Raw genomic sequence first — 48,803 nt, 5'->3', positions numbered from 1 at the left:
TGCCCGCCGGCGGCGGGGCCCGCGTGCGCGCCCCGGCCTCCCGGGGGGTTTGGAACGGGGGGGCCAACCCGCCCCCCCCCCCCCCCCCCTCGCGCGGGGGGGGGGGGGGGGGCGGGGGGGGCCCCCCCCCCCCCCGCGGCCACCTGGTAGACCAAGAGCCATGCGCAAGGACTTCGATCCCGCCGACGTCGCCCCGTTCGCCTTCTACCGGCTGCTGACCGCCACCGTGGTGCCGCGGCCGATCGCGTGGGTGTCGAGTACGTCGGGCAGCGGCGTGGACAACCTGGCGCCGCACTCGTTTTTCACAGTGGCCTCGGCCGCGCCGCCGGTGCTGCAGTTCACGTCGGTGGGGCGGAAGGACACGTTGCGCAACGTCGAGGCCACCGGGCAGTTCGTGGTGAACCTCGCGCCGGAGCAGCTGTTCGAGAAGATCAACGACACGGGCACCGACTTCCCGCCCGACCACAGCGAGTTCGACGCCGCGGGGCTCACGCGCGAGCCGAGTACGAAGGTGAAGCCGCCGCGGGTGGCGCAGTCGCCGGTGGCGTTCGAGTGCGAGCTGCACAGCACGGTCGGGTTCGGCACGTCGACGGTGGTGTTCGGCCGGGTCGTGCACGTCGCGGTGGCCGAGGAGGTGCTCGACGGCGACCACCCCGTGATCGGGCGGCTGCGGCCGCTGGCGCGCCTCGGCGGCGACGAGTGGGGCACCGTCGGCGACGTCAAGGAGATCCCGCGCATCCGGTTCGCCGACTGGAACCGCAAATAGACTGGAACCGCAAAGAGAAAAGGGGCCGCTCCCGACACGCGAGAGCGGCCCCCGGCAAGAAACTCAGGACGCCGGAAGCGGAGCCGCCCCGCGCGCCTGCAACATCAGCTTCATCTGGTTGATCTCCGCGCCCTGCGACACGAGGATGCTGCGGCACAACGCCTTCACCGCCGGCATGCTCGTGTGGTCCTGCGCGTACTCCGCCATCGCCGTGCCGCCCTGGTGGTGGCGCAGCATGAGCTGGAGGAAGTCGACGTCCATCGCGCGGCCGGTCAGCGAGCGCAGCTTGGCGATCTCCGCGTCGGTGGCCATGCCGGGCATCGGGGCGCCGTTGGCCGGTGAGCTGGTGGGCATCTGCATGCCCGCGTGGCCCATCGGCTCGGTCATCCACGTCATGTACGCGCCGGGCGCCTGCTCGGGCTGGTCCCACAGCATGAGCCAGCCCTTCATGCGCCCGACCTGCTCGGTCTGCGACGACTCGATGTCGAACGCGAGCTGCCGCACCTCCGGGTCCGTGCTGTGGTCACGGGCCCAGTTGGCCATGGTCACGGCCTGCAGGTGGTGCGTCGACATGTCCTGGGCGAAGCCGACCTCGACCGAACCCGCGCCGGGGGTCGCCGGCGCGGCGTCACTGCCGTCGGTGAGCCGCGCGGCGAACACGCCGATCGCCACGCCGATGAGCAGCACGGCGAGCATCGACCCGCCGATGACGACCCAGCGCGACCACGCGGGGCCCTCGCCGGGCTCGTCGACGTCCGGTTCGAGGTCGGCTTCGGTGCTCACCGTGAGATCACTGTCCCGCCGGGGCCGACGGCGCCGAGACGGGCGCGCTGGGCTGGCCCGGGGCGCCCTGCTGCATGCCGCCCTCGGGCACGGCGCCGGAGCTGCCGCCGTAGTTCATCGGCTTCGCGTCGGGGCCGGGCTTGCTCGGGTCGAACGGCGGCGGGTTGCTCGGGTCGAACTGACCCGGGCCGAGCGCGTCGCACGAGGCGCCGATCTCGGGGTACACGCCGTTGGGGTTCGTCCGCAGCGCGGCGATGAACTCGTCGATGCGCGGGTCGTCGGCCTTGTCCAGCTTGAGCTGGTGGCCCCACGACTGCAGCGAGATCGGCTTGTCCAGGCCGGGGTAGGGCGACATCGAGATGTAGGTCTTGCCCTTGACGCGCGCGGCCAGCAGGTCCACCTGGTCACCCTTGACGAGGTCCGGGTTGTAGGCGATCCAGATGGCGCCGTGCTCCAGCGTGTGGACCATGTTCTCGGTGCGCACCGCGGTCGGGTAGACGACGCCGTTGCAGGCCGCCCAGTTGCCGTCGTGCGGGCCGCCGAAGGGCGGGCTGTGGTCGTACGCCACTCGCTCGGTGGGCAGCACGTGCACCGAACCGGTGTAGGTCGCGGTGATCACGCCCGGGATCTTCTTGGACGGGTCGGGGTCACTGGCCGTCGGCGCGAACGACGCGGCCGCCTCCTCGCGGGACTTCTGGTCGCGCTGCGGAGCGGATTTCACCATGTAGTAGGTGACGACGCTGGCCAGGAGGGCCACCACCACGACGACACCGACGATGGTGCCCCACGGAGTGCCCTTCTTGCTGACGACGGACTTGCCGCGCGCGGCCTTCACCGCGTTCGCGGACTTGCCGCGCGAGCCGCCGGCGGACGTCCCCTTCTTACTGGTTGTCCCTTTCGCCATGGTTTGCCGCGATCTCCTCGTGAGATGATGGAGGGATCCGGACGGACCCTGCCCGTCGGCCAGTGTAGAGACCGGACGTCTGATCACCGTGAACACCTCTCACGATCACTCCCGGGTGACGTGCGACAACTGCAGGTCGGACCGGCGTAAGCGTCCGACCTGGGCACACCTAGAATTCGGCGAGTGACTCCCGCCGCTCTCGCCGACCTGGTCCGCGCCTCCGCCGTGCAGGTGCTCGACGCCCGAGGCGTCGACGCCGCCGTGCTGCCGGAGCAGGTGACCATCGAACGCCCGCGCAACCCCGACCACGGCGACTACGCGACGAACCTCGCGCTCCAGGTGGCCAAGAAGGCCGGTCTCCAGACTCGGGAGTTCGCCGAGGCGCTGGCCGAGGTCGTGGCGGCCGCCGACGGCGTGGCCGCGGCCGAGGTCGCCGGCCCGGGGTTCCTCAACTTCCGCCTCGCCGCCGACGCGCAGGGCGAGGTCGTGCGCCAGGTGCTCGCCGCGGGGGAGGCCTACGGCCGCGGCGACGCGCTCACCGGCCGCAAGATCAACCTCGAGTTCGTCTCGGCCAACCCGACCGGCCCGATCCACCTCGGCGGCACGCGCTGGGCCGCGGTCGGCGACGCGCTGGGCCGGGTGCTGGCCGCGCAGGGCGGCGACGTCACGCGCGAGTACTACTTCAACGACGCCGGCGCCCAGATCGACCGGTTCGTGCGGTCCCTGATCGCCGCCGCCAAGGGCGAGCCCGCTCCCGAGGACGGCTACGCCGGCGGCTACATCAACGACATCGCCGCCGAGGTCCTCAAGCAGGAGCCCAGCGCGCTGTCCCAGCCCGAGGCCGAGCGGCACGAGACGTTCCGCCGCGTCGGCATCGAGCTCATGTTCACCGAGATCCGCCAGAGCCTGCACGAGTTCGGCACCGACTTCGACGTGTACTTCCACGAGAACTCGCTGCACGAGTCGGGCGCCGTCGACGCCGCCGTGCAGCAGCTCAAGGACTCCGGCAACCTCTACTTCGCCGACGGCGCCTGGTGGCTCAAGTCCAGCGAATACGGCGACGACAAGGACCGCGTCGTCATCAAGAAGGACGGCAACCCGGCCTACATCGCCGGCGACCTCGCCTACTTCAAGGACAAGCGCAACCGCGGCTTCGACCTGTGCATCTACATGCTCGGCGCCGACCACCACGGCTACATCGCGCGCCTCAAGGCCGCCGCTGCCGCGTTCGGCGACGACCCGGACACCGTCGAGGTCCTCATCGGCCAGATGGTGAACCTCGTGAGCGACGGCAAGCCGGTGCGCATGTCCAAGCGCGCGGGCACCGTGATCACGATGGAGGACCTCGTGGAGGCGGTGGGCGTCGACCCGGCGCGTTACGAGCTCATCCGCTACTCCGTCGACTCCACTTTGGACGTCGACCTCGACCTGCTGCGCAAGCACAGCAACGACAACCCGGTCTACTACGTGCAGTACGCGCACGCCCGGCTGGCTTCCTTGCAGCGCAACGCCGCCGACCTCGGGCTGAAGTCCGAAAAGGACGCGGCGGAGGTCGATTTCGGACTCCTGACCCTGCCCGCCGAGGGCGACCTGATCCGCACCATCGGCGAGTTCCCCGCCACCGTCCGCCGCGCCGCCGAGATGCGGGAACCGCACCGCATCGCCCGCTACCTCGAGGAGCTGGCCGGCGCGTACCACAAGTTCTACACGGTGGGCCGCGTGCTGCCGCAGGGCGACGAAGAGGCCACCCCTCTCACGTTCGCCCGGCTCGCCCTGTGCGAGGCCGCCCGCCAGGTGCTGGCGAACGGCCTGTCCTTGCTCGGTGTCTCAGCTCCGGAACGGATGTAAGAAATGGCGCACCCCGCGGGCCCCCGCCACGCCGACGTCTACCCCCATGCCGACGCCTCCGGGTTCCCGCCCGCGAGCGCCGAAGAGCTCGACAAGCTGCCCGCGAAAGTGTGGCCGCGCAACACTTATCGCGCCGGCGACGGCATCGTGCGCATCGCCGGCATGGACGTGCGCGACCTCGCCGAGACCTACGGCACGCCGCTGTTCGTGGTCGACGAGGCCGACTTCAAGTCCCGGTGCGCCGACTACGCCGAGGCGTTCGACGACCCGGCGCTGGTGCACTACGCGTCGAAGGCGTTCCTGTCCATCGAGATCGCCCGCTGGGTGGCCGAGCAGGGCCTGAGCCTCGACGTGTGCAGCGGCGGCGAGCTCGCCGTGGCGCAGCGCGCGAACTTCCCGGCCGAGCGGATCACCTTCCACGGCAACAACAAGTCGCTCGCGGAGCTCGACGCGGCGGTCGAGGCCGGCGTCGGCACCGTGGTCGTCGACTCGTACTACGAGATCGCCCGCCTGGCCGAGATCGCCGCGCGCCGCGAGGTCGTGCAGGCGGTGCTGGTGCGCGTGACGGTCGGCGTCGAGGCCCACACGCACGAGTTCATCGCGACCGCGCACGAGGACCAGAAGTTCGGCTTCTCGCTGGCTTCCGGCGACGCGGCCGAAGCCGTGCGCCGCGTGCTCAACGCGCCGTCGCTCAAGCTCGTGGGCCTGCACAGCCACATCGGCTCGCAGATCTTCGACGCCGACGGCTTCGAGGTCGCCGCGCGCCGCGTGGTCGGCCTGCTCGCCGACCTGGCCAAGGAGCACGGCCGCGAGCTGCTGGAGCAGCTCAACCTCGTGGACCTCGGCGGTGGCTTCGGCATCGCCTACACCGAGAAGGACAACCCGCCGCCGCCCGCGCAGATGATCACGCAGATCCGCGAGATCGTGCGCAAGGAGTGCGCGTACGCCGACCTGCCCGTGCCGCGCATCGCGGGCGAGCCGGGCCGCGCGATCGCCGGCCCGGGCACCATCACGCTGTACGAGGTCGGCACCATCAAGGACGTCGCGCTGGGTGACAACAGCACCCGCCGCTACGTGAGCGTCGACGGCGGCATGAGCGACAACATCCGCACGGCGCTCTACGACGCGGTCTACGACTGCCGGGTCGTTTCGCGCTCCGCGAGCGAAGGCGAGGAGCCCGTTCTCGCCACTCTGTCCCGAGTCGTGGGAAAACACTGTGAATCCGGCGACATCGTCGTCCGAGACTGCTGGCTACCCGACACTCTTGCTCCCGGCGACCTGCTGGCCGTCGCGGCGACCGGTGCCTACTGCTACTCGATGGCGAGCGGGTACAACCGGCAGCCGCGCCCGGCGGTGGTGGCCGTGCGCAACGGCAGCGCACGCGTGCTGCTGCGGCGGGAGACGACGGACGACATGCTGCGCCTGGAGGTTTGAGAAGTGTCCACAGTGTCTCCGAAAGGCGTGTCTCCGAAGGGCGTGTCTCCATCGGACCGACGGGCCATCAGGGTCGCCCTCCTCGGCTGCGGCACGGTCGGCAGTGAGGTCGTCCGGCTGCTCACCGAGCAGGCGGATGAGCTGGCGGCGCGCGCCGGGGCCGCGGTGGAGCTCGCGGGTATCGCCGTGCGCCGCCCCGACAAGCACCCCGAGCTGCCGCAGGAGCTGGTGACCGACGACGCGGCCGCGCTCGTCGTGCGCGAAGACGTCGACGTGATCGTGGAGCTGGTCGGCGGCATCGAGCCGGTGCGCGGCTGGCTGCTCGCGGCGCTGGGCGCCGGCAAGGCCGTGGTCACGGCCAACAAGGCGCTGCTCGCCGAGCACTCGGCCGACCTGTTCGAGGCCGCCGACGCCGCGGGCGTCGACCTGTACTTCGAGGCCGCCGTGGCCGGCGCCATCCCGCTGCTGCGCCCGCTGCGCGAATCGCTGGCCGGCGACCGCATCACGCGTGTGATGGGCATCGTCAACGGCACCACCAACTACATCCTCTCCGCCATGGACACCACGGGCGCGGGCTACGCCGAGACGCTCGACGAGGCCGGCCGCCTCGGGTACGCCGAGGCCGACCCGACCGCCGACGTCGACGGCTACGACGCCGCGTCCAAGGCCGCGATCCTCGCCTCGCTCGCGTTCCACACGCGTGTGACGGCGAAGGACGTGCACCGCGAGGGCATCGCCGACGTCACGGCGGCCGACCTGGTCGCCGCGCGCGTGCTGGGCCGCACGGTGAAGCTGCTGGCCATCTGCGAGCGCGTGACGGCCGACGACGGCGCCGAGTCCGTCTCGGCGCGCGTGCACCCGGTGATGATCCCGCGCAGCCACCAGCTCGCGGGCGTCAGCGGCGCGTTCAACGCCGTGTACGTGGAAGCCGATGCGGCGGGCGAGCTGATGTTCTACGGCCAGGGCGCCGGCGGAGCCCCCACGGCGAGCGCGGTGCTGGGCGACCTCGTCGCCGTGGCCCGCAACCGCGTGGTCGGCGGCCGCGGCCCGCGCGAGTCCGCGCACGCCGCGCTGCCCGTGCGCCCGATGGGCCAGACGCCCACGCGCTACCACGTGAGCCTCGACGTCGCCGACCGCGCGGGCGTGCTCGCCCAGGTGGCGCAAGCGTTCGCGGGCCACGGCGTGAGCATCGCCGCCGTGCGCCAGCGCGACGCCAACGACACGGCGAGCCTCGTGGTGGTCACCCACCTGGCGCCAGACGCGGCGCTGCAGTCCACTGTGGACGAAATCGCGAAGCTCGATGTGGTGCACCAAGTCGTCAGCGTGATGCGTGTGGAAGGCGAAGACCAATGAGTGCGTGGCCCGGGATCATCGAGGCGTACCGCGACCGTGTGCCCGTGCCGGACGGCGCGCAGGTGGTGACGCTCGGCGAGGGCAACACCCCGCTGCTGCCCGCCGCGCACCTGTCGGAACTCACGGGCTGCACGGTGTACCTCAAGGTGGAGGGCGCGAACCCCACGGGCTCGTTCAAGGACCGCGGCATGACCGTGGCCATCACCCACGCGCTGGCGAGCGGGCTCAAGGCCGTGATCTGCGCGTCGACGGGCAACACGTCGGCGTCGGCGGCGGCCTACGCCGCGCGCGCCGGTCTCACCTGCGCGGTTCTCGTGCCGCAGGGCAAGATCGCGATGGGCAAGCTCGCGCAGGCCGTGCTGCACGGCGCGCGCATCCTGCAGGTCGACGGCAACTTCGACGACTGCCTCGAGCTCGCGCGCAAGACCGCGGCCGACTACCCGGTGACGCTGGTGAACTCCGTGAACCCGGTGCGCATCGCGGGCCAGAAGACCGCCGCGTTCGAGATCTGCGACGCGCTCGGCCAGGCGCCCGACATCCACTGCCTGCCGGTGGGCAACGCGGGCAACATCACCGCCTACTGGGCCGGGTATTCGGAGTACGCCGAAGACGGTGTGGTGAAGAACACCCCGCGGATGTTCGGCTTCCAGGCGGCCGGCGCCGCGCCGCTCGTGCTGGGTGAGCCCGTGTCCGATCCCGACACCATCGCCACGGCGATCCGCATCGGCAGCCCCGCTTCGTGGGCCAGTGCGGTGAAGGCGAAGGACGAGTCGGACGGCCTGTTCGAGGCGATCACCGACGCGAAGATCCTCGAGGCCTACCGCCTGCTGGCTCAGCGTGAGGGCGTGTTCGTGGAGCCCGCGTCGGCCACGAGCGTCGCCGGCCTGCTCGCCACCGCCGCCGACGGCCGGCTGCCGAAGGGCAGCACGGTCGTGTGCACGGTCACCGGCCACGGCCTCAAGGACCCCGCGACCGCGCTCGAGGGCAACGTCGAGGTCGAGCCGCTCGCCGTCGACCCCACGGCGGTCGCCGCCGCACTGGACCTGCGATGACGGGATCCTCGGGCCTGCCGGTGGGCGCGTCGTTCCGGGCCGTGGTGCCGGGTTCGACGGCCAACCTCGGCCCGGGATTCGACGCGCTGGGACTGGCCCTGGCGTGGCACGACGTCGTCGAGCTGCAGGTGACCGAGGACGGCCTCAAGATCGAGGTGGTCGACGCCGGCGCCGGCGGCGTCGCCGACGTCCCCACCGACGAGACGCACCTCGTGGTGCGGGCGATCCGCCGCACGTGCGCGCACTTCGACGTGCGCCCGCCGGGCCTGCAACTGCGCTGCTTCAACAAGATCCCGCACGCGCGCGGGCTCGGTTCCTCCGCGGCCGCCGTGGTATCCGGCGTCGCGCTGGGTTACGCGCTGGCGGGCGTTCCGCTCGACGACGACGCCTTGCAACTCGCGGCCGAGTTCGAGGGCCACGCGGACAACGCGGCCGCCAGCCTGCTCGGCGGGCTCGTGGTGGCGTGGAGTGAAAACGGGCGCTTCCACGCCGAACGCGTGGAGCCCAGCACCGAGATCCGCCCGGTGGTGGCGATCCCCGCGCTGAAGTCGTCCACGGACGCCACGCGCGGCCTGCTGCCGCAGCACGTTCCGCACGCCGACGCGGCGCACAGCGCAGGCCGCACCGCGCTTTCGGTGCTCGCCATGACGACCAGGCCCGAGCTGCTGCTGGCCGCCACGGAAGACCGGCTGCACCAGGAATACCGGGCCGGCGCGTACCCCGCGAGCTCCGAATTGGTGCGCACGCTCCGTGCGCACGGGGTGGCGGCGACGATCTCCGGTGCCGGTCCCACGGTGCTCGCTCTCACCACGACGGGAATATTGCCGCCGGAATGCGACGTTGAGGGTTTCGACGTCGCCGAGCTGGGCGTGGACCTGACGGGTGTTCAGGTTGCGGCTCAGTAAAGCCCCGGTCACGTGGCGGGCGGAACGTGCGCCACGCGGGGGGTGGTTGTTGCACCCGCCCACAGGGCGGTCTACCCTCGGGGGCGTTCGATCACCGTGCGTTTCCGCACCCGATGCCGGTCCTGTTCGCTCCTCGCGAGCCTCCGGTCCGCATCCTTCGTCGATCCGCCAGATCCGCTCCGCCTGGCAAGCGGGACGCGGAGGGACGCAGGCGGGTTTCCGGTTTCGGCGCGGTGCCGAATTCCGTTTCCTCCGTTTGGGGGAGGCAAACACCCCTGTGCTGGCGACGCTCTCGCTGTGTTCCGCACGGCTAGGCGCGACTCGCCCGCATCGGAAGCAAATGCCGTTTCGCGATCAGACGCGATCGGCGGCAGTCCGCTGATCCACCTGGAGGCGTGGATCGGTCAGGAAGGACATGTGTGAGCAACACCGATCTGTTGAGCGGCGACGTGGAGACCCCCGCCGCGGCCGCTGAGACGAATGGGGCCGCGGCCGCTCCGAAGCGCCGCACCGGGGGCCTGTCGGGGATGGTCATCGCCGAGCTCCGCCAGCTGGCGGGCGAACTGGGTGTGGGCGAGACCACGGGGATGCGCAAGGGTGACCTGATCGCCGCGATCCGCGAGCGGCAGGGCAAGACCAAGAAGCGCACCGCCACGGCGGAGACTCTCCCGCTCGACGGCGTCGGCGACGCTCCGGCTCCCAAGGCCTCGAAGGCCGCGAAGACCGAAGAGCCGGCCCGGGCCGAGAAGAAGCGCGAGGAGACCCCGGCTGCCGAGGCGGCGCCGGCTCCGCAGGCCGAGACCAACGGTTCGGCTCCCGTGGCCGAGGCGCCGGCCGAGAAGCCCGCGCAGAATGACCATGGCGGCCAGCAGAACTCCGACGGGCAGCAGGAGGAAGGCGGCCGCAGCCGTCGCCGCCGCGGCTCAAACCGGGCCGCGGGCGCGCCCGACGGCCAGCGTGAGCCGCGCGAGCAGCGTGACGGCGGCCAGCAGCGTGACGGCGGCCAGCGGGGCGACCGCGAGCAGCGGGGCGACCGTGCCGACCGTGCCGACCGTGGTGACCGCGCCGAGCGTCAGGGTGGCCGCGACAACAACCGCGGTGGCTCGGACAACCGGGACAACCGCGACAACCGCCAGCGCAACAACCAGCAGGACGGCGGCAACCGCGGTCAGCAGGACAACCGTTCGCAGGGCCCGGAGGACGACGAAGAGGGCGGCCGTCGCGGCCGTCGCTTCCGCGACCGCCGTCGCCGGGGCAGCGGGGGCGGGCGCGCCGAAGGCGGTTCGCCGGACACCGAGATCCGCGAGGACGACGTCCTGCTGCCGGTCGCCGGCATCCTGGACGTGCTCGACAACTACGCGTTCGTGCGCACCTCGGGCTACCTCGCCGGGCCGAACGACGTGTACGTGTCGCTCTCGCTGGTCCGCAAGTACGGCCTGCGCCGCGGTGACGCCATCACCGGTGTCGTCCGCCAGCCGCGGGACGGCGAGCAGCAGCGGCAGAAGTTCAACCCGCTGGTGCGCGTCGACTCGATCAACGGCCTGGAGCCGGACGAGGCCAAGCGCCGCCCCGACTTCACCAAGCTGACGCCGCTCTACCCGAACGAGCGCCTGCGCCTCGAGACCGAGTCGCACAAGCTCACCACCCGCGTGATCGACCTGATCATGCCGGTCGGCAAGGGGCAGCGTGCCCTGATCGTGTCGCCGCCGAAGGCCGGTAAGACCACGATCATGCAGGACATCGCCAACGCGATCACCACGAACAACCCCGAGTGCCACCTCATGGTCGTGCTGGTCGACGAGCGGCCGGAAGAGGTCACGGACATGCAGCGGTCCGTGAAGGGCGAGGTCATCGCCTCGACCTTCGACCGCCCGCCGGCCGACCACACCTCGGTCGCGGAGCTCTCGATCGAGCGCGCCAAGCGCCTGGTCGAGATGGGCCACGACGTGGTGGTGCTGCTCGACTCGATCACCCGCCTCGGCCGCGCCTACAACCTGGCCGCTCCCGCGTCGGGCCGGATCCTGTCCGGTGGTGTCGACTCGACCGCGCTGTACCCGCCGAAGCGTTTCCTGGGTGCCGCGCGCAACATCGAGAACGGCGGCTCGCTCACCATCTTCGCCACGGCGATGGTGGAGACGGGCTCCACGATGGACACGGTGATCTTCGAAGAGTTCAAGGGCACCGGCAACGCGGAGCTCAAGCTCGACCGCAAGATCTCCGAGCGCCGCGTGTTCCCGGCGGTCGACGTCAACCCGTCCGGAACCCGCAAGGAAGAGCTGCTGCTCTCGCCGGACGAGCTCGCCGTCACGCACAAGCTGCACCGCGTGCTCCACGCGCTGGACTCGCAGCAGGCCATCGACCTGCTGATCTCGCGCCTGCGCAAGACGAAGACCAACATCGAGTTCCTCATGCAGGTCTCGAAGACGGCCCTCGGCGCGAACGACGAGGACTGAGCTCCACCGCTTCACCGTCCGTGAAGGGCACCTTCCGCGAATCCGTTCCCGGAAGGTGCCCTTCACGGCGTTGGGGGCCGACGGCGCCGGAGCCGAGGAATACCAGGCCAGGAGGGTTGGTTGAACTCACCGTCAGCCTGTCTGGCACAATGACCCGCTGAAGTCCGGCACCGGTTCACCCCGATCCTGGGGACCCGGGGCCAACGAGAGAGGACACCATGAAGAGCGGTATTCACCCTGAGTACGTGACGACTCAGGTCACCTGTAACTGCGGGAACAGCTTCACCACCCGCAGCACCAAGGACTCGGGCGCGATCCACGTCGAGATCTGCTCGAACTGCCACCCGTTCTACACCGGCAAGCAGAAGATCATGGACACCGGTGGCCGGGTTGCGCGCTTCGAGAAGCGCTACGGCAAGCGGCAGAAGAACGACGCCAAGTAGCTTCGCCCACGGCGCCCACTCGCACGTGCGAGTGGGCGCCGTTTGCTGTCCGTCGGTGAAATTCTGTCGTTGGTGGTACTAGGCCGGGAAGAAGGCGCGGAAGTGGATTCGACTTCGCTCAAGGGGTTGCTCGCGGAGCACGCCCAGCTGGAAGAGCAGCTGGCGGACCCGGCCGTGCACGCCGACCAGGCCAAGGCCCGCAAGCTGGGCCGCCGCTACGCGGAGCTGAGCCCCGTCGTGCGCGCAGTGCGGGAGCTCGACCAGACGCGCGACGACCTCGCCGCGGCCAGGGAGCTGGCGGCCGAGGACGCGGCGTTCGCGGAGGAGGCCGACGAGCTGGCCGCGAAGATCCCCGACCTCGAGTCCCGCCTCACGGAGCTGCTGCTGCCGCGCGACCCGTACGACGGCTCCGACGTGGTCATGGAGGTCAAGTCCGGCGAAGGCGGCGAGGAGTCCGCCCTGTTCGCGGGCGACCTGCTGCGCATGTACCTGCGCTACGCCGAGCGCCACGGCTGGAAGGCCGAGGTCCTCGACTCCACCGACTCCGACCTGGGCGGCTTCAAGGACGTCACGCTGTCGATCAAGAGCAAGACGGCCGACGTGGACGGCGTCTGGTCGCGCCTGAAGTTCGAGGGCGGTGTGCACCGCGTGCAGCGCGTGCCGGCGACCGAGTCGCAGGGCCGCATCCACACGTCCGCCGCCGGCGTGCTGATCTACCCCGAGCCCGAAGAGGTCGAGGTCGAAATCGACCCGAACGACCTGCGCATCGACGTCTTCCGCTCGTCGGGCCCCGGCGGCCAGAGCGTGAACACCACCGACTCGGCCGTGCGCATCACGCACCTGCCGACCGGCATCGTCGTCTCGTGCCAGAACGAGAAGTCCCAGATCCAGAACCGCGCCCGCGCGCTGCAGGTGCTGCAGGCCCGCCTGCAGGCCATCGCCGAGGAAGAGGCCGCCGCGAAGGCCTCGGACGCCCGCCGCTCGCAGGTCCGCACCGTCGACCGCTCCGAGCGCGTGCGCACGTACAACTTCCCCGAGAACCGCATCTCGGACCACCGGGTGAACTACAAGGCCTACAACCTCGACCAGGTCCTCGACGGCGACCTCGACGGCGTCCTGGACGCCCTGGCGACTGCCGACCGCGAGGAGCGCCTGGCCGCGCAGTCCGGCTGAGCCCGGCCGGCCGCCTCAGACGACGGCCGCGATCTCCTCGGTCAGCGGTTCGTCGTCTTCGCGCTCCATCTGCGGCTTCGGCGGCTCTTCGGCGCGCGGCAGCAGGCTGAGGATCGCGAACGCGAGCGCCAGCACGGTCGGGAACAGCGTGAGCAGCTGGTGCTTCACACCTTCCACGCCTTCACCGAGCGCGGACAGCCCGAGCTGCCCGACGGCGAAGAACGTCAGCATCAGCACCACGAGGCCGTACTCGCGCCGCCCGCGCCGGAAAGCGCGCACCGCCGCCCAGATCATCAGCAGCCACAGGGGAATCAGCACGAACAGCCCCGCGGGCGCGGCCAGCGCGGCGAGCCCGGAGAACACCGGCACGCGGTACTCCTTCGACAGCCGCGGCTGTCCGGAGAGCTCACCGAAGCTGCCGAGGTTGTCCGGACGCGCGGTGAGCGTGTTCACGCCGCCTTGCTGCAGGATCTGCGCGACGCGCACGGGGTGCGACTCGTAGTACGCGAGCACGTTGCGGCGGCTGATCTTGTCGCGGTACTGCGGGTAGAGCGGGTCGGTCCACGCGGCGCCGGGGCTCCACCACCCGGTGCCGATGTACTTCGCGAACGACTGCGGCAGCCCGAGCGCCGCCAGGTCGGCGTTCGTGTCGTGCTTGCCGTCCACAATGGAGTCGAAGATGGCGTTGTACATGTTGGCCTCGCGGTATTCCGCGTTGGCCGGGTCGCCGTGCGACTGCACGGCGAGCGTCCCGCCGCCCACGAGCACGAGCACCGCGAGCGGCAGCGCCCAGCGAGCCTTGCCGCGCGCGTCCTTGGGCTTCACGAGCAGTACCGCGAGCACGAAGACGGGGATGAGCAGCAGCGTCTGCGACTTCGCGTTGATGCCGATCAGTCCACCGAGGACGGTGATCACCGCGCCCGCGTAGCGCCAGTTGCGCTGCCGATGCATGAGCAGCAGCCCGCCGGCGATCAGCAGCATGCCGAGGAACGCGGCGCCTTCGCTGAGGCTGGAGGCGAAGTAGCCGAAGAACGCCGAGTCGCCCATCACGAGCAGCAGGAGCACCGTGGCGACGATCCGGCCGCGGCGGCCGAGGTCGAGCCCGAGCACCGTGGCCGTGATGGCGACGGCGACGAGCACGCACGTGCCCACGCCGAGCACCAGAAGGTTGAGGATCGCGTCCGTGCCGAGCACGTGGCCGATCTTGTTCGCGAGCCAGTCGAGCCAGGTCTGGCTGGAGACGTAGTCGCTCGTGCACGGCACGCCGGTGCCGTAGCTGAACCGGACGAAGCCTTCGGAGGGGCGGTCGAGCTGCTTGCCGCCGAGCTTGCAGAGCAAGCGCCAGCCGTCGCCGTTGTCCGCCATGCCGATCGGCCGGGGGATCAGGAAACGGACCAGCAGGAGGGCCAGTGACGCGAGGAAGACTGCGAGACCGAAGCGGAGTTCCCTGGAACGCACCGGCTGAGTGTAGGTTGTGCCGTTCCGTGACGGTTCGGGGCTCCGCCCCGGCCGCCCGATGGGGGCCCACCGTTCGGTTCGGCCCGGCGCGGCCCCCGGCGGCCGCACTCTCGATACCCTGGACACCAGGCTCGACGACGTGAAGGACGACTTGTGAATCGGCAGCCGCTGCGCCTGGCCATCATGGAGGCCACCCGGATCCTCACCGAGGCGGGCGTGGAGTCACCGCGGACGGACGCGGACCTGATCGCCGCGCACGTGCTCGGGGTCGATCGCGGGCGCTTGCCGATGGTGCCGCTGGTCGACCCGCCGGTGATCGAGGCGATCGGGCAGCTGGTGGCGCAGCGCGCCAAGCGGATCCCGCTGCAGTACCTCACCGGGTGGGCCGCGCTGGGCAACATCACGGTGAACGTGGGCCCCGGCGTGTTCGTGCCGCGGCCGGAGACCGAGCTGCTGCTGGACTGGGGCCTGAAGTTCCTCCACGGGCGCGAGTTCCCCGTGGTGGTCGACCTGTGCACAGGGTCCGCCGCGCTGGCCCTGGCGCTGGCGCACGAGCGGCCGGACGCCGTCGTGTACGCCGTGGACGTCGACCCGCAGGCGCTCGCGTGGGCCCGGCACAACGCCGACGTGCACTCCGACGCCGGCGACACCCCCGTGCGCCTCTACTCGGGCGACATCGCCGACCCGACGATGTTCGCCGAGCTCGACGGCCTCGTCGACCTGGTGGTCTGCAACCCGCCGTACGTCCCCGAGGGCACGCCCGTGCCCCCGGAGGTCGCCGAGCACGACCCGGCGCGCGCGGTGTTCGCCGAGGAGAGCGGCCTCGCGGTGATCCGCCACGCCATCGCGGCCGGCGCCCGCCTGCTGCGTCCCGGCGGCGGCCTGGCCATCGAGCACGACGACACCCACGGGTCGGCCGTCCCGGCGCTCGTGCGGGCGCGCCGCGTGCTCACCGCGGTCGAGGACCACCCCGACTTCACGGGCCGGGCCCGCTACGTCACCGCCCGCCGTCTGGGCTGAAACCGGGCGGAACCGGCGCGGTTCGCCGTAGTCTCTCGCGCATGGCCTGCCGGATCACCGAACTCGTCATCGACTGCGCCGACCCCCAGCGCCTGGGGGACTTCTGGTGCGAGGTCCTCGGCTACGTCGAACTCGGCTGGGAGGACGACGGCGATCTGGAGATCGGCCCGCCCGGCGGCTTTGGGGGCCCGCTGCCGACGCTCGTGTTCAGTCGCACCGATGAGCCGAAGCACGGGAAACTGCCGCTGCACCTCGACGTCAACCCGACCGACCGCGACCAGGACGCGGAACTCGAGCGGTTGCTCGCCGCGGGCGCCCGTTTCGCCGACGTCGGCCAGACGGGCGAGGAGTCGTGGCACGTGCTGGCCGACCCGGAGGGCAACGAGTTCTGCCTGCTCCGCCGCCGGGTCGACGCGGTGGAGGCCCCAGGCTGAACCGGCCGGACCACGCCCGGCTCGTCCCCGTCTGCCGTTCGAACGACACGTTCAGCCGGTACGGCACCTCTGTCCGACTTTCGTCGTGAGGCAATGGGGCGGATTTCGTTCGCAACCCTAACGATTCGCGGTCGACTGAATACCGTCGATCTTCGGGCCCGCCCGCCCCGGGGCGGCCCGATCGTGAAGGGGAGTGTGGATGAGACCCTCCTGGATCCCTGCCCGGCGCACGACGAGGCGCGTCTCCAAGGTGGCCGCGGTGGTCGCGGCCGTCGCGTTGCTGCCCGGGCTGACCGCCGGCACGGCGAACGCCGACACGTTCACCCGCGGCTGGCCCGCGCCGCTCGACTCGGCGCACTGGGTCGACCAAGCGGCCATGACGTGGAACGACTACCGCAAGGTCCCCGGTACGAACTGGGCCGACCCGTCGCTCGAACCCACCGAGCGCACGTTCAAGGGCGCCGTCGTGCTCGCGGACTACCCGGACGAGGACTTCGTGGTCACGAAGCCGCCGCACTCGACCGTGTTCGGCAACCCCGGCCCGTCGGCCGGCAACCTCGCCCGCGAGGACGTGGCGCAGTACTACCAGGACTTCCTCAACAAGCCGGAAACCCTCAACCACGGCCACACCATCAACGAGTACTGGATGGAGGACTCCGGCGGCCGGTTCGGTGTGGACCTCACCGCGTTCGGGCCCTACCGCATGCCGGGCAAGTCCTTCGAGTACGGCATGGAGTTCCAGGACAACGCGTGCCCGCAGGGCTCGACGTGCGACCGCGACCTGCGAACCGACGCGCGCGCCGCGTGGAAGGCCGACGTCGGTGCGCTGGCCGACCAGTTCGACTTCGTCTTCTTCCTCTCCGCGGGCCAGGACGAGAGCTCGACGTGGCAGGAGTTCGGCGAGATGAAGTTCGGCACCCAGGACGCGGTGCCGGACGAGTTCGGCCCGCCCGGCGACGAGACCCTGCCCAACTGGGCCGACACGCGCTACGTCCCGTGGACGTCGTGGGCCTCGGCGTCGAGCATCTGGCCCAACGCGCAGAGCGGTTCGTCCACGCAGGCCGAATCGTCCGGTCAGGGCACCTACGCCCACGAGTTCAGCCACATCCTGGGCATCGGCGACAACTACAACAACCCGTTCAGCGTGCCGCGCCAGCGTGACTACAGCGGCCCGTGGGAAATGCTGTCGCGCGGCAGCTTCAACGGCCCCGGCGGCCCGCACACGCGCTGGCAGATCCCGGCGACCGACGGCGGCTCGATGGGCGCGCACCACATGCTGCGCAACAAGGTCAAGCTCGGCATCGTCGACCCGGCCGACGTGCTGCAGCTCGACCGCGACCAGCTCGCCGAGACCGGCCCTGTCACGGCTCGGATCACCGCGCGGGAGTCAGCTCCGGAACCGGGTGCGTACACGGGGCTGAACATCGCGCTGCCGGGCGGCGACAAGTCGCCCAAGTGCGACCGCAACACCGACCCGCTGTGCGACGGTGGCGGCTACGACAACTACACGCTCGAGGTCGTCGACCGGATGGGCGCGGACTCGTTCCTGCCCGACTCCGGCGTGCTGCTGACCAAGACGAAGAACCGCGACGCGGCGCCGTTCGAGTGGGTCGTCGACGCGAACCCGCAGGACATCGGTCTCACCGACTACGTGAAGCCGGACGGCACGCCGGTGAAGATCACCGTCGGCGACTACCGGCAGCTCAACGACGCGGCGTTCAAGGCCGGCACGGGCGCCTCGGGCGCGTACGAGTACACCGACGAGGCCAACCGGCTGCACTTCCTGGTCACCGACCTCGCACGGGACCGCCGCGGTGTGCTGTCGTACACGGTCACCGTCGCCTCGCTCGACGGTTCGGGCCCGCAGGCGCGCGGTGCGCACCTGTGGCCGGCGCTGCCCGCCTTCACCGAGGGCGGGCTCGCCACGTGCGACTTCCGGTTGCTCAACACCGGCTCCGCGCGCGGGGCGAAGGCACCGTACGACAGCGACACCTACCGGCTGAGCGCGAGTACCGACGCGAAGGGCTGGGAGGTCCGGCTGCCCAACGAGCTGGCGACGGCGAAGTTCGGGCAGACCGCCCAGATCGCCGCCTACGCGAAACGGGCACCTGGCGCGCCGTACACGGCGCGGGTCAAGCTCACGGCCACATCGGTGAGCGATCCCGCGAAGACGAGCACCACCACCTGCACGGCCATCGGGTTCTGACCCCGCGTCCCCGGCACCTGACCACCGCATTCGGGTGCCGGGGACGAGGGCTAGGCTTCGCGGCATGAGTGCGGTGTACGACTGCAGCAAGCGCGAATCCCGGGCCGAAGGGCTGGCCGCCGCGGCGTCGGCGGTGAGGTCGAGCCGGCTGGTGGTCCTGCCGACCGACACCGTCTACGGCATCGGTGCCGACGCCTTCGACGCGGGCGCCGTGCAGGCGTTGCTGCGTGCGAAGAACCGCGGCCCGGACATGCCCGTGGGCGTGCTCGTCGGTTCGTGGTCCACAGTGGATGGTCTGGTGCTCGGCCTGCCGCCGCAGGCACGGGCGCTCGTGGAGGCGTTCTGGCCGGGCGACCTGTCGATCGTGCTCCCGCACGCGCCGAGCCTGCAGTGGGACCTCGGGCAGTCGCGCGGCACGGTGATGCTGCGGATGCCGCTGCACCCCGTGGCGCTGGAGCTGCTGCGCGACGTCGGCCCGATGGCCGTGTCGAGCGCCAACGTCTCCGGCCGCCCGCCGGCGTCCACCGCGGCCGAGGCGCAGGACCAGCTGGGCGACTCGGTGTCGGTGTACCTCGACGGCGGTTCGAGCGGCGAGGCTGTGGCGTCGTCGATCGTGGACCTCACGGGTGAGAATCCGGTGGTGCTGCGCGAAGGCGCGGTCACGCGCGCGGCGATCGCCGAGGTCATGGGCGTGCCCGTCGAGTCGCTCGCCTGAGCGGTCCACAGTGGCCCCGCGGACGGGAGGCTCCGTTGAACGGCGTGACACCCGGTCGCGGTAGCGTGACGCGGTGACTCGGACCCCCCGGCAGGCGTGACGCGGTCATGCCCCCTGTGCAAGGACTTCTCCCCATCCGGGAGTACCTCCTCGTCGCGCTGACCGCGACGGCGGTGACCTATCTGCTCACCGGCGTCGTCCGCCGCGTCGCGATCCGCATCGGCGCGATCGCCAACCCGCGCGCCCGCGACGTCCACGTGACACCGATTCCGCGCATGGGCGGTGTCGGCATCTACCTGGGCGTGGCCGCGGCGATGGGCCTGGCGCACCAGCTGCCCGCGCTGAGCCACGGGTTCGACGCCTCGCTCGACTCCGTCGGCGTGCTGCTTGCGGCCGGCGTCATCTCCCTCATCGGCGCACTGGACGACCGGTTCGAGCTCGACGCGTGGACGAAGCTCGCCGGCCAGGTGATGTGCGCCGGGATCCTCGTGCTGTTCGGCGTGCAGTGGGTGTCGTTCTGGGTGCCGTGGGGCGGCACCGGCGACTCGTTCGGCTCGGTTCTCGTGCTGGACAAGAACCAGGGCGCGCTGCTGACCGTCGTGATGGTCGTGGTGATGGTCAACGCGATGAACTTCGTCGACGGCCTCGACGGCCTCGCCGGCGGCCTCGGCTTCATCGCCGCGACGGCCACCTGCGCCTTCTCCCTCGGCCTGCTCGACAGCACCGGCGGCGACTTCGGCACCTACCCACCCGCCCTGATCGCCGCGACGCTGGCCGGCGCGTGTCTGGGCTTCCTGCCGTACAACTTCCAACCTGCCAAGATCTTCATGGGCGACTCCGGCTCCATGATGATCGGCCTCATGCTCGCCGGCGCGACCACGTCCGCGAGCGGCCGCGTCAGCTACACGCGCTTCTCGGCTTCCGACGCGCTCGCCCTGCTGTCGCCGTTGGTCGTGGTCGTGGCGGTGCTCTTCGTGCCCGTCCTGGACCTCGTGATGGCCGTCATCCGCCGCACCCGCCGCGGCGAAAGCCCGTTCGCGGCCGACAAGATGCACCTCCACCACCGCCTGCTCGAGATCGGCCACTCCCAGCGCCGCGCCGTCCTGCTCATCTACTTGTGGGCCGGCATCCTGGCCTTCGGCGCCGTGTCGGTGACGTTGTTCGACGACACGGCCGTGTTCTGGGTCATCGGGGCGGGTCTCGTGGTGGCCGTACTGGTGTCCCTGGTGCCCCGGTTGAGGGCGCGGCACCGTTCCGCGGGCTGAATTTCGCGAATTGGCTTCGCTTTTCAGGAATGACTCCTCGATCGGGTGAAAGCCCGCGAAGTGTTGACCATGATCACTTTCGGCGGCTAACCTTCGATGTGAGGGGTTAGAGGGGGACTGGGGAGTCCGCAGGCGTTTATTGGCGCCTTCGGCGTGTTTTGGTTCTGCTCTTTTCGCCTCATTTCGGTTGTCGAATGGGGAGGGGAAATCGAAATGAAGACGATGTCCAAGGCTGCGCTGGGTCTGCTTGCTGCCGGCGCGATGATGACGGCTGTTCCCGGCGTCAGCTCCGCCGCCACGTCGACGGTACAGGGACCTGCGAGGATCGATGGCGGTGCCGTCAACTGGACCTCATCTGCCGGTCACGGCTGTGGGGCGACCGGGGCGGACTGGAGCCGGTATTATCACCACTGCACGAACGACGGTCGGTCGGTCCAAGTTCTGGCCCGCTTCGTACTCGTCAACAACACCATTGCGTGTGTCGGCCCGGGCCAGACGGTCAAGGTCAGTGTCACCACCACGTACAGCTTGGACTGGAACGGTCAGACGTGCACCAATCCGGGTCAAACGTGGCCTGCGTGAATCGCTTTCCACAAAATGTACCGCCAGGCTGATCGGGTGAATAGCTACCTGCCAATTCCGTGACGGATCATCCGGTCGTCGAAATGAATTCCGCTGCCCGGGTTCGCGCTTGCGCGAACTCGGGCAGCTGTATGCGCGACCAAGCCGCGAGCCGGGGGTTCAGGAAGCCCTCCACCAGGTTCTCTACACTCGATGCCGAACCGAGTAGGGAGCCCAGCTGTGAGCGAAACCGAAACCTCGACCGAAGCGACGGAGAACCCGCACGCCAAGGTGGTGCTGCAGGCTGCTCGCGCGATGACGAGGGCTTCACTGCTGGTCACGCCGCCGGCGTTGCTCGTGTGCATCGTGGTGTTCAGCATCGTGTTCGGCCTGCACGGATTCCTGGGGTCGCTGGTCGGCGCGGCGCTCGCGATGCTGGCGATGCTGTCGACGCTGGGGCTGATGCGCTTCAGCGCGGGCCAGGACCCGATGTTCGTCATGGTCATCGCGCTCGGTGGGTACGTCGTGAAGGTCGTGGTGTTGTTCGCGGCGCTTTCGCTGCTGAAGGGCGTGACCGCGCTGCACCCGTTGTCGCTGGGACTCACCATGATCGTGGCCATCCTGCTGTCCGCCGCGGCCGAGTTCGCGGCCTTCCGCAAGACCAAGATCCCGACGATCCTCCCGTCCTGACCGGTGCTGGGGACCCTCGGCTACTCGTAGTGAGAGCGCGCTGCGGCAACCGGGTGTGACCTGAAACACATAGTCCGACTTCCGGGTGCTCGCCGCGATCGGGCAAGGCCTCCACCTGTGGTGTCGTGAAACCGGTCGCGCGCGTCCCGGACTTGGGTCCCGGATGGACTCGGGACCTAAGTCCTGAGCTGATCGGTTGGTATGAAGTACGCGTGTACGGCACCGATTGACCTGCTGGTAGGGTCCGCGTCAAGGGTGGCGGCCTCGCCCGCGCACTCCCTCAAACGAACCGCGACCAGCAGTGTGGCGCCCGGTGGTTCCGCCTCCTCAGCCCGCTGGTCCGAAGTGGATTGCAGGGCAGTGCTCTTGCGAGCCAACCTCTGTGCAGGGCATGAGAATCATTCACTGCGCGGTGGGTCCGGCCGCCTCCAGCGTGCTCGTGTGCATCGGGTACGTTAAGTCCAGATCGTGACGATTCCCCCGGCGGAGTGAACGCCGGCCGGGAGAACCGGGAGGAGCGCAGTGATCGCGCTGGTACTGACCGAGGGTGCGACTTTCACGCCCCCTGGTACTGATGCCTTCGAGCTGCCGCCGTTTTTGGGGTCTGGCGATTGGGGCTTGAACAAACCGAAGCTGCTGGTGATCATCGCTGTGGTCATCGTCGCCAGCTACTTCTTGGTGGCTTCGCGCAAGCTGAAGATCGTGCCCACCAAGGGCCAGTTCATCGCAGAGTCCCTCTATGACTTCAGCCGCAACAACATCACGCGGCAGCAGATCGGCTCGAAAGAGTTCAAGCCGTTCATCCCGTTGGTTCTCGCGTTGTTCACCTTCATCTTGCTGAACAACCTCTTCGGGATCATTCCGTTCTTCCAGTTCCCGACCATGGCGCGGATCGGCTTCCCGCTCGCCATGTCGCTGCTGGTGGTCTACCCGGTCTACCACTACGTGGGCATCAAGAAGTTCGGCCTCGGCGGGTACCTGAAGAACCAGTTGACGCCGGCCGGGATCCCGAAGTTCGTGCTTCCGCTCTACGGCCTGATCGAGTTCTTTCAGAAGTTCTTCATCACGCCGCTCACGCTGGCCATCCGTGTTTTCGCCGCGATGTTCGCCGGCCACCTGATCATCATCGTGTTCACCCTGGGCGGCACCTTCCTGCTCACGGAGACCTCGAGCTGGGCGCTCAAGCCGGTGTCGATCCTGGGCTGGGTCCTGGCAATCCTGATGACTTTCCTCGAGGCCTTCATCCAGGTGCTGCAGGCCTACATCTTCGCCCTGCTGTCGGCCGGGTACATCGGCGCCGCGCTGGCGTCGGAGCACTGAGAAACACACAAGCCCCCGATCCGCGTGAGTGCGCGGACCGAAGTGAAGGGAAACGCACGTGAGCAACATCGTTCTGGCCCAGGCCGCCGCCGAGACCGTGAACCTCAACAAGGGCCTCGCCGCAATCGGCTACGGCCTGGGCGCGATCGGCCCGGGCATCGGTATCGGCCTGATCTTCGCCGCGGTCATCAACGGCACCGCGCGTCAGCCGGAGGCCCAGGGCAAGCTGCAGGGCATCGGCTTCTCGACCTTCGTGCTCACCGAGGTGCTCGCCCTGATCGGTATCGTCATCTACTTCATCGCCTCCGCCTAGAGCTGAGTGAACTGCTCATCTCTCATCCAAAGGAGACGCTGTGCTGAAGACTGAGTTGGTGTTGGCAGCCGAGGGCTCCAACCCGATCATCCCGGACATCCCGGAGCTGATCCTCGGCATCGTCGCCTTCCTGATCCTGCTGTTCATCCTCAAGAAGTACGTCGTCCCGCGTTTCGAGACTGCGTACGAGGAGCGGGCGCAGAAGATCGAAGGCGGCATCGAGAAGGCCGAGAAGGCCCAGGCCGAAGCCGAAGAAGCGCTGGCCGAGTACAAGGCGCAGCTGGCCGAGGCCCGGTCCGAGGCCGCGAAGATCCGCGACGACGCGCGGCTCGAAGCCGAGCAGATCAAGGCGGAGCTGCGGGCCGAGGCCGAGTCGGAGTCCCAGCGGATCGTCGCGCAGGGGCAGGCCCAGCTGCAGGCCCAGAAGGCGCAGATCATCGCCGAGCTGCGGGCCGACATGGGCCGCAACGCGGTGGAGCTGGCGAGCCGCATCGTCGGCGAGTCGCTCGAGGACGAGGTGCGCCGCCGCGGCACCGTCGACCGGTTCCTGTCGGAACTGGAGACCGCCACCAACGGAGCGGGGAAGTAGACCAGAGATGACGCTGCATGCTGCGAGCCGTGAAGCGCTCGACCTCGCCGAGACCCGTCTCGGCGAGGTTCTGGCCGACGCGGGTACCGACCCCGCGACGGTCGGGGACGAGCTGCTCTCGGTCGTCGACCTCCTTGACCGCGAAATCGGCCTGCGCCGGGCGGTCAGCGACGCTTCGGCCAGCCCGGAGAGCCGCCAGGGCCTCGTCCGCCGGCTGTTCGACGGGAAGCTGAGCGAGCCGGCCCTGAAGGTGCTCGACGCCGTGGCGGGCAGCCGCTGGTCAAGCCCTCGCGAGCTGGTGGACGGGATCGAGTCCCTCGGCCGCTCGGCGCTGCTCACCTCCGCCGAGAAGACCGGGAACGTCGAGACCGTCGAGTCCCAGCTGTTCCAGGTCGCGCGGATCGTCTCGGGCTCCTCGGAGCTCGAGGCCGCGCTGTCCGACCTGGCCGCTCCCGCCGACGCCAAGCGGACCCTGGTCCGCGGGCTGTTCGCGGACAAGGTCGACGTGGTCACCGAGACCCTGGTCGAGCAGGTCGTGCGCCGCGCCAAGGGGCGCGGGGTCGGCAACGGGCTCGACAAGCTGGTCGCGCTGGCCGCGGAACGGCGTGAGCGCTCGGTCGCGTACGTGACCAGCGCCAACGCTCTCACCGAAGAGCAGCGGACCCAGCTCGGGTCGAAGCTCAACGGCATCTACGGGCGGACCCTCGCGCTGCACGTCGAGGTGGACCCCCGGCTGGGCGGCGGGCTCGTCGTCCGCGTCGGCGACGAGGTCATCGACGGCAGCACGGCCGGCCAGCTGGCGGCGGTCCGCCGCAGGCTGAGCCGCGCCTGACGGGTGCGCCCGCACCACAGACTTTGCACACTGGACAGAACAGAAGCGAGAGCGGGAACGAAATGGCGGAGCTGACGATCTCCTCGGACGAGATCCGCAGTGCGATCGAGAACTACGTCTCGAGTTACGCCCCGGATGTGAACCGGGAAGAGGTCGGCGTGGTCGCCGACGCCGGTGACGGTATCGCCCACGTCGAGGGACTCCCCTCGGCCATGGCCAACGAGCTGCTCGAGTTCCCGGGCGGCGTCCTCGGTGTGGCGCTGAACCTGGACGCCCGTTCGATCGGTGCGGCCATCCTCGGCGACTTCGAGACGATCGAAGAGGGCCAGCAGGTCAAGCGGACCGGCCAGGTCCTGTCCGTGCCGGTCGGCGACGGCTACCTCGGCCGGGTCGTCGACCCGCTGGGCGCGCCCATCGACGGGCTCGGCGAGATCGAGACCACGACCCGGCGTCCGCTGGAGCTCAAGGCCGCCTCGGTGGTCGAGCGCCAGCCGGTGTCCGAGCCGCTGCAGACCGGCATCACCGCCATCGACGCGATGACGCCGATCGGCCGCGGCCAGCGCCAGCTGATCATCGGTGACCGCAAGACGGGCAAGACCGCCGTCGCCGTGGACACGATCATCAACCAGAAGGCCAACTGGGAGACCGGCGACCCGAAGCAGCAGGTCCGCTGCATCTACGTCGCGATCGGCCAGAAGGGCTCCACGATCGCGTCGGTCAAGAAGTCGCTCGAGGACGCGGGCGCGATGGAGTACACGACCATCGTCGCCGCTCCGGCTTCCGACTCGGCCGGCTTCAAGTGGATCGCCCCCTACACCGGCTCGGCCATCGGCCAGCACTGGATGTACGAGGGCAAGCACGTCCTGATCGTGTTCGACGACCTGACCAAGCAGGCCGACGCCTACCGCGCGATCTCGCTGCTGCTGCGCCGCCCGCCGGGCCGCGAGGCGTTCCCCGGCGACGTCTTCTACTTGCACTCCCGTCTCCTCGAGCGGTGCGCCAAGCTGTCGGACGAGCTGGGTGCCGGCTCGCTGACCGGCCTGCCGATCATCGAGACGAAGGCCAACGACGTGTCGGCCTACATCCCGACGAACGTCATCTCGATCACCGACGGTCAGTGCTTCTTCCAGTCGGACCTGTTCAACGCCGGTCAGCGCCCGGCCATCGACGTGGGTATCTCGGTGTCCCGCGTGGGTGGTGCCGCGCAGGTCAAGGCGATGAAGTCGGTCTCCGGCTCGCTCCGCATCGACCTGTCGCAGTACCGCGAGCTGGAGGCGTTCGCCGCCTTCGCCTCGGACCTCGACGACGCCTCGAAGGCGCAGCTCGAGCGTGGTGCCCGCCTGTACGAGGTGCTCAAGCAGCCGCAGTACTCGCCGATCCCGGTCGAGGAGCAGGTCTGCACCGTGTGGCTGGGCACCAACGGCCACTACGACTCGGTCCCGACCGAGGACGTGCGCCGCTTCAACCAGGAGTTCCTGGACTCGGCCCGCCGCAAGCACACCGAGGTCCTCGGTGCGATCCGCGACAGCGGCAAGTTCGAGGACGACACGCGTGACGCGCTCGTGGCCGCGGTGAACGAGTTCAAGAAGGAGTTCACCACCTCCGAGGGCAAGCCCCTGGAGTCGAACGCCGACGCGATGGACGCCGACAAGGTCGGGCAGGAGACCGTCAAGGTCAACAAGCCCGCCCCGAAGAAGTGAGCTGATAGCTCATGGCCGCACAACTCCGGGAACTTCGGTCGCGCATCAAGGCGACCAAGTCGATCGGCAAGATCACGAAGGCGATGGAGCTCATCGCCACCGCGCGCATCACGAAGGCGCGCGCGAAGGTCGCCGCTTCCCGGCCGTACGCGGACGAGATCACCAAGGTGCTCTCGGCGCTGGCCGGTGCGGCGGCGAACCTCGACCACCCGCTCCTGGTCGAGCGCCCCAACCCGAAGCGGGCCGCGGTCCTCGTCGTCACCAGCGACAAGGGCCAGTGCGGTGGGTACAACACCAACGTGCTGAAGGCGACCGAGGAACTCCTCGCCCTGCTCCGTGAGGAGGGCAAGGAGCCCGAGGTCTACGTCACCGGCAACAAGGGCCTGAACTACTACCGGTTCCGGGGCCGCGAGGTCGTCGACAGCTGGACGGGCTTCTCCGACCAGCCGGCGTACACCGACGCGGTCGCGGCGGCGGAGACGCTGGTGGAGTCGTTCCTCGCCGGCACCGAAGCGGGTGCGCCGGGCGCGCTCGCCGGGGTCGACGAGATCCACGTCGTCTACACCGAGTTCGTCTCGATGCTGACGCAGCGCCCGATCGCCAAGCGGGTCGCCCCGCTCGAGGTCGAGTACACCGAGGGTGAGGAGCAGAAGCCCGCCGGCGAGCTGCTCCCCAGCTACGAGTTCGAGCCGAGCGCCGACAAGCTGCTGGGCGCGTTGCTGCCGAAGTACATCAACACGCGCCTGTACTCGGCGCTGCTGGAGTCGGCCGCGTCCGAACTGGCAGCCCGCCGCACCGCGATGAAGGCCGCGTCGGACAATGCGAACGACCTGGTGAACACGCTGACGCGGGAGGCGAACCAGGCCCGCCAGGCGCAGATCACCCAGGAGATCTCCGAAATCGTCGGTGGCGCGAACGCGCTCACCGCAGCAGGAAGTGATGACTGATGACCAGTACTGAAGCCCCGCGCGCCAAGGGGCGCATCGTCTCGGTGACCGGGCCGGTCGTCGACGTCGAGTTCCCGCGCGGTTCCGTCCCCGACCAGTTCAACGCGCTCAAGGTCGACATCGAGTTCGAGCAGCTGCGCAAGACCGTGACTCTCGAGGTCGCCAGCCACCTCGGTGACAACCTCGTCCGCACGATTTCGCTGCAGCCGCAGGACGGTCTCGTCCGCGGTGCCGAGGTCACCAACACCGGTGGTCCCATCACGGTGCCGGTGGGCGACAAGGTCAAGGGTCACGTCTACAACGCCCTCGGCGAGTGCCTCGACGAGCCCGGCTACGGCGAGGACCTCGAGCGCTGGGGCATCCACCGCAACCCGCCGCCCTTCGACCAGCTCGAGGGCAAGACGGAGATGCTGGAGACCGGCCTCAAGGTCGTCGACCTGCTGACCCCGTACGTGCAGGGTGGCAAGATCGGCCTGTTCGGCGGTGCCGGCGTGGGCAAGACGGTGCTCATCAAGGAGATGATCACCCGCGTCGCCCGGAACTTCGGTGGTACCTCGGTGTTCGCCGGTGTCGGCGAGCGCACCCGTGAGGGCAACGACCTCTTCCTGGAGATGTCCGAGGACGGCGTCATCAACGACACCGCCCTCGTCTTCGGCCAGATGGACGAGCCGCCGGGCACGCGTATGCGCGTCGCCCTGTCCGCGCTGACGATGGCGGAGTACTTCCGCGACGTGCAGAACCAGGACGTGCTGCTGTTCATCGACAACATCTTCCGGTTCACCCAGGCCGGTTCCGAGGTGTCGACCCTGCTGGGCCGCATGCCTTCGGCCGTGGGTTACCAGCCGACGCTGGCCGACGAGATGGGTCAGCTGCAGGAGCGGATCACCTCGACGCGTGGTCGCTCGATCACCTCGATGCAGGCGATCTACGTCCCCGCGGACGACTACACCGACCCGGCCCCGGCGACGACGTTCGCCCACCTGGACGCCACCACCGAGCTTTCGCGGTCGGTGTTCCAGAAGGGCATCTTCCCGGCGGTGGACCCGCTGGCGTCGACGTCGACGATCCTCGACCCGGCCATCGTCGGCGAGGACCACTACCGCGTCGCCTCCGAGGTCATCCGGATCCTGCAGAAGTACAAGGAACTGCAGGACATCATCGCGATCCTCGGTATGGACGAGCTCTCGGAAGAGGACAAGCTCACCGTTCAGCGCGCGCGCCGCATCGAGCGGTTCCTGTCGCAGAACATGCTGGTCGCCGAGGCGTTCACGCAGATCCCGGGCTCGACCGTGCCGCTGTCGGAGACGATCGAGTCGTTCGACCGCATCTCGAAGGGCGACTTCGACCACTACCCGGAGCAGGCGTTCCTGGGTATCGGTGGCCTCGAGGACCTCGAGAAGAAGTACAAGGAAATCACCAAGAAGTGATCTCCTGAGCGCGGCGGGGGCTGGGTCCACTGTGGACACCCGCCCCCGCCGTTCTCGTAACCGAAGCCGGACCTATTACACTCGGTGGTGACACCCCGAGCGAAGGAGTGCTACGTGGCTGAGATGTCCGTGGAGCTGGTGGCCGTGGAGCGCCGGCTCTGGTCGGGTACCGCCACCTTCGTGGTGGCGCAGACCACCGAGGGCGAGATCGGCATCATGCCCGGCCACGAGCCGGTGCTGGGCCAGCTCGTCGAGGGTGGTGTGGTCAAGGTGAACACGACCGACGGCGAGATCCTCACCGCCGCGGTGCACGGTGGTTTCCTGTCGGTCACGGCCACCGGGGTGAGCGTGCTCGCCGAGAGCGCCGAGCTTTCCGACGAGATCGACGTCGACGCGGCCAAGGCGGCGCTGACGGCGGACGACGAGGCGGAGCGCACGAGGGCAACAGCCCAGCTCCGCGCGGCCGGTCAGTCAGTCTGATCGAGCGACGAGCAGGAGCCGGGCCGTGAAGATCGCCATCGTGGTGCTGGGGCTCCTGATCGTGCTCGCCGTGCTGGCGGCCTGGTACGGCCAGCGGTGGATCCGGATGCGCCGCGGCGGTGGCGTGAGCGTCGCGCTGCGGTGGCGTCCGGACAACCCGCGTGCCAGCTGGCACCTCGGGCTCGGGCGCTACGAGGGCGACGAGTTCGTCTGGTACCGCGTCTGGAGCCTGCGCAGCGGCCCGGACCGCGTGTTCCAGCGCGAGAGCATGCAGATCGCCGACCGGCGGGACCCGTCCGGCACAGAGGCGTACGCGGTGCCCGAGGGATCCACGGTCCTGCGGTGTGAGTCGCCCACGCAGGAGGCGATCGAGATCGCGATGGGGCCCGGCGCGCTCACCGGGTTCCTGTCCTGGCTGGAGTCGGCTCCGCCGGGACGAATGCTGCCGCACGCGTCCTGATCAGCCGCCCGGCTTCCACAGCACGTCGCCGTCCGGGTTGGCGAGCCGGCCGAGGATGAACAGCAGGTCGGACAGCCGGTTGAGGTACTTCACGGCGATCGGGTTCGTGGTGTCCGGCTCCGCCTCGACGAGCGCCCACGCCGAGCGCTCCGCGCGCCGCGTGACCGTGCGCGCCTGGTGCAGGTAGGCCGCGCCCGGCGTTCCGCCCGGCAGGATGAACGACGTGAGCTTCGGCAGCCGCTCGTTGAACTCGTCGCACCAGCCCTCCACGCGCTCGAGGTAGGCCTCGGTGATGCGCAGTGGCTCGTACGGGGGATTTTCCTGGATCGGCAGGCAGAGGTCCGCGCCGACGTCGAACAGGTCGTTCTGCACGCGCCGCAGCACCGTGGCGATTTCGTCGCTCAGGGAACCCATCGCGATGGCCAGCCCGATGACGGAGTTGGCCTCGTCGGTGTCGGCGTAAGCGCCCAGGCGGGGCGAGGTTTTGGGGATCCGCGAGCCGTCGCCCAGCGCTGTGGTGCCGCTGTCGCCGACCTTCGTGTAGACGCGGTTGATGCGAACGACCATGTGCCCGACTCTACCGGCCCCGCGTGTGCCGAAACTGGGCGAGAGGGCATGATTGGCGGCCATGAGCGAGCACTTCGACGTGCACGGCGGGGCACGGCTGGTCGGCGAGGTCGACGTGGTCGGAGCCAAGAACAGCGTGCTGAAGCTGATGGCCGCGGCCCTGCTGGCCGAGGGCACCACCACCATCACGAACTGCCCGCAGATCCTCGACGTGCCCCTGATGGGCGACGTCCTGCGCAGCGTCGGCTGCGAGGTGGAGATCAACGGCGACACGGCGCGCATCACCACGCCGGCCGAGCTGTCGCACCGCGCGGACTCGGCGGCGATGGGCAAGCTGCGTGCGTCCGTCTGCGTGCTGGGACCGCTGGTCGGGCGGCTCAAGAAGGCCGTCGTCGCGCTGCCCGGCGGTGACGCGATCGGCTCGCGGCCGCTGGACATGCACCAGAACGGCCTGCGCAAGCTGGGCGCCACCAGCACCATCGAGCACGGCTGCGTGGTCGCGAACGCGGAATCCCTCGTCGGCGCCCAGATCTGGCTCGACTTCCCGAGCGTCGGCGCCACCGAGAACATCCTGATGGCCGCGGTGCTGGCCGAGGGCACGACGGTGATCGACAACGCGGCGCGCGAGCCGGAGATCGCCGACATCTGCACGATGCTCACCGAGATGGGCGCGAAGATCGAGGGCGCCGGCACGTCGACGCTGACCGTGCACGGGGTGGAGCAGCTGCGCCCGACCGAGCACCGCGTGATCGGCGACCGGATCGTCGGTGCCACCTGGGCGTTCGCCGCGGCGATGACGCGGGGCGACCTGACCGTGCGCGGCGTCAACCCGCACCACCTCGACCTGGTGCTGGACAAGCTGCGGCTCGCCGGCGCGGACGTGACCACGTTCGACGAGAAAGGCTTCCGCGTCGTGCAGCCCGAGCGGCCTAAGGCGGTCGACTGGGTGACGCTGCCGTACCCCGGTTTCGCCACGGACCTGCAGCCGTTCGCGGTCGCGCTGTCGGCCGTGTCCGAGGGCACGTCGATGATCACGGAGAACGTCTACGAGGCCCGGTTCCGCTTCATCGAAGAGATGATCCGGCTTTCCGGCGACGCCCGCACCGACGGCCACCACGCCGTGGTCCGCGGGGTCGAGCAGCTCTCCAGCGCGCCGGTCTGGGCCTCCGACATCCGCGCCGGCGCCGGGCTCGTGCTCGCCGGTCTGTGCGCTGAGGGCGTCACCGAGGTCTGGGACGTCTTCCACATCGACCGCGGTTACCCGCACTTCGTCGAGAACCTCAACCGCCTCGGCGCGCGCATCGAGCGCGTGACGGGGGAGCCTGAGCGCGCCTAGTGAGCTCACCGGTCAGTCAGTTCACGGGCCGGGCGTCGATCGCACGGAGCACGTGCTCGACGACCCGGTCCAGGAAATCCGGGCCCGGGGGCTCGCGGCGCACCACCAGGCGCCAGTAGATCGGCGCCGCGAGCAGGTCCATGGCCAGCTCGACGTCGATGCCGGCCGGGAGCTCACCGCGCTTGATCGCCCGCTCGAACAGCGGCCGCGCGGCGTCGCGGCGCGGGCCGCCGATGCGAGTGCGCAGGTCGTCGGCCGGTTCGGGATCGCGGGCACCCTCGGCGATGAGGTCCGGCAGGATCCGCGCGAACCTCGGGTGCGTGAGCCAGTCGTACACCGCTTGCATCGATTCGCGCAGGTCACCGCGCAGAGACCCCGTGTCCGGGGTCGGCGCGCGGCTCACGCTGAACTCCGAAACCACCGCCGAGATCATCTCTTGCTTCGAGCGCCAGCGACGGTACAGCGCGCTCTTGCCCACGCCCGCGCGCTTGGCCACGGCCTCCATCGACAGCCGGCCGTAACCCACCTCCGCGAGCTCGTCGAGCACCGCTTCCGTGATCGCCTGCGTGACGTCGGGCTGCAGCACAGCCGCCCCGGTGGGCGTACGGCGAGTTGTCATGGTCCGCATCCTAGCGGGTGGACGAGACGGTACCGTCCCATGTAGCTTCACGACGGGACGGTACCGTATCGTCCTAAGGCGAGGAGGGCCCGATGAAGCAGCTGCTGTTCGAGGACGACCCCCAGTTCTGGTTCGAGACGCTCCGCGTGTTCGGCCACGCGAGTTACGGCGGCTCGGACTTCGGCGAGGTCGTCGCCACCGCTTCGCGCATCAAGCCCGGCGACTACGACAGCTGGCACGACGAGTGGCTCGCCGCGGCCGAGCGTCTGGCGGCTGAGGCGGAAAAGGCGCACCCGATCAGCGCCCGTGACGCGTACCTGCGCGCGTCCACCTACTATCGCTCGGCGGAGTTCTTCTTGCACGGCAACCCCGCCGACCCGCGCATCGCGTACGCCTACGACCGCAGCGTCGAGTGCTTCCACCGCGCCATCGAAGGGTTCGCGGGCGTCGAACGTGTCGAGGTCCCGTACGAGGGGCACGTGCTGCGTGGCTACTTCTACCGCGCGCCCGGCACCGGCCGTCGCCCGATTCTCTTGGCGCACAACGGTTTCGACGGCAGCGCGGAGGAGGTGCACTTCTTCGGCGGCGCCGGCGGCCAGGAGCGCGGCTACCACGTGCTGGCGTTCGACGGCCCCGGCCAGCCGAGTGCGATCCACCGCGACGGGCTCGTCTTCCGGCCCGACTGGGAGCACGTGGTGGGCCCGGTGCTCGACTTCGCGCTGGCCGACCCGGGGGTCGACCCGGACAAGGTCGCGCTGCTCGGCCTCAGCCTCGGCGGCATGCTCGCGCCCCGCGCGGCGGCGTTCGACTCGCGGATCAAGGCCGTCGTCGCCGTGGACGGGGTGTTCGACGCCGGCTCGGCGGTGACGGCGTTCCTGCCGTGGGACCGCGCGGAGATCGAACGCCGGGCCAACGCGTCGGAGGACGAGGAGCTCGACCGGCTGCTGGCCGCCGGCCGCGCCGCGAGCCCCACGCTGCGCTGGGCCACCGACCACGGCCGGTACGTGATGGGCGCGGCGACCGACCGTGAGTTCCTCGCGAAGTACCTCACCTACACGCTCGACGGCGGCGTCGCCGAACGCATCCAGTGCCCGACGCTCGTCTGCGAGGCCACCGACGACCTGTTCTTCAACGGACACGGCGAAACCCAGTCCGAACCCCGCCGCCTCTACGAACGGCTCACGGGCCCCAAGACGTTGCTCTCGTTCACCGCCGACGAAGGCGCGGACGCCCACTGCCACGTCGGCGCGCAGCGGCTCGCGACAGCCCGCGTCTACGACTGGCTGGACGAGACCCTTTAGGCCTCCAGCGCCAGCCCCACGCCGAAGCCGATGAGGACCGTGCCGGTCACGCCGTCGAGGGTGCGGCGCACACGGCGGCGTTCGAGCCAGCCGCGTACGCGGTGCACGAGCAGGAGCAGCAGGACCTGCCAGACCGCACCCACGGCGGCGACGGTGTAGGCGAGCAGCAGGGCGTCGCCGGTGGTCGTGACGCCGGGCGTGAGGAACTGCGGCAGCACCGACAGGTAGAGGACCAGGACCTTGGGGTTGGTCACGTTGGAGAGGAATCCTTCGCGCCAGCGGCGGAACGCGCTCTGGCGGGCGCGTTTCGCCTCGGCGAGCGACTGGTAGTCACCGCGCCACGCGCCGCGCAGCGCCTGGAAACCGAGGTAGCAGAGGTAGGCGACACCGAGCCACTTCACGGTTTCGAAGATCGGCCGCGAGTTGGTGATCACGGCCCCGAGCCCGAGCGCGGCGAGCGTGCCCTGCAGGAAGTTCGCCACGGCGATGCCGGCGCACGCCCACGCCCCGCCGCGGGCGCCGCCCGACAGGGCGTTCTTGAGGACCACCATGCTGTCGGGCCCGGGCGCCACGGCGAGCACCACCATCATGGCGAGGAACCCGCCGTACACACCCCACGTCATGCGGCGAACTTAGCCCGGGTCAGGACTCCAGGGCCAGGGCCGCCCCGAACCCGACCAGCGCGGTGCCGGTCACGCCGTCGAGCGCGCGCCGCACCTTCCGCTGCTTGAGCCACGCGCGCACGCGGTGCACGAAGAACAGCAGCACCAGCAGCCACACCGTGCCCAGCACCGCCACGGTGTAGGCGAGCACGAGCGCGTCCCACGTGGTGGTGCGCACGGGGTCGAGGAACTGCGGCAGCACCGACAGGTAGAGGACGAGGACCTTCGGGTTCGTCACGTTGGACAGGAACCCCTCGCGCCAGCGCCGGAAGCTGCTCGTGCGCTTGCGCTGCGTTTCCTCGACGGTGGCGTAGTCACCGCGCCACGCGCCGCGCAGCGCCTGGAACCCGAGGAACACCAGGTAGGCCGCGCCGAGCCACTTGAGCGTGACGAACACCGGCTGCGACCGCGCGATGACCACCCCGAGCCCGAGCGCCGCGGTCGTGCCCTGCAGCGCATTGCCGGCGAAGATCCCGGCCGTCGCCAGCAGCCCACCCCGGGCACCCCCGGACAACGCGTTCTTCAGCATCACCATCGTGTCCGGCCCCGGCGCCAGGACGATGAGGACCACGATGACGAGATAACTGCCGTACCCACTCCAAGTCACGTTGTTGCAGGGTAATCGGCGCTTTCGGCGGAGTCTCGCGGATTTCGGTCACAGCCCTTCGCCGCGCGGGGCACCCTCGGCGAATCCGGCAGCGTGCTCAGCGCGGGGACTGGGGGAGGCCACGATGAATCCGATCGACGACGGTGAAACGGTGTTGTGGACCGGCGGGCCGCAGCGTCGGCACCGGCGCTTGGGCGACTACCTGCCGTGGGTGCCGGTCGTGGTCCTGGTGGCGGGCTTGAGCCTGCTGGTCGCGTTCTACCCGGACCACGAACTGTGGATCAGCTGGTACTTCTCGATCGTCCCGGCGATCGGCTTCGCGGCCAACGTCGGCTCGGTGCGGTCCAAGCGGTTCGCCGCGCTCTCGTACATCGTGACCGACCGGCGGCTGATCCTCGTGCTGCACTGGTCGCACCGCGACGATTTCCGCTGGGTCCCGATCGCCCTGCTCGGCTCGCCGCGGGTGCACGAGCTGGGCGACGCGGTCGGCACCGTCGCCTTCGGCCGGTCGGTGACGCGGTGGATGCGCCGGCGGCACCCGTGGCGGTCCCCGGGTCTGGCCCCGATCCATCCGGAACTGGTGGCCATCCGCGACGCACAGCAGGTCGCCGAGCTCATCTCGCGCCACGCCGGGCACTCCTCGATCCACGGGTGAGTTCGCCGCGCGGGGCAACCCGGGCGAACCGGGCAGCGTGCTCATTCCGGAAGAGGGAGGGCGCGATGTTTCCGATCGAAGAGGGCGAGACCGTGTTGTGGTCCGGCCGCCCGCAGCGGTACCACCGGCGGTTCCGCGACTTCTACTGGTGGGTCGTGCTCGCGGTCCTCGTGGTGGGCGGGGGCTTCGTGATCGCCTGGTTCGACGTGCTGAACGTGGCCTTCTACCCGTGGGTCATCGTGATCGCGCTCGTGGCCGGGTTCGCGGTCGAGCGGCCGAAGGAGCGCCGCGCGCTGTTGGCCGTCACGACCTACGTCGTCACCGATCGGCGGCTGGTGTTCGTCGCGCACGGCGGGGCGGGGTCGGAGTTCCGCTGGGTGCCGCTGGCGGCGCTCGGGGTGCCGCGGGTGCACGACCTCGGCGACGGTCTCGGCACGATCGACTTCAGCCCCGGCTGGTGGGACTGGGTCAAGGACCAGGAGTACCGGCCGCGGCCCGCGTGGCACCCGATGCTGCCCGAGCTGGTCGCCGTCCGTGACGCCGCGCAGCTCGCCGGCCTGATCGCGCGGAACGCGGCCCGCCCTTCGCGCGTTGGGTGAGACGTGCAGGTCATCATGTCGATCGCCTTGCCCGCCGCGACGTTGCTGCTGGTGATCGTGGGCGCGTGGGAAGTGCGGCCGGGCCGCAAGCCGTCGCGGCTCAAGCGGCGGCTGTCCTCGACGTACCTCGACGAGGTCACCTCGTTCCTCTACGGCACCAAGCGCAACGAGCTCGAGCACCGCGACTCCGTGGAGATGACCCTCGACCAGGACGCGCAGGGCGCGCCACCGCTGGGGATGATCGACCTGGACCGCGGCGTGGCGATCGTGCGTCCCGCGAACCAGGACAAACGGGCCACGGACTGAAAGCTTTCGAACACGCATTGTTCCAACCGGTCAATTTACGGTAACGGCTGGCGCGTATTGGCTGCTCTTGGCGTGCCACGTTCCCGGTGGACACCTACGTTCGACGCACGGAAATGTGATCGAAACGAGGTGCTGTGATGAAGCACGACGAATGGTCGCGAAGGCAGTTTTTCCGGGGATCCGTACTGGTGGGAGCAGCTGTACTGGGTGGTCCGATGGTGCTGTCGGCATGTACGTCGACGTCGTCCGGTGACACGTTGCAGGCGGCTCAGTCCGCCAAGAAGATCAAAATCGGAATCGCCAACGAATCCCCCTATGGATTCACCGATCAAAGCGGAAAAGTCACGGGCGAGGCCCCTGAAGTTGCGCGAGTCGTATTCCGGAACATGGGGATCGACACCGTCGAGGCGAGCGCGGTCTCCTTCGACCAGCTGATCCCGGCGCTCAACGCGAAGCAGTACGACGTGGTGGCGGCGGGCATGAACATCACGGCGAAACGCTGCGGCCAGGCCGCGTTCTCGATCCCGGACTACTCGGCGCTGACCGCGCTGCTGGTACCGGCGGGCAACCCGCAGCAGGTGCTGAAGTTCGAGGACATCGCGGCCAAGAAGGTGAAGGTCGCGGTGCTCTCCGCCGCGGTGGAGAAGGGCTACGCCACCAGCGCCGGCGTGCCCGAGAGCCAGATCGAGACCCTGGACTCCCAGGACAACATGCTGCGGGCCGTCGTCGACGGCCGCGTCTACGCCGCGGCGCTCACCGACATCTCGCTGAAGGACGTGCTGAAGAAGAACCCCGGCGCGGCCGCCGAGGTGACCCCGGGGTTCGACCCGGTCGAGAACGGCAAGCCGGTGATCTCCGCGGGCGGGTTCGTCTTCCGCACGGCCGACAAGTCGCTGCTCGACGCGTTCAACGCGGAGCTGAAGAAGCTGCACGACAGCGGGGAGTGGACGAGGATCGTCACGCCCTTCGGCTTCACGCAGGCGAACCTGCCGAAGCCGGACGTGACGACCGAGCGGCTCTGCGCCGCGTGACGGGCGGCGCGCCGTGTCGAACGTGCCGCACATCGTCTCGGCGATCCTCGCCGGCCTGACCACGACGATCGAGGCCGCGGTCGGCGGGATCATCCTCACCATCGTCCTCTCGCTCGTCGCCGGGCTCGCGCTGCTCTCACCGAGCCGGTCGGTCCGCGGGGTGGCCCGGGTGTACGTGGAGGTCTTCCGCGGGACGTCCGAGGCCGTGCAGCTGTTCTGGCTGTTCTTCGTGCTGCCGGTGCTGGTCGGGTTCCAGCTGGTGCCGTTGTTCGCCGGCATCCTGGTGCTGGGTCTGAACCACGGGGCGTACGGCGCCGAGGTCGTGCGCGGCGCCGTGCGGTCCGTGCCGAGGGCGCAGTACGAAGGGGCGGTCGCGCTCAACCTGTCACCGGCGCAGCGGATGGTGCGGGTGCTCCTGCCGCAGGCGTTCGCCGAGATGCTGCCGCCGTTCAACAACCTGTTCATCCAGCTGCTCAAGAGCACCGCGCTGCTGTCGTTCATCTCCGCGGGCGAGATCACCGAACGCGGTGAGCTGCTGCGCCCGGTGTTCGGCGCGGACATCGGCTGGATCTACGGCACCGAACTGGTGCTCTACCTCCTGCTCGCCGTCGTGATCACGACCGGAATGCGGGCGCTGGAGCGCTGGGCGGCGCGCCGGCTCGGCCGGGCGCCGGTGCGGCGCACGGAGCTGGACCTCACCGTGGGCGGCGGGGGTGCCGGGTGAACTGGGACTGGCAGGCCGCCGCCGACGCGATCCCCTTGCTGCTGGAGGGGTTGCTGGTCACGGTCGAGCTCACGCTGCTCGGGTCGGCCGTTGCGTACGCGCTCGGCCTGGTGCTGGCGTTGCTGCGCCGGGCTCGGATCCCGGTGCTGTCGCGGCTGGTGTGGCTGTTCATCGAGTTCGTCCGCAGCACCCCGTTGCTGATCCAGGTCTTCGTGCTGTACTGGCTGGTGCCGCCGTTGACCGGGTTCAAGATGTCGGCGTTCGTCACGGGGGTCGTGGCCCTCGGGGTCCACTACGCGACCTACACCGCCGAGGTGTACCGGGCCGGGATCGAAGCCGTCCCGAAAGGACAGTGGGAGGCGGCGACCGCCTTGAACCTGCCGCGGTCGCGGGTGTGGACGGCCGTCGTGCTGCCCCAGGCGATCCCGCGGGTGCTGCCCGCACTGGGCAACTACACCATCTCGATGTTCAAGGAAACGCCGCTGCTGCTGGCGATCGGCGTGCTGGACGTGCTCAACCGCGCCAAGGAGGTCGGCGCGGAGACCTTCCGCGTCGTCGAGCCCTACACCCTGGCCGGGGTGCTGTTCCTGCTGGTGAGCCTGCCGGCCTCCGTGCTGGTCCGACGATGGGAACGCCGTGCCGAACGAGTCTGACGCGATGATCCGGTTCTCGGGTGTGGTCAAGAAGTTCGGGGACCACGTGGTGCTCGACGAGCTCGATTTCACCGTGGCGCCGGGGGAGTTCGTCTCGCTGATCGGCCCGAGCGGATCCGGCAAGACGACGATCCTGCGGCTGCTGATGACCCTGGAGCGGGTGAACGGCGGCACCATCGACGTCGGCGGCGAGTGCCTGAGCCACGTGCGCCGCGGCGAACGGCTGGTGCCGGCCGACGAGAAGCACCTGCGGGTGATGCGGCGCCGGATCGGGATGGTGTTCCAGCAGTTCAACCTGTTCCCCAACATGAACGTGCTGCGCAACATCACCGAGGCACCCGTCCGATCGCTCGGCGTGGCGCCGGCCGAAGCCGAGCAGCGGGCCCGTGAGCTGCTCGGCCTCGTCGGGCTCGAGGACAAGGCGGACGCGCACCCGACGCGGCTCTCCGGCGGGCAGCAGCAGCGGGTCGCGATCGCCCGGGCGCTCGCGATGCGACCCGACGTGCTGCTGCTCGACGAGGTCACGTCGGCACTCGACCCGGAGCTCGTCGCCGACGTCCTGCGGGTGCTGCGGAACATCGCGTCGACCACGGACATCACCATCCTGTGCGTGACGCACGAAATGCAGTTCGCCCAGGACGTCTCGGACCGGGTGATGATGTTCGACCACGGCCGGGTGCTGGAGGAGGCGCCACCGGAGAAGCTGTTCACCGCGCCCGAACACGAACGCACGAAGGAGTTCCTCCGTGCCGTGATCGACCGGCGCTAGCCCAGGATTTCTTTGGTGGACTTCACCGTGGCGAACTGGTTGTGCAGGTTCGCCGCGGTGACGCGGGTGAGCTCGTCGGCCGTCACGGTGGTGCCGTCGAGGGCGGGCAGGTCGAACGTGAAGGTCGCGTCGAGCGCGAAGGTCACGTCGTAGCCGAGGTTGCCGCCCATGCGGGCCGTGGTCTCGCAGCAGAAGTTGGTCTGGATCCCGGCGAGGACGAAGCTCGTGATGCCGTGGGTCTTGAGCCAGGCGTCGAGGTCGACGTCGCCGAGGAAGGCCGAGTTCACCTTCTTGCCGAAGACCAGGTCGGGGCGGGCGCCGTCGAGCTCGGGCAGGAAGTCGTTGCCCGGCTGGCCGGGCCGCAGCGGCGAATCGGCGTGCACGGAGTCGTGGTGCACGAGGACCACGGGCAGGCGGCGCTCCTGCCACGCGTCGAGCAGGGCCTTGATGTTGGCCTCCGCGCGGGGGTTGTTGCGCGGGCCCCAGTACTGCTCGTCGGAGAACCCGCGCTGGACGTCGATGAGGATGAGTGCGGTCATGCCGTCGAGTCTTGCCGGGCCGCCGGCGTCGAGGGAGTGGCAGAAGGCGCGCGATCCGGTACTTTTCTGCCATGCGGACGATCGGGGTGCTGCTCCTGCCGGGGACACGCGTGTTCGACCTCGGGGTGATCGCCGAGGTCTGGTGCCAGGATCGCAGCGCGAGCGGGATCGGCCCGTTCACGGTGCGGTTGTGCGGGGCGGGCCGGCGGCGCATCCCGTTGTCCCCCTTCGGCGAGGTCACGCCGACAAACGGACTGTCCGGCCTCGACGGCTGCGACCTCGTCGTTGCGCCGGGCCGCGACGATCCGCACGCCCCGGTGGCGCCCGCCGCGTCGGCCGCGTTGCGCCGAGCCCACAGCTCGGGCGCGACGGTGGCGGGCCTGTGCTCCGGCGCGTTCACGCTCGCGGCCGCGGGCCTGCTCGACGGCCGCCCCGCGACGACGCACTGGTGGGACCTCGACGCGCTCGCCGTCGCGGCGCCGAGGGCCGAGCTGCAGCGCGATGTGCTGTACACCGATTCCGACGGCGTGCTCACCTCGGCGGGCGTGGCCGGCGGTCTCGACCTCTGCCTGTACCTCGTGCGCCGCGACCACGGCGCGGACGTGGCGGCGAAACTCGCGCGGCGCCTGGTGATGCCGCCCGCGAGGGAAGGCGGCCAGCGTCAGTACGTCGAGAATCCGTTGCCCACGGATCCGTCCCGGCCGGGTCTTTCGTCCACTATGGACTGGGCGCTGGCCCGGCTGGCCGACGAGATCGGCGTGGCCGACCTGTGCGGCCACGCCGGGATGAGCGAGCGGACATTCCACCGCGAGTTCGCCGCGGCCACGGGCGTCACGCCGGGCCGGTGGCTGCGCGGGCAACGGGTGCGGCTGGCGCAGCGCCTGCTGGAGACCACCGAGCTGCCGGTGGAGCGCGTCGCGCAGCGGTCGGGGCTGGGCACGGCGTCCAACCTGCGCCGCCGGCTGCGCGCGGAGATCGGCGTCGGGCCCGATTCGTACCGGCGCACGTTCCGTTCCGCGCCCGGCGGCGTTACGGTCGGGGTATGGCCGAGTACGAGCACCTCCTCGTGAAGCGCGACGGCGACACGATCACCATCACGATGAACCGCGCCGCGCGGCGCAATTCGCTGTCCGCCGACCACCTGACCGAGCTGCTCGCGGCGTTCCGCGAAGCCGGGACCACCGACGCGACGGGCATCGTCCTCGCCGGGGCCGGCCCGGTCTTCTCCGCGGGCCACGACTTCGGCGACGTCGCCGCGCGCGACCTCATGGGCGTGCGCGAGCTGCTGACGCTGTGCACCGAGCTGATGCGCACGATGCAGTCGCTGCCGCAGGTGGTGGTCGCTCGCGTGCACGGCCTGGCCACCGCGGCGGGCTGCCAGCTCGTGGCCTCGTGCGACCTCGCCGTCGCCGCGTCGTCCGCGGGGTTCGCCCTGCCCGGCGGCAAGGGCGGCTGGTTCTGCCACACCCCGGCCGTCCCGGTGGCGCGCTCGATCGGCCGCAAGCGCCTGATGGAGCTGGCTCTGACGGGCGACGTCGTCGACGCCGCCACCGCGCACGACTGGGGTCTGGTCAACTCCGTCGTCCCGGACGAGGAGCTGGACGACGCCGTCGCCGCCCTGCTTGCACGGGCCACGCGCGGCAGCCGGGCGAGCAAGGCCATGGGCAAGCAGACGCTGTACGCCCAGCTCGACCGCCCGGAAGCCGACGCCTACGCCATCGCGCTGGAGGTCATGGCCTCGGCGTCGCAGCTGCCGGGCGCGCGGGAAGGCATGGCGGCGTTCCTGGAGAAGCGCAAGGCGGAGTGGCCCGACTGAGAGGGCTCAGCGACGCTCGTGCAGCAGCAAGAGCGTGTACGCGGCGATCGACTGCGCGTCGGTGATACCGCCCGTCGAGATCATCTTCTCGACGTCGGCGCGGGTGAACCACGCCGTGGTCATGTCCTGTTCCTCGAGCTCGCGTTCCGGCTCGCCCTCGGTCAGGTCCGTGGCGAGGTAGACGTGGCCGCGCTGGCTCGACATGCCGGGCGCGACTTCCAGCAGGCCGATCTCCGTCACGGTCTCGGCGCGCAGGCCCGTTTCCTCGCGCAGCTCACGGCGGGCGAGTTCGGCGGGCGGTGTCTCGGCGAGGTCGGGGGCCGTGCCCTGGCAGAACTCCCAGCGGCGCTCACCGACGGGGTAGCGGAACTGGTCGACGAGCAGCATGCGGTCGCCGTCCATCGGGATGATCAGGGCGTAGGTCGGTTTGTCGACCACGCCGTAGATGCCTTCACTGCCGTCGGCGCGGCGGATGGCGTCCTCGCGCACCGTCATCCAGTTGTTCCGGTACACCTCACGGGTCGCGACACGCTGAATGGGGTCCACTCGCCCAGTATCGCCGAGCCTGTCCTACCCTCGGCGGGTGCGTCTCGTGATCGCTCGCTGCCAGGTCGACTACGCCGGCCGCCTCACCGCCCACCTGCCGATGGCCACGCGCCTGCTCCTCGTCAAGTCGGACGGTTCGGTGTCCGTGCACTCGGACGACCGCGCGTACAAGCCCCTGAACTGGATGAGCCCGCCTTGCTGGCTCATCGAGGACGGCAAGCTGTGGATCGTCGAGAACAAGCAGGGCGAGAAGCTCGTGATCTCGATCGACGAGATCTACCACGACCACGAGCAGGAGCTCGGCGCCGAACCGGGCCTGCAGAAGGACGGCGTGGAAGCGCACCTGCAAGAACTGCTCGCCGAGCACATCAAGACCCTCGGCGACGGCTACACCCTCGTGCGCCGCGAGTTCCCCACCGCCATCGGCCCGGTCGACATCATGGCCCGTGACGCCGACGGCAAGTCGGTGGCCGTGGAGATCAAGCGCCGCGGCGAGATCGACGGCGTCGAGCAGCTCACGCGCTACCTCGAGCTCCTCAACCGCGACCCGCTGCTGGCCCCCGTGCAGGGCGTCTTCGCCGCGCAGATCATCAAGCCCCAGGCCCGTACCCTCGCGGAAGACCGCGGCATCCGCTGCCTGACCCTGGACTACGACGCGCTGCGCGGCATCGAATCGGACGAGTTCCGCCTGTTCTGAGCCACCGGGGCCACGGCCGGCGACCGTCCTCAGTGGACGCGCTCGCCGGCTGGTGATCGCCCCTGCGCGTTCGTGAGGTGCCGGTCAGCGGCGCGCGAGCCGTCAAGATCACACTCGCCGGGTGTCCGCGTTTGCCCAGGTCACCGCCGTGAGCCGAAGGGCTTCTCGCTGATCTCCCGTGTCGGGGTGCCGCCTCGGAATCCATGCAGTACTGTCCGGATCTAACAGGACGCTGGTGTTTCCTGTGGGAAATTGTTTGATTCGGAGGTGGCTCGCGTGGAGGTCCTTGCCGACGCGAACCTGCGGCTCGACGCGAGTGCGATCGACTACATCGAGCTGGCGTTCTATTTCGTGCTGGTGCTGGGCATCGGCTATCTCGCCCGCAGGCAGGTGTCGAGCAGTCTCGACTTCTTCCTGTCCGGGCGCTCGCTCCCGGCGTGGGTGACCGGCCTGGCGTTCATCTCGGCCAACCTCGGCGCGATCGAGGTCATGGGCATGTCCGCCAACGGCGCCGAGTACGGCCTGCCGACGGCGCACTACTTCTGGATCGGCGCGATCCCCGCGATGCTGTTCCTCGGCGTCGTGATGATGCCGTTCTACTACGGCTCCAAGGTGCGCAGCGTTCCCGAATTCATGCTCCGCCGCTTCGGCCCGGCGGCCCACTGGGTCAACGGCGCCAGCTTCGCGCTCGCGCAGATCCTCATCGCCGGCGCGAACCTGTACCTGCTGGCCAGCGTCGTGAACCTGCTGCTGGGCTGGCCGATCTGGGTCTCGATCATCATCGCGGCCGTCATCGTGCTCACCTACACCGCGCTCGGTGGCCTCTCGGCGGCCATCTACAACGAGGTGCTGCAGTTCTTCGTCATCCTCGCGGCGCTGATCCCGCTCACGATCGTCGGCCTGTACAAGGTCGGCGGCTGGAACGGCCTCATCGAGAAGGTGACCAACAGCCCCGGTGGCGTCGCGCAGACGCACTCGTGGCCCGGCAACCAGCTGACCGGCTTCGGCAGCAACTTCCTGTCGGTGCTGGGTCTCGTGTTCGGCCTCGGGTTCGTGCTCTCGTTCGGTTACTGGACCACGAACTTCGTCGAGGTCCAGCGCGCGATGGCGTCGAAGAGCATGTCGGCCGCGCGGCGGACGCCGATCATCGGCTCGTTCCCGAAGATGTTCATCCCGTTCGTGGTGATCATCCCGGGCATGGTCGCCGCGATCACCGTGACCGAGCTGCAGGGCGCGAACAAGCAGGCGCTGCTCGACGGCAAGCCGGCGCCCAGCGGCGCGACGTTCAACGACGCGCTCCTGCTGCTGATGCGCGACGTGCTGCCGAACGGCATCCTCGGCGTGGCGATCGCGGGCCTGCTCGCGTCGTTCATGGCCGGTATGGCGGCGAACCTGAGCTCGTTCAACACGGTGTTCACCTACGACGTCTTCCAGACCTACATCGTGAAGAACCGGCCGGACAAGTTCTACCTGAACACCGGCCGCGTGGTGACCATGGTCGCGACGGTCCTGGCGATCGGCACGGCGTTCATCGCGTCGACGTACTCGAACCTGATGGACTACCTGCAGACCCTGTTCTCGTTCTTCAACGCGCCGCTGTTCGCCACGTTCATCCTCGGCATGTTCTGGAAGCGGATGTCGAAGGCGGCCGGCTGGTCGGGCCTGGTGCTCGGCACACTCGCGGCCATCGCGATCTTCGTGATGAGCAAGCTCGAGGTGTTCACGCTGCCGGGGCAGGGCGTGAGCTTCGTGGCCGCGATCGCGGCGTTCGTCGTCGACATCGTGGTGAGCGTGGGTGTCACCTACTTGACGCCGCCCAAGCCGGAGTCGGAGCTGGTGGGCCTGGTCTACTCGCTCACGCCGCGCGATTCGCTCAAGCACGAGACCACCGGCGAAGACGCGGGCTGGTACCGCAAGCCGGTGCTGCTGGCCGGGATCGCAGCGGTGATCACCATCATCCTGAACTTCGCCTTCTAGGGAGGATGACGTCATGGCAACGGAATCCACGCCGCGCTCGCGCAAGGCCGGCGCGTTCGACATCCGCCTGATCATCGCGCTGCTGACCGGCGTGTACGGCATCATCCTCACGGTCATGGGCGCCGCGTTCGACACCGAGGCCGACCGGGTGAAGGCGGCCGGGGTGAACATCAACCTGTGGGCCGGCATCGCCCTGCTGATTTTCACGGCGCTGTTCGTCCTGTGGGCGCGGCTGCGGCCGATCGTCGTGCCCGTGCAAACGGACCAGCCGGACGAGGACGAGACCACCGAACCGCCGTCCGCCGGATAGGCGGGTTGTCCGGACAGCCGGGGCCGGCTGCCGCTACCGTGCTCCGCGTGGCGCACGCTCTCAAACTCGGCCGGTTGTTTGCCCTGGTGGCGGCCGGTGTTCTCGTCCTGACGGCCTGCGGTGGCCCGCAGCTGGGCAAGGAGAACTTCCCCCGCACCACCGTCCCCGCCGCGAGCGGGGACGGTGGCAGTGGCCCGATCACCGACGCGGCGGTCACCACCGGCGCGCTGCGTCCGGTGCTGCCGTGCCAGTTCCTCGACACCGCGTCGCTCTCCGCACTCGGCACACCCGAGGGTGAGCCGGCGGCGTCGAGCGTGCGGTTCGACGAGTGCAGCACCAAGGTGCGCGACGCCGGCGGCAAGGAGCTTTCGGTCGACGTGCAGCTCGGTGCGATCGTGCTGTTCGCCTCGGACAAGACCACCGGCCAGGTCGGCGGACTGCCGCAGGTCGAGGTGCCCGACACCACCGGCGGTTCGTGCGAGGTCAGCGCCCTCACCTCGCGTGACCCGAGCCTCGGCGTCGCGTTCGAGATCGATTACCCGGGTGGCGATCCGTGTCGTGCGGGACGAACCTTGCTCGCGCCCGCCGTGGACAAGCTGCACAACTCGCCACAGAAATACCCGGACGTCAAGGGATCCGTGCTCACGGCCGACGCGTGCGCGGTGCTGGACCAGTCCGCCGTGGACGCCGTGCTCAAGGGCACGAAGGGCGGCGCGACCGGGCTGCACAGCTGCCAGTGGGGCAACAGCCCGAACATCACGGTGATGTTCTTCCCGGCCCTTCCGCCACTGGAGGGAGACGGCTGGCTGAAGGCCGATGTCGGTGGCGCGAACCAGGCGTACGCGAAGAAGGGCACGGCCGGCACGGACTGCAAGGTCGAGTGGCAGCACCGGCCGTGGCAGGGCGACCACGTGGAAGTCGTCCAGGTGGGATTCACCGACTACGACCTCAAGCCGGGCACGGGTGACCCGTGTGCGACGGCGACCACGCTGGCCAAAAGCGTCGCCGGGAACCTGCCGCGGCCCTGAACCTTGGCGGCAGGCCGGGTTCGGCGGCTAGGTTGGGGGCATCCACCACGCCGATGTGTCGGAGGCCCGCCATGAAGAAGATCATCAACGATCCGGCGACCGTGGTCGCGGAGTCCTTGAGAGGCCTCGCCGTCGCCCACGCCGACATCCTTCGTGTCCGGGACGACCCGGCCGTCGTGGTGCGGGCCGACGCGCCGGTGCCGCGCAAGGTCGCCGTCATCTCGGGTGGCGGCTCCGGCCACGAGCCGCTGCACGGCGGGTTCGTCGGCCGCGGCATGCTCGACGCGGCCGTCCCCGGCGCGGTGTTCACGTCGCCGACGCCGGACGGGGTGCAGGCCGCGGTAGCCGCGACGACCGGGCCGTCCGGTGCGTTGCTGATCGTCAAGAACTACACGGGTGACGTGCTGAACTTCGAGACCGCCGCCGAGCTGGCCGCGGCCGAGGATCTCGACGTGCGCAGCGTCGTGATCGACGACGACGTCGCGGTCAAGGACTCCACGTACACCGCCGGCCGCCGCGGCGTCGGCGGGACCGTGCTGCTGGAGAAGATCGTGGGCGCGGCCGCGGAGCGGGGCGACTCGCTCGACACGGTGGAGGCGCTGGCGCGCAAGGTCATCGGGCAGGTGCGGTCGATCGGGGTGGCGTTGAGCGCGCCGATCGTGCCGCACGTCGGCGAGCCGAGCTTCGACCTGGGGCCGGACGAGATCGAGTTCGGCATCGGCATCCACGGCGAGCCGGGCCGCGAGCGCATCCCGGCCGAGCCCGCCGACGCGCTGGTGGCGCGGATGGTCGAGGCCGTCGTCTCGGACCTGCCGTACGAGTCGGGCGACAAGGTGCTGCTGTTCACGAACTCCATGGGCGCCACACCGTTGGTGGAGCTCTACCTCGCGCACGGCATCGCCGAGCGGCTGCTGGCCGAGCGTGGGATCGTGGTCGAGCGCAGGCTGGTCGGCCCGTACATCACGAGTCTCGAGATGCAGGGGATGAGCCTGACGCTGCTGAAGCTGGACGACGAGCTGACCGAGCTGTGGGACGCGCCCGTGTGGACGCCCGCGCTGCGGTGGGGGATCTGATGGGTTGTTCTTCCGAAGGAGTCGCGGCCGCGCTGCGAGCCGCGGCCGAAGTCGTGGCCGAGCACCGCTCCGAGCTGGTGGAGCTCGACCGCGCCATCGGCGACGGCGACCACGGCGAGAACATGACCCGTGGGTTCACCGCGATCGTGTCCGCACTGGAGACGGAGGTGCCCGCCACCCCGGCTGGCGTCGCGAAGCTGGCGGCCACCACGTTGATCTCGAAGGTCGGCGGCGCGGCGGGACCCTTGTACGGCACGGCTTTCCTGCGTGCGTCGACCCGCCTCGGGGACGCGGCTTCGGTCGACGTGCCGCTGCTGGTGGCCGCGCTGCAGGCCGCTTTGGACGGTGTGCAGGCCCGCGGCAAGGCGGTGGGCGGCGACGCGACGATGGTCGACGCCCTGATCCCGGCCGTCTCCGCGGCCGCCGCCTGCCCCGCGGACGCCTCGATCGCGGACGTGCTGACCGCGGCGGCCGACGCGGCCGACCGCGGTGCCGAGTCCACAGTGGACCTGGTGCCCCGCAAGGGCCGCGCTTCGTACCTGGGCGAACGCGCCGTCGGCCACATGGACCCCGGCGCCCGCTCCACGGCGCTGCTGCTGCGCGCGTTCGCGGAGGCCGCCCGGTGACCGTGGGGATCGTGCTCGTCTCGCACAGCGCCAAACTGGCCGAGGGCCTGGCCGACCTGGCCGCCCAGATGGCCCCCGACGTCCTCATCATCCCCGCCGGCGGCCTCCCCGACGGCGGCGGCATCGGCACCGACTACGACGAAGTCGTGGCCGCCACCCAGCGCGCCGACTCCGGCGACGGCGTGGTGCTGCTCTACGACCTGGGCAGCGCGCAGATGACGGCGGAGCTCGCGGTGGAGTCCCTGTCGGGCGGCCCCGCCGCCGTCGTCGCCGACGGCCCCCTGGTGGAAGGCGCCATCGCCGCCGCCGTCGCCGCCCAGTCCGGCGCCGACCGCAAGGCGGTGGCCTCGGCCGCCGCCGGCGCCGGCCTGTCCCCGGACCTCGCCGCAGTGGACGCTCCGGGTGATTCCCAGGAGAAGGAACTCACCCTGACGAACGAGGTCGGCCTCCACGCCCGCCCCGCGGCCGTCCTGGTCCGCAGCCTGGCCTCCGTGGACGCCGAGGTCACCATCCGCCTGGGCGACCAGGAAGCCGACGCCCACAGCGTCCTGGCCCTCATGTCCCTCGGCGCCCGCCAGGGCGACCGCATCCTGGTGCGCGCCCGGGGCCCCCAGGCCTCGGACGCACTCGACGCCGTGACGGGTTTGGTGGAGTCGAACTTCGGGGAGTAGCGGGTGCACGAGCGGGCTGAGCTGTGGAGCATCACGGCCCCGGCAGAAACACCCCCGCCCTCCCAAAGCGTTGTCCCGTAAATGATCTGCGACGTACTCATTGACCTGCTTGTTTCGTCGTCACCCAGCGAGGATGAGGTTGTGCAGGCGGGCGATGCCG

52 protein-coding genes are annotated in these 48,803 nt (G+C 69.9%); 43 read left to right on the top strand and 9 right to left on the bottom strand.

Annotation, left to right across the window (positions count from 1 at the left end; all coding sequences use genetic code 11):
• Window positions 1–160: 160 nt before the first annotated feature.
• Window positions 161–766, top strand: a complete 606-nt coding sequence (locus ACFY1H_RS48545) for a flavin reductase family protein (protein ID WP_386956643.1) — start codon at window positions 161–163, stop codon at window positions 764–766.
• A gap of 63 nt (window positions 767–829) precedes the next feature.
• On the opposite strand, the gene ACFY1H_RS48540 is transcribed toward ACFY1H_RS48545, so the two are convergent.
• Together ACFY1H_RS48540 and ACFY1H_RS48535 are read right to left on the bottom strand one after the other, a co-directional pair.
• Window positions 830–1,549, bottom strand: coding sequence for a DUF305 domain-containing protein (locus ACFY1H_RS48540; protein WP_386956642.1), 720 nt, complete (start codon window positions 1,547–1,549; stop codon window positions 830–832).
• A gap of 7 nt (window positions 1,550–1,556) precedes the next feature.
• The gene (locus ACFY1H_RS48535) at window positions 1,557–2,384 is read right to left on the bottom strand and encodes a DUF3105 domain-containing protein (RefSeq protein ID WP_366587671.1); all 828 of its coding nucleotides are present in this window, start codon (window positions 2,382–2,384) and stop codon (window positions 1,557–1,559) included.
• 252 nt (window positions 2,385–2,636) lie between these two features.
• Between ACFY1H_RS48535 and argS the strand changes: the two genes are divergently transcribed.
• The 8 genes from argS (at window position 2,637) to prfA (ending at window position 13,114) form a co-directional block, all read left to right on the top strand.
• Window positions 2,637–4,301 (top strand): arginine--tRNA ligase, encoded by a 1,665-nt coding sequence (gene argS, locus ACFY1H_RS48530; protein WP_366587521.1) that lies wholly within the window; start codon window positions 2,637–2,639, stop codon window positions 4,299–4,301.
• A 3-nt stretch (window positions 4,302–4,304) separates the two neighbouring features.
• The gene (gene lysA / locus ACFY1H_RS48525) at window positions 4,305–5,735 is read left to right on the top strand and encodes a diaminopimelate decarboxylase (protein ID WP_386956641.1); all 1,431 of its coding nucleotides are present in this window, start codon (window positions 4,305–4,307) and stop codon (window positions 5,733–5,735) included.
• 42 nt (window positions 5,736–5,777) lie between these two features.
• Window positions 5,778–7,088 carry a homoserine dehydrogenase gene (locus tag ACFY1H_RS48520; RefSeq protein ID WP_386956640.1) on the top strand — a complete coding sequence of 437 codons (1,311 nt, stop codon included), beginning with the start codon at window positions 5,778–5,780 and terminating at the stop codon, window positions 7,086–7,088.
• Complete coding sequence (gene thrC, locus ACFY1H_RS48515; RefSeq protein ID WP_366587527.1) at window positions 7,085–8,140, top strand: threonine synthase; 1,056 nt, start codon at window positions 7,085–7,087, stop codon at window positions 8,138–8,140. The genes ACFY1H_RS48520 and thrC overlap by 4 nt, the downstream gene beginning before the upstream one ends.
• The gene (gene thrB, locus ACFY1H_RS48510) at window positions 8,137–9,045 is read left to right on the top strand and encodes a homoserine kinase (protein WP_386956639.1); all 909 of its coding nucleotides are present in this window, start codon (window positions 8,137–8,139) and stop codon (window positions 9,043–9,045) included. The genes thrC and thrB overlap by 4 nt, the downstream gene beginning before the upstream one ends.
• Window positions 9,046–9,464: 419 nt before the next feature.
• On the top strand, window positions 9,465–11,498 hold the full coding sequence (rho, locus tag ACFY1H_RS48505; RefSeq protein ID WP_386956638.1) for a transcription termination factor Rho: 2,034 nt from the start codon (window positions 9,465–9,467) through the stop codon (window positions 11,496–11,498).
• 218 nt (window positions 11,499–11,716) lie between these two features.
• Complete coding sequence (gene rpmE / locus ACFY1H_RS48500) at window positions 11,717–11,941, top strand: 50S ribosomal protein L31 (protein ID WP_220243829.1); 225 nt, start codon at window positions 11,717–11,719, stop codon at window positions 11,939–11,941.
• A 102-nt stretch (window positions 11,942–12,043) separates the two neighbouring features.
• The gene (gene prfA / locus ACFY1H_RS48495) at window positions 12,044–13,114 is read left to right on the top strand and encodes a peptide chain release factor 1 (protein ID WP_366587533.1); all 1,071 of its coding nucleotides are present in this window, start codon (window positions 12,044–12,046) and stop codon (window positions 13,112–13,114) included.
• 15 nt (window positions 13,115–13,129) lie between these two features.
• Here prfA and ACFY1H_RS48490 read toward each other — a convergent pair whose 3' ends face one another.
• Entirely contained in the window at window positions 13,130–14,572 is a 1,443-nt protein-coding gene (locus ACFY1H_RS48490) for a hypothetical protein (RefSeq protein ID WP_386956637.1), read from the bottom strand.
• A gap of 153 nt (window positions 14,573–14,725) precedes the next feature.
• Here ACFY1H_RS48490 and prmC point away from each other — a divergent pair, with 153 nt between their 5' ends.
• From prmC to ACFY1H_RS48410, 16 genes are all read left to right on the top strand, one after another.
• On the top strand, window positions 14,726–15,592 hold the full coding sequence (gene prmC, locus ACFY1H_RS48485) for a peptide chain release factor N(5)-glutamine methyltransferase (RefSeq protein WP_366587538.1): 867 nt from the start codon (window positions 14,726–14,728) through the stop codon (window positions 15,590–15,592).
• Between the two features lie 41 nt (window positions 15,593–15,633).
• Window positions 15,634–16,026, top strand: a complete 393-nt coding sequence (locus ACFY1H_RS48480; RefSeq protein ID WP_366587540.1) for a VOC family protein — start codon at window positions 15,634–15,636, stop codon at window positions 16,024–16,026.
• 199 nt (window positions 16,027–16,225) lie between these two features.
• On the top strand, window positions 16,226–18,232 hold the full coding sequence (locus ACFY1H_RS48475) for a M6 family metalloprotease domain-containing protein (protein WP_386956636.1): 2,007 nt from the start codon (window positions 16,226–16,228) through the stop codon (window positions 18,230–18,232).
• A gap of 64 nt (window positions 18,233–18,296) precedes the next feature.
• A complete protein-coding gene (locus ACFY1H_RS48470) occupies window positions 18,297–18,947 on the top strand; it encodes an L-threonylcarbamoyladenylate synthase (protein WP_366587546.1) in 651 nt (216 codons plus the stop codon).
• A gap of 107 nt (window positions 18,948–19,054) precedes the next feature.
• Window positions 19,055–20,212 (top strand): MraY family glycosyltransferase, encoded by a 1,158-nt coding sequence (locus ACFY1H_RS48465; RefSeq protein WP_364056465.1) that lies wholly within the window; start codon window positions 19,055–19,057, stop codon window positions 20,210–20,212.
• A gap of 213 nt (window positions 20,213–20,425) precedes the next feature.
• Window positions 20,426–20,794, top strand: a complete 369-nt coding sequence (locus tag ACFY1H_RS48460; protein ID WP_386956635.1) for a hypothetical protein — start codon at window positions 20,426–20,428, stop codon at window positions 20,792–20,794.
• Window positions 20,795–20,986: 192 nt separating this feature from the next.
• On the top strand, window positions 20,987–21,463 hold the full coding sequence (locus ACFY1H_RS48455; protein WP_386956634.1) for a hypothetical protein: 477 nt from the start codon (window positions 20,987–20,989) through the stop codon (window positions 21,461–21,463).
• 522 nt (window positions 21,464–21,985) lie between these two features.
• Complete coding sequence (gene atpB, locus ACFY1H_RS48450) at window positions 21,986–22,783, top strand: F0F1 ATP synthase subunit A (protein ID WP_366587552.1); 798 nt, start codon at window positions 21,986–21,988, stop codon at window positions 22,781–22,783.
• Between the two features lie 58 nt (window positions 22,784–22,841).
• On the top strand, window positions 22,842–23,096 hold the full coding sequence (locus ACFY1H_RS48445) for an ATP F0F1 synthase subunit C (RefSeq protein ID WP_366587555.1): 255 nt from the start codon (window positions 22,842–22,844) through the stop codon (window positions 23,094–23,096).
• A 40-nt stretch (window positions 23,097–23,136) separates the two neighbouring features.
• Window positions 23,137–23,685, top strand: coding sequence for a F0F1 ATP synthase subunit B (locus ACFY1H_RS48440; RefSeq protein ID WP_366587557.1), 549 nt, complete (start codon window positions 23,137–23,139; stop codon window positions 23,683–23,685).
• A gap of 7 nt (window positions 23,686–23,692) precedes the next feature.
• Window positions 23,693–24,517 (top strand): F0F1 ATP synthase subunit delta, encoded by an 825-nt coding sequence (locus ACFY1H_RS48435; protein WP_366587559.1) that lies wholly within the window; start codon window positions 23,693–23,695, stop codon window positions 24,515–24,517.
• A gap of 62 nt (window positions 24,518–24,579) precedes the next feature.
• A complete protein-coding gene (gene atpA, locus ACFY1H_RS48430) occupies window positions 24,580–26,217 on the top strand; it encodes a F0F1 ATP synthase subunit alpha (protein WP_366587561.1) in 1,638 nt (545 codons plus the stop codon).
• An 11-nt stretch (window positions 26,218–26,228) separates the two neighbouring features.
• The gene (locus tag ACFY1H_RS48425) at window positions 26,229–27,164 is read left to right on the top strand and encodes a F0F1 ATP synthase subunit gamma (protein WP_366587564.1); all 936 of its coding nucleotides are present in this window, start codon (window positions 26,229–26,231) and stop codon (window positions 27,162–27,164) included.
• Window positions 27,164–28,591: a F0F1 ATP synthase subunit beta gene (gene atpD / locus ACFY1H_RS48420; protein ID WP_360594667.1), complete on the top strand. Its 1,428-nt coding sequence runs from the start codon at window positions 27,164–27,166 to the stop codon at window positions 28,589–28,591. Before ACFY1H_RS48425 ends, atpD begins: the two co-directional genes overlap by 1 nt.
• A gap of 114 nt (window positions 28,592–28,705) precedes the next feature.
• Window positions 28,706–29,071: a F0F1 ATP synthase subunit epsilon gene (locus tag ACFY1H_RS48415; protein WP_366587566.1), complete on the top strand. Its 366-nt coding sequence runs from the start codon at window positions 28,706–28,708 to the stop codon at window positions 29,069–29,071.
• A gap of 25 nt (window positions 29,072–29,096) precedes the next feature.
• Window positions 29,097–29,531, top strand: a complete 435-nt coding sequence (locus tag ACFY1H_RS48410; protein ID WP_220243810.1) for a DUF2550 domain-containing protein — start codon at window positions 29,097–29,099, stop codon at window positions 29,529–29,531.
• Here ACFY1H_RS48410 and ACFY1H_RS48405 read toward each other — a convergent pair whose 3' ends face one another.
• Window positions 29,532–30,098 carry a cob(I)yrinic acid a,c-diamide adenosyltransferase gene (locus ACFY1H_RS48405; RefSeq protein ID WP_360594672.1) on the bottom strand — a complete coding sequence of 189 codons (567 nt, stop codon included), beginning with the start codon at window positions 30,096–30,098 and terminating at the stop codon, window positions 29,532–29,534.
• Window positions 30,099–30,159: 61 nt separating this feature from the next.
• Between ACFY1H_RS48405 and murA the strand changes: the two genes are divergently transcribed.
• Window positions 30,160–31,434 carry a UDP-N-acetylglucosamine 1-carboxyvinyltransferase gene (murA, locus tag ACFY1H_RS48400; RefSeq protein ID WP_366587569.1) on the top strand — a complete coding sequence of 425 codons (1,275 nt, stop codon included), beginning with the start codon at window positions 30,160–30,162 and terminating at the stop codon, window positions 31,432–31,434.
• A gap of 16 nt (window positions 31,435–31,450) precedes the next feature.
• Here the strand turns inward: murA and ACFY1H_RS48395 are convergent, their stop codons facing one another.
• On the bottom strand, window positions 31,451–32,053 hold the full coding sequence (locus ACFY1H_RS48395) for a TetR/AcrR family transcriptional regulator (protein WP_366587571.1): 603 nt from the start codon (window positions 32,051–32,053) through the stop codon (window positions 31,451–31,453).
• A gap of 92 nt (window positions 32,054–32,145) precedes the next feature.
• On the opposite strand from ACFY1H_RS48395, the gene ACFY1H_RS48390 reads away from it, so the two are divergent.
• On the top strand, window positions 32,146–33,354 hold the full coding sequence (locus ACFY1H_RS48390) for an alpha/beta hydrolase family protein (RefSeq protein ID WP_386956633.1): 1,209 nt from the start codon (window positions 32,146–32,148) through the stop codon (window positions 33,352–33,354).
• Here the strand turns inward: ACFY1H_RS48390 and ACFY1H_RS48385 are convergent.
• On the bottom strand, window positions 33,351–33,977 hold the full coding sequence (locus ACFY1H_RS48385) for a LysE family translocator (RefSeq protein ID WP_220243804.1): 627 nt from the start codon (window positions 33,975–33,977) through the stop codon (window positions 33,351–33,353). The two genes, ACFY1H_RS48390 and ACFY1H_RS48385, sit on opposite strands and share 4 nt — an antisense overlap.
• Window positions 33,978–33,996: 19 nt before the next feature.
• Entirely contained in the window at window positions 33,997–34,623 is a 627-nt protein-coding gene (locus ACFY1H_RS48380; protein WP_386956632.1) for a LysE family translocator, read from the bottom strand.
• 124 nt (window positions 34,624–34,747) lie between these two features.
• Here ACFY1H_RS48380 and ACFY1H_RS48375 point away from each other — a divergent pair, with 124 nt between their 5' ends.
• The 7 genes from ACFY1H_RS48375 to ehuA all read left to right on the top strand — a co-directional run bounded on the left by ACFY1H_RS48375 (window position 34,748) and on the right by ehuA (window position 39,360).
• The gene (locus ACFY1H_RS48375) at window positions 34,748–35,278 is read left to right on the top strand and encodes a hypothetical protein (RefSeq protein WP_386956631.1); all 531 of its coding nucleotides are present in this window, start codon (window positions 34,748–34,750) and stop codon (window positions 35,276–35,278) included.
• Window positions 35,279–35,343: 65 nt separating this feature from the next.
• Complete coding sequence (locus ACFY1H_RS48370) at window positions 35,344–35,877, top strand: hypothetical protein (protein ID WP_386956630.1); 534 nt, start codon at window positions 35,344–35,346, stop codon at window positions 35,875–35,877.
• A 15-nt stretch (window positions 35,878–35,892) separates the two neighbouring features.
• Complete coding sequence (locus ACFY1H_RS48365) at window positions 35,893–36,183, top strand: DUF6191 domain-containing protein (RefSeq protein WP_255638406.1); 291 nt, start codon at window positions 35,893–35,895, stop codon at window positions 36,181–36,183.
• A gap of 137 nt (window positions 36,184–36,320) precedes the next feature.
• Window positions 36,321–37,214, top strand: a complete 894-nt coding sequence (gene ehuB, locus ACFY1H_RS48360) for an ectoine/hydroxyectoine ABC transporter substrate-binding protein EhuB (RefSeq protein ID WP_366587582.1) — start codon at window positions 36,321–36,323, stop codon at window positions 37,212–37,214.
• Window positions 37,215–37,227: 13 nt separating this feature from the next.
• A complete protein-coding gene (ehuC, locus tag ACFY1H_RS48355) occupies window positions 37,228–37,938 on the top strand; it encodes an ectoine/hydroxyectoine ABC transporter permease subunit EhuC (protein ID WP_366587584.1) in 711 nt (236 codons plus the stop codon).
• On the top strand, window positions 37,935–38,591 hold the full coding sequence (gene ehuD, locus ACFY1H_RS48350; RefSeq protein ID WP_386956629.1) for an ectoine/hydroxyectoine ABC transporter permease subunit EhuD: 657 nt from the start codon (window positions 37,935–37,937) through the stop codon (window positions 38,589–38,591). The genes ehuC and ehuD overlap by 4 nt, the downstream gene beginning before the upstream one ends.
• Before the next feature lie 4 nt (window positions 38,592–38,595).
• A complete protein-coding gene (gene ehuA, locus ACFY1H_RS48345; protein WP_386956644.1) occupies window positions 38,596–39,360 on the top strand; it encodes an ectoine/hydroxyectoine ABC transporter ATP-binding protein EhuA in 765 nt (254 codons plus the stop codon).
• On the opposite strand, the gene ACFY1H_RS48340 is transcribed toward ehuA, so the two are convergent.
• Entirely contained in the window at window positions 39,357–39,899 is a 543-nt protein-coding gene (locus ACFY1H_RS48340; RefSeq protein WP_386956628.1) for a cysteine hydrolase family protein, read from the bottom strand. The two genes, ehuA and ACFY1H_RS48340, sit on opposite strands and share 4 nt — an antisense overlap.
• A 71-nt stretch (window positions 39,900–39,970) precedes the next feature.
• On the opposite strand from ACFY1H_RS48340, the gene ACFY1H_RS48335 reads away from it, so the two are divergent.
• Both ACFY1H_RS48335 and ACFY1H_RS48330 read left to right on the top strand, forming a co-directional pair.
• Window positions 39,971–40,969: a GlxA family transcriptional regulator gene (locus ACFY1H_RS48335; RefSeq protein ID WP_386956627.1), complete on the top strand. Its 999-nt coding sequence runs from the start codon at window positions 39,971–39,973 to the stop codon at window positions 40,967–40,969.
• Window positions 40,942–41,715, top strand: a complete 774-nt coding sequence (locus ACFY1H_RS48330; RefSeq protein ID WP_366587591.1) for an enoyl-CoA hydratase-related protein — start codon at window positions 40,942–40,944, stop codon at window positions 41,713–41,715. The genes ACFY1H_RS48335 and ACFY1H_RS48330 overlap by 28 nt, the downstream gene beginning before the upstream one ends.
• 6 nt (window positions 41,716–41,721) lie before the next feature.
• On the opposite strand, the gene ACFY1H_RS48325 is transcribed toward ACFY1H_RS48330, so the two are convergent.
• A complete protein-coding gene (locus ACFY1H_RS48325; protein WP_386956626.1) occupies window positions 41,722–42,261 on the bottom strand; it encodes an NUDIX domain-containing protein in 540 nt (179 codons plus the stop codon).
• A gap of 37 nt (window positions 42,262–42,298) precedes the next feature.
• Here ACFY1H_RS48325 and nucS point away from each other — a divergent pair, with 37 nt between their 5' ends.
• The 7 genes from nucS (at window position 42,299) to dhaM (ending at window position 48,643) form a co-directional block, all read left to right on the top strand.
• Window positions 42,299–42,958 (top strand): endonuclease NucS, encoded by a 660-nt coding sequence (gene nucS, locus ACFY1H_RS48320; protein ID WP_360594697.1) that lies wholly within the window; start codon window positions 42,299–42,301, stop codon window positions 42,956–42,958.
• 276 nt (window positions 42,959–43,234) lie between these two features.
• Window positions 43,235–44,935: a sodium:solute symporter family protein gene (locus tag ACFY1H_RS48315; RefSeq protein WP_366587596.1), complete on the top strand. Its 1,701-nt coding sequence runs from the start codon at window positions 43,235–43,237 to the stop codon at window positions 44,933–44,935.
• Window positions 44,936–44,948: 13 nt separating this feature from the next.
• The gene (locus ACFY1H_RS48310) at window positions 44,949–45,245 is read left to right on the top strand and encodes a hypothetical protein (protein WP_386956625.1); all 297 of its coding nucleotides are present in this window, start codon (window positions 44,949–44,951) and stop codon (window positions 45,243–45,245) included.
• Window positions 45,246–45,292: 47 nt separating this feature from the next.
• Window positions 45,293–46,273 carry a hypothetical protein gene (locus ACFY1H_RS48305; protein ID WP_386956624.1) on the top strand — a complete coding sequence of 327 codons (981 nt, stop codon included), beginning with the start codon at window positions 45,293–45,295 and terminating at the stop codon, window positions 46,271–46,273.
• A gap of 71 nt (window positions 46,274–46,344) precedes the next feature.
• Window positions 46,345–47,346 carry a dihydroxyacetone kinase subunit DhaK gene (dhaK, locus tag ACFY1H_RS48300; RefSeq protein ID WP_366587602.1) on the top strand — a complete coding sequence of 334 codons (1,002 nt, stop codon included), beginning with the start codon at window positions 46,345–46,347 and terminating at the stop codon, window positions 47,344–47,346.
• Window positions 47,346–47,972, top strand: a complete 627-nt coding sequence (gene dhaL / locus ACFY1H_RS48295) for a dihydroxyacetone kinase subunit DhaL (protein WP_366587604.1) — start codon at window positions 47,346–47,348, stop codon at window positions 47,970–47,972. Before dhaK ends, dhaL begins: the two co-directional genes overlap by 1 nt.
• A complete protein-coding gene (dhaM, locus tag ACFY1H_RS48290; protein WP_386956623.1) occupies window positions 47,969–48,643 on the top strand; it encodes a dihydroxyacetone kinase phosphoryl donor subunit DhaM in 675 nt (224 codons plus the stop codon). Before dhaL ends, dhaM begins: the two co-directional genes overlap by 4 nt.
• Window positions 48,644–48,803: the final 160 nt, after the last annotated feature.

It is taken from the genome of Amycolatopsis sp. NPDC001319 (assembly GCF_042896185.1).
In the GTDB taxonomy this organism is placed as follows: Bacteria; Actinomycetota; Actinomycetes; order Mycobacteriales; family Pseudonocardiaceae; genus Amycolatopsis.
This window is presented reverse-complemented; position numbering and strand designations above follow the sequence as displayed.

What these genes read in the sequence shown, in the direction of transcription:
- ACFY1H_RS48545 (WP_386956643.1), top strand. Translation starts at nt 161, where the DNA reads ATGCGCAAGGACTTCGATCCCGCCGACGTCGCCCCGTTCGCCTTCTAC.
- lysA (WP_386956641.1), top strand. Translation starts at nt 4,305, where the DNA reads ATGGCGCACCCCGCGGGCCCCCGCCACGCCGACGTCTACCCCCATGCC.
- thrC (WP_366587527.1), top strand. Translation starts at nt 7,085, where the DNA reads ATGAGTGCGTGGCCCGGGATCATCGAGGCGTACCGCGACCGTGTGCCC.
- thrB (WP_386956639.1), top strand. Translation starts at nt 8,137, where the DNA reads ATGACGGGATCCTCGGGCCTGCCGGTGGGCGCGTCGTTCCGGGCCGTG.
- rpmE (WP_220243829.1), top strand. Translation starts at nt 11,717, where the DNA reads ATGAAGAGCGGTATTCACCCTGAGTACGTGACGACTCAGGTCACCTGT.
- ACFY1H_RS48480 (WP_366587540.1), top strand. Translation starts at nt 15,634, where the DNA reads ATGGCCTGCCGGATCACCGAACTCGTCATCGACTGCGCCGACCCCCAG.
- ACFY1H_RS48475 (WP_386956636.1), top strand. Translation starts at nt 16,226, where the DNA reads ATGAGACCCTCCTGGATCCCTGCCCGGCGCACGACGAGGCGCGTCTCC.
- ACFY1H_RS48470 (WP_366587546.1), top strand. Translation starts at nt 18,297, where the DNA reads ATGAGTGCGGTGTACGACTGCAGCAAGCGCGAATCCCGGGCCGAAGGG.
- ACFY1H_RS48465 (WP_364056465.1), top strand. Translation starts at nt 19,055, where the DNA reads ATGCCCCCTGTGCAAGGACTTCTCCCCATCCGGGAGTACCTCCTCGTC.
- ACFY1H_RS48460 (WP_386956635.1), top strand. Translation starts at nt 20,426, where the DNA reads ATGAAGACGATGTCCAAGGCTGCGCTGGGTCTGCTTGCTGCCGGCGCG.
- ACFY1H_RS48455 (WP_386956634.1), top strand. Translation starts at nt 20,987, where the DNA reads ATGCCGAACCGAGTAGGGAGCCCAGCTGTGAGCGAAACCGAAACCTCG.
- ACFY1H_RS48435 (WP_366587559.1), top strand. Translation starts at nt 23,693, where the DNA reads ATGACGCTGCATGCTGCGAGCCGTGAAGCGCTCGACCTCGCCGAGACC.
- atpA (WP_366587561.1), top strand. Translation starts at nt 24,580, where the DNA reads ATGGCGGAGCTGACGATCTCCTCGGACGAGATCCGCAGTGCGATCGAG.
- ACFY1H_RS48425 (WP_366587564.1), top strand. Translation starts at nt 26,229, where the DNA reads ATGGCCGCACAACTCCGGGAACTTCGGTCGCGCATCAAGGCGACCAAG.
- atpD (WP_360594667.1), top strand. Translation starts at nt 27,164, where the DNA reads ATGACCAGTACTGAAGCCCCGCGCGCCAAGGGGCGCATCGTCTCGGTG.
- ACFY1H_RS48405 (WP_360594672.1), bottom strand. Translation starts at nt 30,098, where the DNA reads ATGGTCGTTCGCATCAACCGCGTCTACACGAAGGTCGGCGACAGCGGC.
- murA (WP_366587569.1), top strand. Translation starts at nt 30,160, where the DNA reads ATGAGCGAGCACTTCGACGTGCACGGCGGGGCACGGCTGGTCGGCGAG.
- ACFY1H_RS48395 (WP_366587571.1), bottom strand. Translation starts at nt 32,053, where the DNA reads ATGACAACTCGCCGTACGCCCACCGGGGCGGCTGTGCTGCAGCCCGAC.
- ACFY1H_RS48390 (WP_386956633.1), top strand. Translation starts at nt 32,146, where the DNA reads ATGAAGCAGCTGCTGTTCGAGGACGACCCCCAGTTCTGGTTCGAGACG.
- ACFY1H_RS48385 (WP_220243804.1), bottom strand. Translation starts at nt 33,977, where the DNA reads ATGACGTGGGGTGTGTACGGCGGGTTCCTCGCCATGATGGTGGTGCTC.
- ACFY1H_RS48375 (WP_386956631.1), top strand. Translation starts at nt 34,748, where the DNA reads ATGAATCCGATCGACGACGGTGAAACGGTGTTGTGGACCGGCGGGCCG.
- ACFY1H_RS48370 (WP_386956630.1), top strand. Translation starts at nt 35,344, where the DNA reads ATGTTTCCGATCGAAGAGGGCGAGACCGTGTTGTGGTCCGGCCGCCCG.
- ACFY1H_RS48365 (WP_255638406.1), top strand. Translation starts at nt 35,893, where the DNA reads ATGTCGATCGCCTTGCCCGCCGCGACGTTGCTGCTGGTGATCGTGGGC.
- ehuB (WP_366587582.1), top strand. Translation starts at nt 36,321, where the DNA reads ATGAAGCACGACGAATGGTCGCGAAGGCAGTTTTTCCGGGGATCCGTA.
- ehuA (WP_386956644.1), top strand. Translation starts at nt 38,596, where the DNA reads ATGATCCGGTTCTCGGGTGTGGTCAAGAAGTTCGGGGACCACGTGGTG.
- ACFY1H_RS48340 (WP_386956628.1), bottom strand. Translation starts at nt 39,899, where the DNA reads ATGACCGCACTCATCCTCATCGACGTCCAGCGCGGGTTCTCCGACGAG.
- ACFY1H_RS48335 (WP_386956627.1), top strand. Translation starts at nt 39,971, where the DNA reads ATGCGGACGATCGGGGTGCTGCTCCTGCCGGGGACACGCGTGTTCGAC.
- ACFY1H_RS48330 (WP_366587591.1), top strand. Translation starts at nt 40,942, where the DNA reads ATGGCCGAGTACGAGCACCTCCTCGTGAAGCGCGACGGCGACACGATC.
- ACFY1H_RS48310 (WP_386956625.1), top strand. Translation starts at nt 44,949, where the DNA reads ATGGCAACGGAATCCACGCCGCGCTCGCGCAAGGCCGGCGCGTTCGAC.
- dhaK (WP_366587602.1), top strand. Translation starts at nt 46,345, where the DNA reads ATGAAGAAGATCATCAACGATCCGGCGACCGTGGTCGCGGAGTCCTTG.
- dhaL (WP_366587604.1), top strand. Translation starts at nt 47,346, where the DNA reads ATGGGTTGTTCTTCCGAAGGAGTCGCGGCCGCGCTGCGAGCCGCGGCC.